At 58.1% G+C, this 57,671-nt stretch carries 34 protein-coding genes and 1 pseudogene (1 of these 35 running past the window's edge); 22 read left to right on the forward strand and 13 right to left on the reverse strand.

The window, feature by feature from the left end:
* A pseudogene (locus KW848_RS31995) lies at positions 1-93 on the forward strand (IS110 family transposase); the annotation flags it as partial.
* 57 nt (positions 94-150) lie between these two features.
* Here KW848_RS31995 and KW848_RS28655 read toward each other — a convergent pair.
* Positions 151-1,032 carry a LysR substrate-binding domain-containing protein gene (locus tag KW848_RS28655; protein WP_218538813.1) on the reverse strand — a complete coding sequence of 294 codons (882 nt, stop codon included), beginning with the start codon at positions 1,030-1,032 and terminating at the stop codon, positions 151-153.
* 159 nt (positions 1,033-1,191) lie between these two features.
* Between KW848_RS28655 and KW848_RS28660 the strand changes: the two genes are divergently transcribed.
* From KW848_RS28660 to KW848_RS28685, 6 genes are all read left to right on the forward strand, one after another.
* Positions 1,192-2,829 carry a 5-guanidino-2-oxopentanoate decarboxylase gene (locus KW848_RS28660; RefSeq protein WP_218538814.1) on the forward strand — a complete coding sequence of 546 codons (1,638 nt, stop codon included), beginning with the start codon at positions 1,192-1,194 and terminating at the stop codon, positions 2,827-2,829.
* Positions 2,826-4,274, forward strand: a complete 1,449-nt coding sequence (locus KW848_RS28665; RefSeq protein WP_218538815.1) for an aldehyde dehydrogenase family protein — start codon at positions 2,826-2,828, stop codon at positions 4,272-4,274. The genes KW848_RS28660 and KW848_RS28665 overlap by 4 nt, the downstream gene beginning before the upstream one ends.
* 217 nt (positions 4,275-4,491) lie before the next feature.
* The gene (locus KW848_RS28670; protein WP_111451950.1) at positions 4,492-5,595 is read left to right on the forward strand and encodes an extracellular solute-binding protein; all 1,104 of its coding nucleotides are present in this window, start codon (positions 4,492-4,494) and stop codon (positions 5,593-5,595) included.
* A gap of 195 nt (positions 5,596-5,790) precedes the next feature.
* Positions 5,791-6,699 carry an ABC transporter permease gene (locus tag KW848_RS28675; protein ID WP_111451948.1) on the forward strand — a complete coding sequence of 303 codons (909 nt, stop codon included), beginning with the start codon at positions 5,791-5,793 and terminating at the stop codon, positions 6,697-6,699.
* Entirely contained in the window at positions 6,696-7,544 is an 849-nt protein-coding gene (locus KW848_RS28680; RefSeq protein WP_033057537.1) for an ABC transporter permease, read from the forward strand. Before KW848_RS28675 ends, KW848_RS28680 begins: the two co-directional genes overlap by 4 nt.
* 18 nt (positions 7,545-7,562) lie before the next feature.
* A complete protein-coding gene (locus tag KW848_RS28685) occupies positions 7,563-8,618 on the forward strand; it encodes an ABC transporter ATP-binding protein (protein ID WP_218538816.1) in 1,056 nt (351 codons plus the stop codon).
* Between the two features lie 133 nt (positions 8,619-8,751).
* On the opposite strand, the gene KW848_RS28690 is transcribed toward KW848_RS28685, so the two are convergent.
* The gene (locus KW848_RS28690) at positions 8,752-9,681 is read right to left on the reverse strand and encodes an AraC family transcriptional regulator (RefSeq protein WP_218538817.1); all 930 of its coding nucleotides are present in this window, start codon (positions 9,679-9,681) and stop codon (positions 8,752-8,754) included.
* Between the two features lie 335 nt (positions 9,682-10,016).
* On the opposite strand from KW848_RS28690, the gene KW848_RS28695 reads away from it, so the two are divergent.
* Complete coding sequence (locus KW848_RS28695; protein ID WP_192410323.1) at positions 10,017-10,370, forward strand: putative quinol monooxygenase; 354 nt, start codon at positions 10,017-10,019, stop codon at positions 10,368-10,370.
* 41 nt (positions 10,371-10,411) lie between these two features.
* The gene (locus KW848_RS28700; protein WP_056741355.1) at positions 10,412-10,642 is read left to right on the forward strand and encodes a hypothetical protein; all 231 of its coding nucleotides are present in this window, start codon (positions 10,412-10,414) and stop codon (positions 10,640-10,642) included.
* Here the strand turns inward: KW848_RS28700 and KW848_RS28705 are convergent, their stop codons facing one another.
* The 8 genes from KW848_RS28705 to KW848_RS28740 form a co-directional block, all read right to left on the reverse strand.
* Positions 10,643-11,272, reverse strand: a complete 630-nt coding sequence (locus KW848_RS28705) for a flavin reductase family protein (RefSeq protein WP_218538818.1) — start codon at positions 11,270-11,272, stop codon at positions 10,643-10,645.
* A gap of 276 nt (positions 11,273-11,548) precedes the next feature.
* A complete protein-coding gene (locus KW848_RS28710) occupies positions 11,549-12,868 on the reverse strand; it encodes an MFS transporter (protein ID WP_192410325.1) in 1,320 nt (439 codons plus the stop codon).
* Positions 12,869-13,165: 297 nt separating this feature from the next.
* Positions 13,166-14,500: a sigma-54 dependent transcriptional regulator gene (locus KW848_RS28715; RefSeq protein WP_111451942.1), complete on the reverse strand. Its 1,335-nt coding sequence runs from the start codon at positions 14,498-14,500 to the stop codon at positions 13,166-13,168.
* A complete protein-coding gene (locus KW848_RS28720; RefSeq protein ID WP_218538856.1) occupies positions 14,494-16,260 on the reverse strand; it encodes an ATP-binding protein in 1,767 nt (588 codons plus the stop codon). Before KW848_RS28720 ends, KW848_RS28715 begins: the two co-directional genes overlap by 7 nt.
* Positions 16,261-16,346: 86 nt before the next feature.
* Positions 16,347-19,187: an RHS repeat domain-containing protein gene (locus KW848_RS28725; protein ID WP_218538819.1), complete on the reverse strand. Its 2,841-nt coding sequence runs from the start codon at positions 19,185-19,187 to the stop codon at positions 16,347-16,349.
* A 9-nt stretch (positions 19,188-19,196) separates the two neighbouring features.
* Positions 19,197-21,911 (reverse strand): RHS repeat domain-containing protein, encoded by a 2,715-nt coding sequence (locus KW848_RS28730; RefSeq protein ID WP_218538820.1) that lies wholly within the window; start codon positions 21,909-21,911, stop codon positions 19,197-19,199.
* On the reverse strand, positions 21,908-26,464 hold the full coding sequence (locus tag KW848_RS28735; RefSeq protein WP_218538821.1) for a SpvB/TcaC N-terminal domain-containing protein: 4,557 nt from the start codon (positions 26,462-26,464) through the stop codon (positions 21,908-21,910). Before KW848_RS28735 ends, KW848_RS28730 begins: the two co-directional genes overlap by 4 nt.
* Positions 26,465-26,698: 234 nt before the next feature.
* Complete coding sequence (locus KW848_RS28740; protein WP_008156025.1) at positions 26,699-28,222, reverse strand: fumarate hydratase; 1,524 nt, start codon at positions 28,220-28,222, stop codon at positions 26,699-26,701.
* 618 nt (positions 28,223-28,840) lie between these two features.
* Between KW848_RS28740 and KW848_RS28745 the strand changes: the two genes are divergently transcribed.
* The 5 genes from KW848_RS28745 to KW848_RS28765 all read left to right on the forward strand — a co-directional run bounded on the left by KW848_RS28745 (position 28,841) and on the right by KW848_RS28765 (position 34,543).
* On the forward strand, positions 28,841-29,947 hold the full coding sequence (locus KW848_RS28745) for a GGDEF domain-containing protein (protein WP_111451937.1): 1,107 nt from the start codon (positions 28,841-28,843) through the stop codon (positions 29,945-29,947).
* The gene (locus tag KW848_RS28750) at positions 29,940-30,875 is read left to right on the forward strand and encodes an iron-sulfur-binding ferredoxin reductase (RefSeq protein ID WP_102615359.1); all 936 of its coding nucleotides are present in this window, start codon (positions 29,940-29,942) and stop codon (positions 30,873-30,875) included. Before KW848_RS28745 ends, KW848_RS28750 begins: the two co-directional genes overlap by 8 nt.
* A gap of 29 nt (positions 30,876-30,904) precedes the next feature.
* Positions 30,905-31,654 (forward strand): enoyl-CoA hydratase-related protein, encoded by a 750-nt coding sequence (locus KW848_RS28755; protein ID WP_218538822.1) that lies wholly within the window; start codon positions 30,905-30,907, stop codon positions 31,652-31,654.
* 318 nt (positions 31,655-31,972) lie between these two features.
* Positions 31,973-33,238: a hypothetical protein gene (locus KW848_RS28760; RefSeq protein ID WP_218538823.1), complete on the forward strand. Its 1,266-nt coding sequence runs from the start codon at positions 31,973-31,975 to the stop codon at positions 33,236-33,238.
* Positions 33,239-33,304: 66 nt separating this feature from the next.
* Positions 33,305-34,543: a hypothetical protein gene (locus KW848_RS28765; RefSeq protein ID WP_218538824.1), complete on the forward strand. Its 1,239-nt coding sequence runs from the start codon at positions 33,305-33,307 to the stop codon at positions 34,541-34,543.
* 299 nt (positions 34,544-34,842) lie between these two features.
* Here KW848_RS28765 and pyk read toward each other — a convergent pair whose 3' ends face one another.
* On the reverse strand, positions 34,843-36,294 hold the full coding sequence (pyk, locus tag KW848_RS28770) for a pyruvate kinase (RefSeq protein ID WP_076028423.1): 1,452 nt from the start codon (positions 36,292-36,294) through the stop codon (positions 34,843-34,845).
* Between the two features lie 755 nt (positions 36,295-37,049).
* Here pyk and KW848_RS28775 point away from each other — a divergent pair.
* Both KW848_RS28775 and KW848_RS28780 read left to right on the forward strand, forming a co-directional pair.
* Positions 37,050-37,427, forward strand: coding sequence for a tol-pal system YbgF family protein (locus KW848_RS28775; protein WP_218538825.1), 378 nt, complete (start codon positions 37,050-37,052; stop codon positions 37,425-37,427).
* A gap of 240 nt (positions 37,428-37,667) precedes the next feature.
* On the forward strand, positions 37,668-38,027 hold the full coding sequence (locus tag KW848_RS28780) for a PilZ domain-containing protein (protein ID WP_074879553.1): 360 nt from the start codon (positions 37,668-37,670) through the stop codon (positions 38,025-38,027).
* Positions 38,028-38,172: 145 nt separating this feature from the next.
* On the opposite strand, the gene KW848_RS28785 is transcribed toward KW848_RS28780, so the two are convergent.
* On the reverse strand, positions 38,173-38,544 hold the full coding sequence (locus KW848_RS28785; RefSeq protein WP_218538826.1) for a DUF6124 family protein: 372 nt from the start codon (positions 38,542-38,544) through the stop codon (positions 38,173-38,175).
* Between the two features lie 481 nt (positions 38,545-39,025).
* Here KW848_RS28785 and KW848_RS28790 point away from each other — a divergent pair, with 481 nt between their 5' ends.
* The 6 genes from KW848_RS28790 to KW848_RS28815 all read left to right on the forward strand — a co-directional run bounded on the left by KW848_RS28790 (position 39,026) and on the right by KW848_RS28815 (position 56,303).
* Positions 39,026-42,232, forward strand: coding sequence for a hypothetical protein (locus tag KW848_RS28790; RefSeq protein ID WP_218538827.1), 3,207 nt, complete (start codon positions 39,026-39,028; stop codon positions 42,230-42,232).
* Between the two features lie 139 nt (positions 42,233-42,371).
* Positions 42,372-45,956 (forward strand): Tc toxin subunit A, encoded by a 3,585-nt coding sequence (locus KW848_RS28795; RefSeq protein ID WP_218538828.1) that lies wholly within the window; start codon positions 42,372-42,374, stop codon positions 45,954-45,956.
* 78 nt (positions 45,957-46,034) lie between these two features.
* Positions 46,035-50,147, forward strand: coding sequence for a neuraminidase-like domain-containing protein (locus tag KW848_RS28800; RefSeq protein ID WP_218538829.1), 4,113 nt, complete (start codon positions 46,035-46,037; stop codon positions 50,145-50,147).
* Entirely contained in the window at positions 50,144-53,911 is a 3,768-nt protein-coding gene (locus KW848_RS28805) for an Ig-like domain-containing protein (protein WP_218538830.1), read from the forward strand. The genes KW848_RS28800 and KW848_RS28805 overlap by 4 nt, the downstream gene beginning before the upstream one ends.
* Before the next feature lie 308 nt (positions 53,912-54,219).
* On the forward strand, positions 54,220-55,176 hold the full coding sequence (locus KW848_RS28810) for a hypothetical protein (protein ID WP_218538831.1): 957 nt from the start codon (positions 54,220-54,222) through the stop codon (positions 55,174-55,176).
* Positions 55,177-55,334: 158 nt separating this feature from the next.
* Positions 55,335-56,303: a hypothetical protein gene (locus KW848_RS28815; protein ID WP_218538832.1), complete on the forward strand. Its 969-nt coding sequence runs from the start codon at positions 55,335-55,337 to the stop codon at positions 56,301-56,303.
* Positions 56,304-56,372: 69 nt separating this feature from the next.
* On the opposite strand, the gene KW848_RS28820 is transcribed toward KW848_RS28815, so the two are convergent.
* Positions 56,373-57,671: the 3' portion of a DUF58 domain-containing protein gene (locus tag KW848_RS28820; protein ID WP_218538833.1), read on the reverse strand. 30 nt of this gene lie beyond the right edge of the window; the window shows 1,299 of its 1,329 coding nt (coding positions 31-1,329); its start codon lies beyond the right edge, outside the window; it ends in the stop codon at positions 56,373-56,375.

Here is a 57,671-nt window from a genome sequence, read left to right on the forward strand (position 1 = left end):
ACTCAGGCGCTGGTGATGCTGGCTCGCAAGCTTGCTCGGGTGGTATTCGCCTTGCTGAAAGGGCAAAGCGAATATCAGCCAAAAGCCAGTTGAGGGCTTTCCCTCAACCATAGAATCTCCCACAGGGTTGCGCGCCAAGCCTTCAGAGCATTAGCGCGCCTGAGCCTGCTCCACCAACCACCCCATCAATTCACGCAACTTCGGCGAAGGCCCGGGTTTCTCGGGGAAAACCAGGTAATACGCCAACCCGGTTTTCACCTTCAATTCAAACGGCATGACCAGCCGCCCGGCACTCAAATCATCGCCGATCAACGACCAATCCCCGATCGCCACGCCTGTCCCTTGGGACGCCATCGACATCGCCAGGTCCAGCGTTTCGAAATGCTGACCCTTGCCGACATTGCTCAAGCGAATATCCGCAGTGGCCAGCCAGGCCTTCCAGTCCCGTTCATCCCGTGTCGGGTGCAGCAGCATGTGCTGTTCCAGATCCTGCGGCGTCATCAGCGGCACTGGACCTTCCAGCAGAGGTTTGGAGCAGACCGGCGTCAATTGCTCATCGAACAAATGAAAAGAGGCCAGCGCGCTGTCCGGTGGTGCGCCGTACATCACCGCCGCATCGAACTGCTCGCGATGAAAATCCACACCGTGCTTGACCGTGGTGGTCAATTGCACCGGCACATCCGGGCGCTCCCGCTGCCACTGCAACAGCCGTGGCAACAGCCAGCGCATGACACACGTCGGGGCCTTGAGTTGCAGGGTTTCGCGCTTCTCGCCGATCTGCTCCACGGCTTCGTCGATCAAGCCGAAAATCTGCTGGACCCGTGGCAGCCATTCCCGTCCTTCGGCCGTCAGGTCAAGGCCGCGGGCCTGGCGAATGAACAGTTCATAACCCAGATGTTCTTCCAGCCCGGCGATCTGCCGACTCACCGCACCTTGGGTGATGTACAGCTGTTCGGCAGCACGGGTGAAGTTGCAGCACTGCGCGGTAATCAGAAAAGTGTGCAGCGCCGGCAGGGGAGGCAATCGTTTCATTGGGATCCAAGGTATGACGTGAGGACATGGCTAGTATGACTTTTTATCCATTGTTGCGGCTACGTGTCGCCCGTTCCAATGAGGCCATCCCTGGACCTGCCCACTCATCATAAACACTGCGCAGGTCCGGCGTCTCAAACGAACAAAAAGGGCAAAGACATGGCGACGTGCGGCGAAGTATTGGTCAAGTTACTCGAAGATTACGGGGTTGAGCAGGTGTTCGGCATTCCCGGGGTTCACACCGTGGAGCTGTATCGCGGGCTGGCCCGTTCGAGCATCAACCACGTCACTCCGCGTCACGAACAGGGCGCCGGTTTCATGGCCGACGGTTACGCTCGCACCAGCGGCAAACCGGGTGTGTGCTTCATCATCACCGGCCCTGGCATGACCAACATCACCACCGCCATGGGCCAGGCCTACGCCGACTCGATCCCGATGCTGGTGATCTCCAGCGTGCAATCGCGCAGCCAGTTGGGCGGCGGTCGCGGCAAGCTGCACGAGCTGCCGAACCAGAGCGCATTGGTCGGCGGTGTGGCGGCGTTCTCCCACACCTTGATGTCGGCGGCTGAATTGCCGGGCGTCCTGGCTCGCGCTTTTGCACTGTTCCAGGCCGGCCGTCCGCGTCCTGTGCATATCGAAATTCCGTTGGACGTGCTGGTAGAAGAGGCCGATGACCTGCTCGCCAGCGTACCCGTGAACATCGACCGCGCCGGTGCCTCGCCGAGCGCAATCAGCCGCATGACCGCGCTGCTGGCCGGTGCCAAGCGTCCACTGATTCTCGCCGGTGGCGGCGCCATCGATGCGGCCGCCGAATTGACTGAACTGGCCGAACGGCTGGACGCCCCGGTGGCCCTGACCATCAATGCCAAAGGCATGCTCGAATCCAATCACCCGTTGCTGATCGGCTCGACCCAAAGTCTGGTCGCGACTCGCGCTTTGGTGGCTGAAGCCGACGTGGTGCTGGCGATCGGCACCGAACTGGCCGAAACCGATTACGACATCACCTTCGCCGGCGGTTTCGAGATACCTGGCGTGCTGCTGCGTGTGGACATCGACCCTGACCAGACCGTGCGCAACTACCCGCCGAAAGTCGCATTGGTAGCCGACTCGCGCAACGCCGCCCAAGCCTTGCTGAGCGAACTGTCCCACCACTCGCTGGCCGAGCGCCGCAACGATTGGGGCCAGGTCCGTGCCGCACGCTTGCGCGACGAACTGGCCGCCACCTGGGACGCGCCGACCCTGGCCCAGACCCGTTTCCTGGAGACGGTTCTGCACGAACTGCCAAACGCAGTCTTCGTTGGCGATTCGACCCAACCGGTGTACACCGGCAACCTGACCTTCAACCCGGAGCGCCCGCGTCGCTGGTTCAACTCGTCCACCGGTTACGGCACCCTCGGTTACGCGTTGCCGGCAGCGATTGGCGCCTGGCTCGGCGGCAGCGTTGAAAACGGCGCACGTCCTCCGGTGGTGTGCCTGATCGGCGACGGCGGCCTGCAATTTACCCTGCCGGAACTGGCCAGCGCCGTTGAAGCGCGCACCCCGGTGATCGTCCTGCTGTGGAATAACCAGGGCTACGAAGAGATCAAGAAATACATGGTCAACCGCGATATCGAGCCGGTCGGCGTGGACATCTACACCCCGGACTTCATCGGTGTGGCCAAGGCGCTGGGCTGTGCCGCCGAAGCCGTCTGCGGTGTCGAGCAACTGCGCAGCGCACTGCGCGCTGCCACCGACCGCCAGGGTCCGACCCTGATTGAAATCGATCAGACTGTTTGGATGAAGGCGGTGTCGAAATGAGTTTTCCAACCACGTTGGATGGCCTGTACATCAACGGCCAATGGTCCGCCGGTAACGAACATTTGCGCGTGATCAACCCGGCGACCGAAGCCCTGTTGACCACCGTGAACGGCGGCGATGAACGCGCAGTCGAGCAAGCCGTTACTGCCGCGACCAACGCCTTCAAGCAATGGTCGACAACCACCGGCGCCGAGCGCGGCGCGATTCTGCGCAAAATCGCTGCGGGCGTGCAGGCCGGTCGTGAGCAATTGATGAAATTGCAGTCGAGCAACAACGGCAAACCGCTGTTCGAAGCGGCCATCGATGTCGACGACGTGATCGCCACCTTCGAGTACTACGCAGGATTAGCCGAAGGCCTCGATGCCAAGCAAGACAGCAACGTCGAGCTGCCAACCGACGACTTCAGCGCTCGTGTACGCCGCGAGCCGTGCGGTGTCGTCGGCCTGATCGTGCCGTGGAACTTCCCGATGGTCACCACCGCCTGGAAACTCGCCCCGGCCCTGGCCGCCGGTTGCTGCGTGGTGCTCAAGCCGTCAGAAGTGACGCCTCTGCCGGAGCTGGAACTGGCAACGATCATCGCCGAGGCCGGCCTGCCCAAGGGCGTGTTCAACCTGGTCTGCGGCACGGGTCTGGCGGTTGGTGCGCCGTTGTCGGCCGACCCGCGCATCGCCAAGATTTCCTTCACCGGCAGCAACGCGGTCGGTGTTCAAGTCATGCAACGTGCCGCAGAAACCGTAAAGGGCGTGAGCCTGGAACTGGGCGGCAAATCCTCGCTGCTGGTACTCAAAGACGCTGACATCGAGCTGGCTGTGGAAGTGGCCTGTGGCGGCGGTTTCTTCAACGCCGGGCAGATGTGTTCGGCCACCAGCCGCGTGCTGGTCGCCGATGAACTGGCGGACGAATTCCTCATCCGTTTGAAGGCCCGCGCCGAAGCCATTCGCGTGGCCGACCCGTTCGACCCGAACGTGGAAATGGGCGCACTGGTCAACCAAGCGCAATACCAGCGCGTGCTTGGTCATATTGATCGCGGTTTGAGTGCTGGCGCCAAACTGGTTTGCGGCGGCAATCGTCCGGCAGACCTGTCGCGAGGCTATTTTTTGCAGCCGACGATTTTCACCGAAGTGCCCCTCGGCAGTGCGCTGTGGTGTGAAGAGATCTTCGGCCCGGTGATCTGCGTGCGCAGTTTTTCCAGCGAAGACGAGGCGATTGCCCTGGCCAATGACAGCCAGTTCGGCCTGGTGGCCAGCGTGGTCACCCGCGATGCCGAAGCGGCAGATCGGGTCGCCAACGCCTTGCAGGCGGGGCTTGTGTGGATCAACGCGCCGCAAGTGATCTTCCCGCAGACCGCTTGGGGTGGCTACAAACAGAGCAGCATCGGCCGCGAGTTGGGGCCGTGGGGCTTGCAGGCTTTCCAGGAAATCAAACACGTGATTCGGGCTGTCTGACGGCACGAAAAAGGTGAGCGCATGCCTCGTGATGAGGCATGCGCTGGCGTCATGGCTTCGATGAGTTTTTATCGATAGTCAGGTGTTTTACACGACCTCAGGATGAACTCGCTGGCTCAGCCAAACCCCCGAAAATACGGGGGCTAATGCTGAATCGGTCGCGCGGATGCAACAGTTTCGACCTGCCTTATACCTACAAAAACAAAGGGAGTCCGTAATGGGCGAACATGATCTGAACAGACGTCAATTCATCAAGACCGTAGGCGTAGCCTCGGTGGCCGCGGCCGCCATGAGCATGCCGTTCATCAAGGCCAATGCCAGCGACACACGCTTTGCGGGCAAGACCCTGCGTTTGCTGACCTGGTCCGATGACACCGGCTTGGCAGCCCTGCGCAATATCGCCGCGACCTTCGAAGACAAGTACGGCTGCAAGGTCATCGCTGACCGCACCGGCAGCACCTCGGAAATGGTCGCCAAACTCAAGGCCGGCGGTGATCGTCCGCAGTACGACATCATCACCCTGGCCGGCGTCGGCGCCGAAGGTCTGGCCGCCGCCAACCTGCTGGAAAAACCCGACCTCAACCGCATTCCCAACCTGGTCGACGTACCGGAGAAATACCGCACCGGCGCCAATGGCCACGGCATCGGTTACCTGCTCTGGTGCAACAGCCTGGTCTACAGCACGCGCACTCAGAAAGAAGCGCCGGACAGCTACGCCGCCCTGTGGGACGCGGACCTGGCACCGAACATCTTCCTGCCGCCGCCAAACTGGACCGAGGCCATGGACCTGATCATCATCGCCGCCAAACTGGCCGGTGGTGACGAACACAACATTGAGCCGGGCTTCAAGAAACTCGCCGAGCTGAAAGATCGCGTAGTGACCCTGGGTGAAAACCCGAACCAGATCGCCGAACTGTTCCGCACCGGTTCGTTGGACATGGGCGGCCTGTATGCGCCGGCATTCTTCCCGAAACAGATCCGCGATCCAGCCTACGGTCTAAGTGCAACCTTTGGCATGAAGGAAGGTTTCTACACCGACTTGATGCAATCGGTGATGCCGAAGAACCGTCCGGGCGACACCGACATGGCCTACGCCTTCATCAACCACTCTCTGGACCCGTTGGTGCAGGGCAAGATGGCTGAAGACATCTACAACGGCCCGGTCAACGCCAAGGCGATCATCTCCGCCGAAGCGCGCAAGAGCCCGTTCATCCTCACGCCTGAGCAGATTGCCGAGAAGGCGATCATGCACGACAACGCCTTCCTGGCCACCGTGCATGACCAATGGATTCGTCGTTACACGGAAATCTTTTCTTCCTGATCGAGTGGCGTACGCAAGCCTTCTGGGACACCACAAATCCAATGTGGGAGCGGGCTTGCTCGCGAATGCGGTGTGACATTCAACATTGATGTCGACTGACACAGCCTCTTCGCGAGCAAGCCCGCTCCCACAGGGTTCAACGTGGTTTCAAGTCTTGTGTTCGTTCAGCTGCTTTCCATTGACGAGACCCTTGCTATGGAACACCAACCTCTGACTCATCCGGTCGTCGCCGCTGCAGTGCGCACCAATCGGGGTGTTTCGCCGACGACGCGTGCCTGGATTTTCCTCTCGCCGTCGATGCTGTTTCTGGGCGTACTGATCGCCGCCAGCCTGCTGGTACTGCGCATGAGCGTGGGCACCAAAGGCGCGGAATGGACCGGGTTCAGCCTGGCCAGTTACGCCCAGCTGCTGGAACCGTACTACCTCAAATCCTTGCTGCTGACCCTGCGCCTGGCCTTGATCAGCGCGGTGATCGCAGTTGTGTTGGCGATCCCGGTGGCCTACACCATGTCGCGGCTGACCTCGCCGTTCGTGCGGCGAATCTTCCTCGCGGCGGTGCTGCTGCCATTGCTGGTCAACCTGCTGCTGCAAAGCTATGGCTGGCTGGTAATTCTGGGACCTGGCGGGATGCTCAATCAGGCGCTGATGGGCCTGGGCCTGATCAAGCGTCCGATCATGCTGCTCTACAACCAGAACGGCGTACTGATGGGCCTGGTGCAAACCGCGTTCCCGTTGGCTGTGCTGCCGATTGCCAGCGCCATGCGCGGCGTCGCCCGTACCTATGAAGAAGCCGCTGCAACCCTGGGTGCCAGCCGTTTGCAGGTATTCCGTCAGGTGGTGCTGCCAATGAGCATGCCGGGGATCATTACCGGCGCGACGTTGGTATTCGCCTACAACGCCAGCAGCTTCGTGGTGCCCTTGCTGCTCGGTGGCCGACGCGTGCCGATGCTGGCCGTGATGGTCCATGACCAGATCGCCCCGCTGATGAACTGGCCCGCCGCCTCCGCTGCCGGTGTGGTGCTGATTGTCACCACGCTCGCAATCATGACCTTGTCCGAATACATCACTGGCCGTCGTCGGCGCATGCTGGAGGCTTCCCAATGAGCACCCTGATCAAGAAACGTTATGGGCTGCTGCCCGGCGAGACCGGCAAGTTTGCCGGCATCCTCTCGGGCTTCATCCTGCTGCTGGCGGTGTTGCCGATCCTGACCATGATCGTGATGTCGTTCAGCGGTGCGTCGAACCTCGACTTCCCGCCGAGCAGTTACAGCCTGCAATGGTACAAGGCTGCCTGGCACACCTTCGTGTCGCCGGATGCAAGCGATGTGCTGAGCCTCGGCAAAGCCATGACCACCAGCCTGATGGTGGCGTGCCTGACCATGGTGTTTGCCACGATTGTGGCGGTGCCGGCCGCTTACGCGCTGACCCGTTGCGAGTTCCGCGGCAAAGCCGTGGCGCTGCAACTGATGTCGCTGCCATTGGTGTTCCCGATGGTGGTGTTGGGGTTGGCTTTATTGCTGGTGTTTGACAGCCTGCCCTTTCAAATCACAACGTCGCGGCTGGTGATTGCCCACGTGATCCTGGCGCTGCCGTTCGTGGTGAAAAACTGTACTGCTGCGATGCTCTCCATCGGCAGCGAAGTCGAAGAAGCCGCGCAAATGCTGGGTGCTTCACCGACCCGGGCGATTATCGATGTGGTGGTGCCGTTGATGAAGTCGGGGATTCTGGCGGGGATGCTGCTGGCGTTCATCGTCTCGTTCAACGAATTCACCGTGACCTACTTCCTCTACACCATCGACGTCATGACCGTGCCGATCTGGATGTACAGCCGCACCGTGTCTTCGCTCGACCCAACCGTATTTTCGTTTGCCGTGCTGATCGTGCTGATCGACTTCGTGCTCATTTGGGCGCTGGAAAAGTTGGTTGGCGAAGGCGGCGTTTCGTTCTGATTTCTTGAGGTGATTCAAATGACTGGTCTGATTCTGGAAAACGTCGAGAAATATTACGGCTCGGCCTGCGCGGTAAAGGATGTAAACCTGCATTTGCCTGAGGGCAAACTGGTGTGTTTCCTCGGCCCGTCGGGCTGCGGCAAAACCACCTTGCTGCGAATGATTGCAGGGCTCGAAACCCTGAGCGGCGGCGAGATTCGCCTGGACGGTGAAGACATCGGCCACACGCCGGCGCATCAACGTAATTTCGGCATGGTGTTTCAATCCCTGGCGCTGTTCCCGCACATGACAGTGGGGGAGAACATCGCCTATCCGCTGAAACTGCGTGGTGTCAGCAAGGCTGATCAGCAGGCGCGGGTGGTGGAGTTGCTCGAACTGATTCAGCTGAGCGAGATGATTGATCGCCCGGTGGCCAAACTCTCCGGTGGTCAACGTCAGCGCGTTGCGATTGCCCGGGCGATTGCCTCGCGGCCGAAAATCCTGCTGCTGGATGAGCCGCTGTCGGCGCTCGACGCCAAGCTGCGCGAATCGATGCAGGTGGAAATCCGTCAGCTGCAACAACGCTTGAACATCACCACCATCATGGTGACTCACGACCAGCGTGAAGCCATGACCATGGCGGATATCGTTGTGGTGTTGGGTGAACATCGGGTGCAGCAAGTGGGCACGCCGATTGAGATTTATCGTCATCCTGCCAATGAATTTGTTGCGGACTTTATTGGCTCGGGCAACATTTTCCCGGCCACCGCGCTGGGCAACGGCAAGGTCGGGTTGCCGGGTGGCGATGCGTTGGAAGTGCCGATCTGCAGCAGCATTGTGGTGGGTGAGAAGGTGAAGATGCTGATTCGCCCTGAGGACCTGCAACTGTCGCATCCACAGGCGACGGCGGGGAATCGGCTGCTCGGTAAGGTGACGTTTGTGCGTGATATTGGCGCGACGATAGAAACGACCGTGGAGTGTTCCGGGGTGTCGTTTACGGCGTTGAGTACGCCGTGTCAGGGGTTTGGGTTGAGCATTGGCAATCCGGTGTCGGTGACCCTTCCAGCGGAGGCGTGCCGAGTACTAAGCGCCTGACTCTTAGAGGTGGATTGACTGTAGTGGCCTCTGCGAGCAAGCCCGCTCCCACATTGGATTTGTGAACACCACAGATCACTGTGGGAGCGGGCTTGCTCGCGAAGGCGTAAGTCGCAGCACCACAAAAACTGAATCAGACGGACAACCGCAACCGCGCCAAATCCCGGAGCGGCGGAGCCCCGAACAATCGGCTGTACTCACGGCTGAATTGCGACGGACTTTCATACCCCACCCGATACCCCGCCGCCGAAGCCTCCAAGCCTTCCGCCAGCATCAACCGTCGCGCTTCTTGCAGGCGCAGTTGCTTCTGATACTGCAACGGACTCATCGCCGTCATCGCCTTGAACCGGTGATGCAACGTCGACACGCTCAGGTTCACTTCCTTCGCCAGATCATCGATGCGCAACGGCTGTTCATAGTTGCCGTTGAGCCATTTGATCGCCTGGCTGATGCGATGGCTCTGGCTGTTGGCGATAGCGATTTCGTACAGCCGATGGCCCTGCTGACTGCGCAACAACCGATAAAGAATCTCCCGGCGAATCAGCGGCGCGAGCATGGCGATGTCTTTCGGCGCATCCAGCAAACGTGCCAGACGCAGCACCGCATCGAGCATCGCGGAGTCGATCCGTTCGACGTACAAGCCGCGCCCCGTTGGCCGGGTGGGCACACCGAGAGGACCGGCATCGGCAATCAGCGCGGAGATTTCCGCCGGGTCGATATCCAGCCGCACCGCGAGGATCGGTTCTTCAGACGTGACGTTTACCACGCGTCCGCTCAATGGCATCGAGACGGAGACCACCAGGTAGTTCAGCGGATCGTAATTGAAGTATTCATCGGCCAGCCTGACCTCTTTACGGCCCTGCGCCATAATGCACAGCGCAGGTTGCGCCAGTACCGGGGCAAACTCATGGGACTGGCTATGGCGAGACATGAAGAGCGAGCCGACGGCAGTGGCATAAGTGCCATCCTCCGCCGTGTTATGGCGAATGATAGCGGCCAGTTCTGCGCGCTGTTTCTCCATGTCGGCGTCCAGCGGGGCTTGAAAATGATCGAGCGACGACATGCAAGGCATCCTCGGTGGGGCGTCAGTAATGAGGTGAGCTTAAATTTGTGCAAGACGAAGCGGTAGACACATCCTGCCTCAACCTTGCCTGATTCTGCACGGAGTGAATTGACGGCACCTCTATGACAGGCCAACCCAAGGAAAACTTGCTTGAAAGCCCTGTTTCTTTGGCACCAGAGCTTTAACTGGTTGTTACAGGTTTTTCGAGAAGCCGCGCAGGATTGTGCAATAAGCCGGCAGGAATCGACTAACCGCGCTTCCACCGGCGCGCTTAACCTTTGATCCTGTCGCAGCCCGTCCCACGGCTGCCACTCGAGTACCTGGGAGGGTTAACCATGTCTACGCAGATCCCCGTCAGTCATATGGCCTTTGTACGCGCCCGCGCCGGGCGTTCGGCGGAACTCGGTGCGCGCCTCAGCGCCTTGATCGAGCCGTCCCGCAGCGCACCGGGTTGCCTGAATTTTGCCCTGCAACATTCGCAGTGCGATCCGGAGTTGTGGCTGGTGTCCGGTTTCTGGATGAACCAGCAGGCCATGACCGCTTACTTCAGCACCCCGGCCATGCAGATTTTTGCCGGGTTGGTGCAAGACCTGGTGGTCAACAGCCTGGATTTTCATACCTTCAAGGACGTGTCGGCTGCCCAGGCGCAGGGGCAGTCCCAGTCGTGGGTACACAAAATGGCGGGTTGAGGGTTTAATGGCTCAATTCTCCATTCAGCAGGATCCGCGACATGGCACGCAAAGCCTTTGAAACCTTCGAAGCCGTATCGGCCGTAGTACCCCGTGAAGGCGGTTATCACGCCGCGATTGCCACCAAGGCCATCGGTGGTTCGGGTGCACCGCGCTTTCACAAGCTGCTCGAAGAGCAGACCTTCAAAACTGCCCGCGAGGCCGATGAAGCCGCCGCGCTGCAACTGACCCACCTCAAAGATGTCAGTGAAGACGGCGACCTGATCTGGTAATTACCTTTTCGCCCCCGGGCGATACATCTTGAACAACGCCTCAGGCCCCAGCTGGAAATAATCCGCTGGCCCGCCGCCGCGCAGAATCGGTTCTGCCGCGGCGGTGTCGTACACCCCATCCTTCAACAGCCACTTGGCGATGTGCACGGCGACCACTTCGCCGAGAATCAGCCAGCTCGGCACCACTTCGCCGCTCGCCCGCTGCAACTGAATGATCTGCGTGACCTTGCACTCGAAGGACACCGGACTTTCGGCGACGCGCGGCACCTGAATGATTTTCGACGCTGCCGGGGTGAGTCCGGACAGCTCGAACTCGTTGACCTCAGACCCGACCATGGCAGAGCACTGGTTCATCTGCTCGGCCAGCGGACGGGTCGCCAGGTTCCAGGCGAACTCGCCGGTGCGCTCGATGTTATTCAGGCTGTCTTTGCGCCCGACACTGGAAAAACCAATGATCGGCGGAATGTAGTTGAAGGCGTTGAAGAAGCTGTAGGGCGCCAGGTTCAGGCGGCCATCGGCATCCTGGGAGGAAATCCAGCCAATGGGGCGCGGGCCGACGATGGCGTTGAACGGGTCATGCGGCAGGCCGTGGCCGTTGGCGGGTTCGTAGAAATGGATGTCGTCGGGCATGGCGTAAATTCCAGGAGCTCTCGGGAGACGCCATGGTGCAAGGACGAGCCGATAATTTCCAGCAATGAGCTCCAAATCCGGGATCGACCCAGAACCCTGTGGGAGCGGGCTTGTCTCCGGGCGGCGTTCCGACGAAGACGGTGTCACATCCAACAAATAAGTTGCCTGTTAAACCGCTTTCGCGAGCAAGCCCGCTCCCACAGGGTTTGGGTTGAGGCAAATAAAAAAGGGGCAGACCCGTTAAGGTCTGCCCCTGTTTTTATGGCGCGGGCGGACTCAGTCCGTCTCGATCCGCGAATGCTTGCGGGTATCTTTCATGGTCACGTAGACCAGCAACGACACGGCAATACAGGCGGTGACATACCAGTAGTAACCGGTTTCCATGCCGATGCTCTTGAACCACAGTGCGATGTATTCAGCGGTGCCGCCGAAGATCGACACGGTCAGCGCGTACGGCAGGCCGACGCCCAGCGCGCGGATTTCGGTCGGGAACAGTTCGGCTTTGACCACCGCGTTGATCGAGGTGTAGCCGCTGACGATGATCAGCGCTGCCATGATCAGGAAGAACGCGCCCCACCAGGTCTGCACGGTGTGCAGGGTGGTCAGGATCGGCACGGTGAACAGCGTCCCGAGAACACCAAAGGCAATCAGGATTGGCCGGCGACCGACTTTATCCGAGAGCCCGCCAATGATCGGTTGCAGGCACATGAACAGGAACAGCGTGGCGGCCGAAATAGTGGTGGAGTCGGAGATGCTCATGCCGACGGTGTTCACCAGGTATTTCTGCATGTACGTGGTGTAGGTGTAGAACGCCAGGGTGCCGCCCATGGTCAGGCCGACCACAGTCATCAGTTCCTTCGGATGACGCAACAAGGTGCGCATCGCGCTTTCCTTGGCCTTCTCTTTCTTGGTGAACGACTCGGTTTCTTCCATGCCACGACGCAGGTACAGCGCGACAACGGCACACAGCGCGCCAATGGCGAACGGGATGCGCCAGCCCCAGGCATACAGCTGTTCGGTGGTCAGGGTCTGTTGCAGCACGATCAGCACTGCCAACGCGATGAGCTGGCCGGAGATCAGGGTCACGTACTGGAAGCTGGAGTAGAAGCCGCGACGATCCTTGGTCGCCATCTCGCTGAGGTACGTTGCCGAGGTGCCGTACTCGCCACCGACCGACAGGCCCTGCAGCAGGCGGGCGAAAATCAGCAGGATCGGTGCGCCAATGCCGATGGTTTCATAACCAGGGCTCAGGGCAATCAGCAGCGAGCCGAAACACATCAGATACACCGAAGCCATCAGTGCTTTCTTGCGACCGGCCTTGTCGGCGTAGAGGCCCATCAGCCAGCCACCGATCGGGCGCATCAGGAAGCCCACGGCGAAGATCGCGGCGGTGTTCAGCAGTTGCGCGGTGGTGTCGCCTTTGGGGAAAAAGGCCTTGGCAAAGTACAGGGAGAAGGCGGCGTAGACGTACCAGTCGTACCACTCGACCATGTTGCCGACGGAGCCGCTGAAGATCGATTTGATGCGACTGGCAGTGGTTCTTTCTTTGGCAGGCGAAGCTGCCGACCCAAGAGGCAGGGTTTGTGAGTTATCCATGACGGATCCTTCATTTAATTGTTTTTGTGGAGCGCGTTGAAACGCAGCCTGCTGGGGCTATAGCAGGAGATGTGCCAAAGGGAGGAGGGCCGGTTTAGAGGGGTTTTGCAGCTTGAGCGAGCGGAAATCCGCTTATGCTGGATGGTGTGTGAGCGGAAAATTGCCTATGGGTCATGAAGTGCGTTGTTTGTGCCGGCCTCTTCGCGAGCAAGCCCGCTCCCACAATGGTCCGGTGTACACAGTTCAAATGTGGGAGCGGGCTTGCTCGCGAAGGGGCCTGGTCAGGCAACGCAAAAATCAGCTGTCTTGCAGGAACATCTCGCGGGTCAGGCCATGGCGCTGCATCTTTTCATTGAACGTCCGGCGCGGCAGCTGCAGTTCTTCCAATACCGCTTTCACATCGCCCTTATGCCGGGTCAACGCCGCGCGCAGACAATGCGCTTCAAACGCTTCCTGCTGCGCCGCCAGCGACTGCCCAGGGTCGATCCCCACCGGTTCCGGCTCGCCCAGCCCCAACACTTGTCGCTCAGCGACGTTCGCCAATTCGCGTACGTTGCCCGGCCAGTCATGGCTCAACAGATGGCTCAACTGCGGGCCGCTCAGCGGTGGAAACGTGCGCCCCAACCGCTCGGCGGCATTTTGCGCGAACGACTCGAACAACAACGGAATGTCTTCACGCCGCTCGCGTAACGGTGGCAGCCGCAACTCGGCCACGTTTAACCGATAGGCCAGATCCTCGCGAAAGCGTCCGGCCCGGGCTTCGTCCAGCAAGTCGGGTTTGGTCGCGGCGATGATTCGCAAATCCACGCGGATACTCTGATTGGAGCCCAACCGCTCCAGCTTCTGCTCCTGCAACACCCGCAGCAATTTCACCTGTTGGGCCAGCGGCATGCTTTCGATTTCATCGAGAAACAACGTGCCGCCATCAGCGTATTCGAGCTTGCCGATGCGTTTGCCCGAGGCGCCGGTGAACGCGCCGCTCTCGTGGCCGAACAGCTCGGCCTCGAACAGCTGCTCGGGGATCGCCGCACAGTTCAACGCCACAAACGGTTTGTCGGCGCGCGGACCAAAGTCGTGCAGGCAACGGGCGACCAATTCCTTGCCGCTGCCGGTTTCACCGCGAATCAACACATTGACCGGCAGCGTCGCCAGGTCCAGCACTTGCCGCCGCAGCGTCTGCAAACCACGGGACACGCCCAGCAGTGTCGCATCGAGTTTGGCGCGGTTGTCCGCCTGTTCATGCAGGGCGCGGTTTTCCAGCACCAGCCGCCGCTTGTCCAGCGCACGGCGCAGACTGCCGAGCAGGGTTTCGGGGCTGAAGGGTTTTTCAAGGAAGTCGTAGGCGCCATCGCGCATCGCTTCGACCGCCATCGGCACATCGCCGTGACCGGTCAGCAGAATCACCGGCAAGTCGGCATCGCGGCGCTGAACCTCGGCCAGCAGTTCCAGGCCGGTCATGCCAGGCATGCGCACGTCGCTGAGGATCACTCCGGGGAAATGCTTGGGCAGCTGCGCCAGGCACTCATCGGCGCGGCTGAACAACTGCACCTCGAACCCCGACAGGCTCAGCCATTGTTCGACGGCACTGCGAATACTGCTTTCGTCGTCGACCACCATCACGGAATTCAGCATGAGCCAGGGGCCTCCAGGTCGATGGGCAAGGTCACGGTGAACACCGCGCCGTTGGCATGATTGTCGGCGCTCAGGCGTCCGCCCGATTCGTGAACGATGGCAAAGGATACGGCCAGCCCGAGGCCCAGGCCATCACCCACCGGTTTGGTGGTGAAAAACGGATCAAACACGTTGGCCAAGTGCTCTTGGGCAATGCCGCCACCGTTGTCAGCGACCGTCAGGCGCCAGAGTTGTTCGTCGGCTTCGAGACGGATTTCCAGGCGTTTGCAGGGCTTGTCCTGCATGGCGTCCAGGGCATTGCGCAGCAAATTGATCAGCACCTGCTCCAGGCGAATCGCATCGCCACGCACCCAGGCCGGGCGCGTCAGGTGCAGCACGGTGCTGATGCGCTCGTCACGCAGGCGCGCATCCAGCAACTGCAAGGATTGATCGACCACCGCCGCCAAATCCAGGCGTTCGCGCAAGCCGCTGGGGCTTTTGCGGGCGAAGGTTTTCAGGTGGCCGGTGAGCGCGGCCATGCGCGTCAGCATGTCATCCACCGGTTTGAGCGCCTTGTAAGCGTCGTCGACCCGGCCGTGATCGAGCAGCAGCCTCAGCGTAGCAAGCTGCATGCGCTGGGCGGTCAGCGGTTGATTGATTTCATGGGCCAGCGCGGCAGACATCTGGCCGAGGGCGGCGAGTTTGGCCGATTGCACCAGACCGTCCTGAGCGGTGCGCAGGTCGCGGGTGCGTTCTTCCACCAGTTGTTCCAGCTCTTCACGACTGCGCTGGCGCAGCTTGGCCAGACGCCAGCGCTGATTGAGAAACAGCAACAGAAACACCACCGCCAGCCACAACCCGGCGGCGGCGAGCCCGGCGTTGCGCCTGTCTTCGAACGCGATTTGCGGGCGGCGCAGCAGGTGCAAGGTCCAGCCTTCAGTGCTCAGCGGTAGCGATTCCCACAGGTAATTCGCCGTCCCGTCAGGCCCCACAACCCGCGTCAGGTCACTGTTGTCGTCGAAGCGCTGCACCGATTGATACTCGAGCGGTGTCAGCGGTTGTTTGTCGTATTGGCGGGTGACCTTGAGTTCGGCGTGATCGCTGTCACTCAGCGGTTTCAACAGGCGATAGCGCCAGCCCGGCTGATTGGCGATGAAGATAATCCCGCGTGCATCGCTGACCAGCAACGTGTCGCTGCCCTGACGCCACTCGCGCTCCAGTTCCGGAAATTCGAGCTTCACCACCATGGCGCCGAGGAACTGACCGTCGTCACCGGTGACTGCGCTGGACAGGAAGTAACCGGGAATTCCGCTGGTCACACCCACCGCGTAAAAACGCCCGGTGCCCTGGGTGCGTGTTTGGCTGAAATAGGGGCGAAAGCCATAGTTGTGACCGACGTAACTGCTGGGCAAACGCCAATTACTCGCGGCCACCGCCAGACCGGTGTGGTCGAGCAGTTCCAGGGTCGAGGATTGCGCCGCGCCGTTGATCTTTTCCAGTTTGCGGTTCAGTGCCTCCTGCTGTTCAGCGGACACGGAACCCTTGAGCGCGGCGCGTAACTCCGGGTCCAGCGCAAGGACTGCCGGCAGGGCGCGGTAGCGGTCGATCAGGGTGTGCAGGGAATTGGCGTAGAGCGCCAACTGCTGATTGGCGCGGGCGGCGTCTTCGACCAGCGCCTGGCGCTCGGTGTGGCGCACGGCAAGCCCGGCTGCCAGCGCTGCGCCAGCAACAATCAGCAAGGTGTACAGCATCAGACGTACCGTCCGGGAGGTCGCAAGCATGGCGTAGTAAACAGTCAGCAATACGGGCGCGCACCATAGCATGCACGCCGCGTGTGGACAGCGTTGCCCGTGTAAAGCTCATCCGTTTATGCGGCGGCTTTACCGCTGTTTCTATGAGTTCGAATAGTATTCACCAGACTGTACAGCATGCCGGTGATTTTACCCGTTTCCTTATCCAGGCTTTGAATATCGATCCCATTGATACTGGTGTCGGAAAGGGCGTCGGCATGCTCGTGAATGCTATCAATACTGGACTCAATAGCATCTGCGAGCCCGAGAATACCTCTTTCGAACGCATCCATTTTTTCGCCAGATTTCTCCTTGCTGGCCCCAATTGTTTCATTGAATATTTCCGGTAACCCCAATATGACGCCTACGCCACTGCTGATTGCACTCACTGCTTCCGAAGGAAGTCCTGTCAGCGTTCTCTTCAATATTTCACTGGAGGCCAAGGCAGTAGCTTCTTTTGTAAGTTTCAACCCCGACTTCTGAGAGCCCAAGTTCATGTTTCGATATTTTGCTTTTATATATTCAACCGGCTCCATCTGCTTATATTCAGCTTTCCCTATTATTCTTTCTGGGCTCAGTCTTGTGGTTTTCAAGTTTACGGATGCGCTCAAGCCTGTTCTTTCGGCAACGTAGTCCACGAGGCCGCTGACGGCGAGTTTGGCGCCGATCCCTAATCCTGCACCCACCACGTTTCCGACCCCAGGGGCCACTATGCCCAAGGACTGAGCCCCAATGCCGACGGCAATCCCCACGCCATAACTGATGGCTTTACCTGCGACCAGCACCATCGCTCTGCGCGTCGCCGCAAGCGCGATGTCTGTACCTGAGCCCATCGAACTGAGTTGCTGGCCGGCGTCTCGTGTCCGGCGTTTGGTAATCCCGAGTATTTCTATATGACGAGCCACTTGCTTGTTCATTTGCTGTCTTAAACGGCGTGTCGCTAACGCCTGGCCATATTTGGCGTAGCTGGCGTTTTCCGAGGCAATAATCCTGTCTGTCCCCGCGTGGAAGTCAGCCATACTCGGCCATTTGACTTCGCCATTGACGTCGACGTAACAGACTGGATTGTTCCCCACAAACCCATACAAGTTCAGCCCATCCACATCCCCCGCCGGATCGGCACTGACCCAACGCTGCAACCACGGCGCGTAATACCGCGCACCGTAGTAATACAGCCCGCTGTCATCCATTTCCTTGCCCGAATAGCGGATGGTTTTGTAGTCGACGTCCAGCTCGCTGCCCCGCGCGTACCAGGCCGTGGCGCCGAACGGGTAATAACCTTCCTGGCTGATCACCTGTGCCTGTTGATCGAGTTCCAGCGTGGAGGAGCCCAAGTGGTCATCGAGGCTGTAGCGCACTTGATCGGCGGCGATGGTCGCGGGTTGGCCGCTGACCCAGTGCAGGCAACGCACACTGCCGTGCCCGCCGGGCAGGGTGATCACGTGCAGTTCTTCACCGTTGTCGCGGGTGCGGATTTCCAGTCCCGGCAGGTAGATCACTTCCTGGAAGTGAGTCAGCGAAGGTGTGTGGGTTTCATGCCGTTTGAACACGCGCACGCCCTGGCTGTAGCGGTAGTACTCCTGGTCATTGGGGCCGTTGTCGCGGTTGACCAGCGTCACCGCTTCCAGCTGATCCAGGCTGTTCCACGTCAAGGTCTTGCCCGGCTGCAAGGCCTGGAGGTTGCCATGAACGTCGAACAACTCGGGGAAAACCGGGGCAGGATCTCCCTCTTTCCAGCGCACGCCGCGGTTGCTGCCAGGGTCGATGAACATCGCGCGGGTGTGTGAGGCACCCGCCCGCACGTGCCGCAGTTCGATCAGGTTGTTACCGGCGTCGTACTCGTAGTGTTGCGTGTAGTTGAGCCGATTGTTCGGATCCCCGGGCAGGGGCCGGCCCGGAATGTCCGACGGCGGCGCATCGTCGTAACCGCTGGCGCGGGTCAGGCGGTACAGCGAGTCATAGGTGAAATCGCGGTGGCCGTCGACCAGCTGGTTGGCGAAAAAAATCGGCTGGAAGGTGTGGTCTTCAAGACGGGTGATGTTGCCGACGCGATCGTAGAAATATTCCAGGTCCTGCAGCGCCGGCTCGGCGTTTTTTTGTGCCCGTTGCGTGGACAGGCGCCCATCGGCCGGGTCGTAGGTCCAGGTGCTGAGCACCTCATTGCCGGCGTGTTGTTCGATGATCTGGCCGGCGGCGTTGTACTGCGCGTCTTTGAGCACCAGCTGCCAGTTCGGGCTGCCTTTGATCCGCAGTTCAACCTGCTTGAGTTGTCCGGCGATGTCGTAGCGCGACTGTTGCTGGTGCTCACCGGCATCGGTCTGGCTCAACACTGTTCCGATTGGGCTATACATTCGGCTGCTGCGGTAGGGGGGGCCCTCGACCAGGGTTCGGGTTTCGCGCAAGGGTTGTCCGAACAGGCTGTAGCTGTCGAAACTCAAGGTGCCGGAGCGGTCGAGTTGCCCGGTCAGTTGGCCGCGCCGGTTAAACGCGGGATCGGCGGAGTCATCGGCATAGGAGAAGGTTTCGACGTTCGGCGTATCAATTTCCTCGACGACTATCGGACGCAACTGACGGTCGTAGGTGGTGCGCCAATGACTGCCGCGTTGGTCCCAGCGCTGCAATGCTTCCCCGGCCAGCCCCGGCAGGCTTAAACGCCAGCCTGCATCGACGGAGTCGACTTTGAGCGATTCACCGGACAGGCTATAGATGGTGGCGAGGTTGGGTTTGGAAGCGGTGCCGAACAGGCGCGGATCCCATTGCTCTATCAGTCGCCCGGTGGCGTTGTAATGCTGGCGGTTGATCAGGGTTGCGAGTGGCCCGTTGACGACCTTGCACAGGTAAGCCACTTGCCTGATCGGTAAGCCTCGACTGTCATAGGCAATCAGCTTCGGCGCGCAACGCGAGGTCGATATACTCATTGCTGAATCTCAGGCGGCATTTTTTTTCATCAAGTACTGAGACATCCGATCAGTTAGGTCGAGTACCCGTATGATTCTGCCGCTGGTGACGAGCTCCGCTTCACGCAATACCTTGAGCGTCCCCGCGGCTTCACCCTCGTGTCCGCTATTTTCAAGTTCTGTCAGGGCCAAATTGGCTAGGTCTTCTTGCTCGTCAAGGTGGCTGAGCAGGGCAGTGAGTTCATCACGGATTACATCCAGGTCTCTTTGGCCGAAACTGTCATTTAAGGCTTCTGTCACCTGGATACCTAGTCGCAAAAAGCCGAGTGCCTTTTCCAGATGCGAAGCGTATTTGAACCCTTTGTCGGCTAACCCGACGCCCGCCACGATCGCCGTCTCTTTGATTCCTTCTGCGGTCCTCGGGTCGTACTTGCTGACTAATTCTTGCACTTCTTCCAACGCACTGAAGGGCGTGATGTTGGCTGTCTTGTTCAGGCTTTCCAGGCTGAAGTCACCGGATCCGGGCAGCAATGGATACCCGAAACGGGTATTTTTGGCAGCTTCGTCCAGAGCGTTGCTCGTGATATCCGCAGCTGCGGCACCCGCAACAACGGCGGCGACGGCTGCAACCGGTCCGAGGGGGGCCGTCGCCGTTGCAGCCAGCATACCGGCCGTCGTGGCCGTTACGGCCTGTGCGGAAAGACTGACTGCTGTAAAGCCGAGTTTTAATCCAGATCTTTTATAGATATCTCGTGTTCGGGTCATGTTGTAGAGCTGATAAATCGCCCTGTCCGCCCTCTGACTGACCACTGACAAGAGACTGACATATTCATTGAGGGACGCTCTTAGTTCGGCGGGAGAGCGTTCGGCACCATTCTCATCGAAGTAATTCAGGGGATTGTTCCCCACAAACCCAAACAAATTCAGCCCATCCACATCCCCCGCCGGATCGGCACTCACCCAACGCTGCAACCACGGCGCGTAGTAACGCGCACCGTAGTAATACAACCCGCTGTCATCCATTTCCTTGCCCGAATAGCGGATGGTTTTGTAGTCGACGTCCAGCTCGCTGCCCCGCGCATACCAGGCCGTGGCGCCGAACGGGTAATAACCTTCCTGGCTGATCACATGTGCCTGTTGATCGAGCTCCAGAGTGGAGGAACCCAAGTGATCATCGAGGCTGTAGCGCACTTGATCGTTGGCGACGTTGGCCGGTTGGCCGCTGACCCAGTGCAGGCAACGGACGCTGCCGTGCCCGCCGGGCAAGATGATCACGTGCAGTTCTTCGCCGTTGTCGCGGGTGCGGATTTCCAGGCCCGGGAGGTAGATCACTTCCTGGAAATGAGTCAGCGAGGAGGTGTGGGTTTCGTGGCGTTTGTACACGCGCACGCCCTGGCTGTAGCGGTAGTACTCCTGGTCATTGGGGCCGTTGTCGCGGTTGACCAGCGTCACCGCTTCCAGCTGATCCAGGCTGTTCCACGTCAAGGTCTTGCCCGGCTGCAAGGCCTGGAGGTTGCCATGAACGTCGAACAACGCGGGGAAAACCGGGGCAGGATCTCCCTCTTTCCAGCGCACACCACGGTTGCTGCCAGGGTCGATGAACATTGCGCGGGTGTGTGAGGCTCCCGCCCGCACGTGCCGCAGTTCGATCAGGTTGTTACCGGCGTCGTACTCGTAGTGTTGCGTGTAGTTGAGCCGATTGTTCGGATCCCCGGGCAGGGGCCGGCCCGGAATGTCCGACGGCGGCGCATCGTCGCAACCGCTGGCGCGGGTCAGGCGGTATAGCGAGTCATAGGTGAAGTCACGGTGGCCGTCGACCAGCTGGTTGGCGAAATAGATCGGCTGGAAGGTGTGGTCTTCGAGACGGGTGATGTTGCCGACGCGATCGTAGAAATATTCCAGGTCCTGCAGCGCCGGCTCGGCGTTTTTTTGTGCCTGTTGCGTAGCCAGGCGCCCATCGGCCCGGTCGTAGGTCCAGGTGCTGAGCACGTCGTTGCCAGCGCGTTGTTCGATGATCTGGCCGGCGGCGTTGTACTGCGCGTCTTTGAGCACCGGCTGCCAGTTCGGGCTGCCTTTGATCCGCAGTTCAACCTGCTTGAGTTGTCCGGCGATGTCGTAGCGCGACTGTTGCTGGTGCTCACCGGCATCGGTCTGGCTCAACACTGTTCCGATTGGGCTATACATTCGGCTGCTGCGGTAGGGGGGGCCCTCGACCAGGGTTCGGGTTTCGCGCAAGGGTTGTCCGAACAGGCTGTAGCTGTCGAAACTCAAGGTGCCGGAGCGGTCGAGTTGCCCGGTCAGTTGGCCGCGCCGGTTAAACGCGGGATCGGCGGAGTTATCGGCATAGGAGAAGGTTTCGACGTTCGGCGTATCAATTTCCTCGACGACTATCGGACGCAACTGACGGTCGTAGGTGGTGCGCCAATGACTGCCGCGTTGGTCCCAGCGCTGGAGCTCTTCCCCCGACAGCCCAGGCAGGCTCAAACGCCAACCGGCGTCGACGGAATCGACTTTCAACGGCTCACCGGACAGGCGATAAACCGTGGCCATGTTGGGGACGACACCGAACAGTCGCGGATCCCATTGCTCGAGCAGTCGCCCGGCAACGTCGTAGCGCTGGCGGCCGATCAGAGTTTCCACGGGGTCGGCAGCGACCTTGCGCAAGTACGCGACCTGGCGAATCGACAAGCCCCGACTATCGATGACCGTCAGGTTCGGGGTGCGCCAATGAACCGAGGTCGTCATGGCTTGCCTGCTTTCAGCTCACCTTCAGGCGGTACAACGTAGGTGTCGTTGAAATCCAGGCTGGTGGTGTACCAGGGATGGATGATCTCGAGCGCGACATCTCCTTTGGCGTTGATGACTTTGTACAGACGACCCAGCACGTCGTAAAAGTTCTGATCGTGATGGCCGAACTCCCGGAAGGAATGGTCATTGATATAGCAATGTCTATCGGCGAAATAAGGGCGAAATACCCGAACGGCCGACCCCTTGTTGTTGTATTCCACACGTTCGCTGACGCGCCAGCGCGGATCGGCGTGCGCGACCTTGGGTTTGCCGTCTTCAATCACCAGCTCACCGTTTACCACCACAAAAGCCAGCCCTGGCTCGACCAACTGTTTGGTCTGCAGTGTCCGGCCGAAACCGTCCACAAAGACTTTGACGATCTGGATTTGTTGCAGCACATCATCCCAATAGCGGTCGGCGGTGAGGACGACGCTGTGCACCGGTTCGCGGGGCACCGTGCGGATCAGGTCGAGCAGTGCTTGTTCAGGCGCGGTCAGGGACTTGAGCCGGGACAGGCGACGGCGGGCGCTGGCGCAAATGTGCAGGCTGGGTAGCACGTAACCCTGGTCGATCCAGGTGGCCAGCCAGTCAGGTGTCTGGCTGACGGACGGGGGGAGTTCGCCCATCCAGCTGAACAGGTCCTTGCGCAATACGCTGGCTGCTTTTTGCAGGGCGCCTTTGGGATCTTCGATGGCCGGGTCTGGACGATGGTCAATGGGACGTTCGTGTTCGTCGAGGGGGCGAAAACCAACTTTTTCGCCGCCTTCAGTGCCATAAAAACTGATGGCAAGGGGTTGTCCGGACGGCTCGTAAAGGGCTTCCTCGACATTTTCATTGGCATCGAAGCTGCGCATGAGTTGCAGCGCGTGGTAGTCATATTCGAAACGGGCTTCGCACAAGTCCGGCTGGGTGATGCTTTTCGGCAGCAGACAGTAGGCGTCGTATTGGGCTTTCGTGATGCCGTAGCTGGGGGTTTCGTTGTACTCCATCACTTTATAAAAGCTATCGAGCTTGCCGTATTTGGCAAAACCGTACCGCGACGACCATAGATTTCTCTCCTCGTCCTCTTCCCGGTCTGCCGCCGGGTTTATCCCCAGCACCAGAGGCATGGCCGAATAACCGATTTTTCCCAGTTCGTCCCGAATATCCAGCGACTCCACCGTGTCATAGGCTTGCAGTGCGGTCTTGTCCAGTTGGGCAATTTCCAGCGGCGCCCGCAGCGCCTCGAAATCCGCCTCGCCGTCGGCAAGCAGTGCCCGGCCGTCAGTCTTGAAGTAGCGATAGACCGACTGCGTGGTCAGTAGCCGCTGAGCCACCCATTCGGGCGAGGCGTACAGTTCGAGCAAGCCCTCATAAGAAATGTCTGCGGGAGCGAGCCCCCCGGCGGCTGGCTTCTTGGGCAGTACCAACGCATTGCCCCGTTGCAGATAGGGCAGACCCAGTCGCCAGCCTTGCCAGTCCTCCAACTTCTGCAAATGAATGAACTTGGCGCGGGTTTCGTTCAGGTAATAAGACTGTTGCGCCGGGTCATGGGCATCAAGCCACCATTTCTGCTCATCGACGTCGTCGAAGGGCGGTTCATCCTGCTCGGTCTGGCGTCGCGCATAGCTGACCGTGATGGCATGCACAGGCAGGCCGAACTCGTCGTGGCTCAAGGTGATTTCATGTCGGCACAGCGGGTCATTCACGAAGCGTTCGTACTGGTAGCTGATCGTTTCCAGTTGCAAGGGCTGCATGACCGGATGCGCGTCATGGTCTGCCTTTTTGCGCAGTTCGCGAACCTTGTAACGGCTTTCCTCCACCGCGAACGGCACCGCCGTGGCCAGGTCATCGTCGGCGGCGTAGGTCTCCACGCGCAACACCGAACCGGCGAGGGCGTTGGCGATTTCGTGGGCGGTGGCTTCGTCGGGCGGCGGGATCGGCTCATCGAAAGCGTCGTTGTGGTGGTACTGGCAGAACAGCGTGGGTTTCAAATCACAGGCTTCGGAGTCACGGTTGAAATAGCCATCGCGTGGCAGGTCGATTTGCCGTCCGGTGTGAAACCAGGTGCAGACCAGCGCCGGGGCGGTAAAACCGGTGTCATCTGCCCGTGTGGCCGTTTCGCTGTCGGTCTGGCGCAGCAGGCCAAAGCCACGAAACTCGCGGTTCTGGCCATCGTAATAACCCTGCAAATACTGGAAAAACTGGTTCAGGCAGTTGCCGGTGATTTCATCGAGCTGGTTTTGTTGCTTGACCACGGGCACCGGGAACGGCAAGTAGGAAATCGGCAAACGTTTGAACGTGAGTATCCGATTCTTTTCATCCAGCCATTCCTGCGCCGAACTGCGATACACCACCTGGGTGCTGCAGCCCATGTTGTTGTTGCTGGCGACCAGCATGTACGGCTTGGCACTGACGAAATCGTAGCGCCAGTGCCGTGGTTTCATGTGCGGCACGGTCAAGATCAGGCTCGCGCACCCCAGGCCTTGCAGGTCGGCGAGGGTGACCTGGCACAGGTTGTCGTAGCGGATTCCTTCGGGCCACGGCACCGTTACAGGGGTTTGCTCCAGACCATTGCCGCCGTGATTGAAATAGATCTCGAAACAGTCGGACTTCAGATAAATCAGTGCCGGTGCACCAGAGCCGTCCAGGTCGGCAATCCGCACCCGCGCCGCGTCGAATGTGGCGTAGTCGAAGGGCAGGGCACTCATGACGAAGCCTTTGCCGAACCGACCGTGACCAAGGTTCGGCCAGCATTTGATTTCGTCGTGCCGGATGCGGCACAGCTCGGTCATGTCGCTGCCCAGTAAATTACCGAGCAACACCAGTTCGCTGCGAGCGTTGCTGAACAGCGGCAGGCGATCGGTGTCCGGTGTGTGCTCTACGTCCTGGCCCGGTGCGAAACCTTCCTCACGCCGATTGGCGTACAGGCGCACGCTGCGCGGGCCGATCAGCGCCATCGAACTGAGCCCGTCGCCCATCAAATCGCCAGACTGTGTAAGCGTTTGGAAAAACTCCACCGGGAATGCTGTAAAGGGAATGAACCCTGACCAGCTGCGATCGGGGTTGAGGGTGTGGAAGCCGCTCATGCCGGGGGACGCGAGAATCCAGTCCAGCCGGCCGTCGCCGGTCAGGTCGGTCAACGCCTGATAGGTCGGTTGATTGCGATCGGCTACGGGGATTCGGGACAGTTCTGTCCACGGACCGTAGTGGATGTCATCGGCCCCTGTCAGCGCACGCAAGGGTTCGCGGTAATACCAGCTCTGGTCGTAACGGCAGAGAAACCCCGGCACACCTTCACCGAACAAATCAACGCATTGATGAAGCGCGCCGTCCTCGATGCCGGGCATGTTTTCGAACGGGAACGGTTTCGACTGCTTGTTGAGTTCGAACTCTGAATAGTCGAACTCAACTGGCGGCATGTTTTCCACGGCGCCGCTGGCGTCGTATGACTGATAGTGCGCTTTTTTCAGTTGGTTATATGTCCGGTGAGTCGTAGGGTATTCCAGCAACAATCGCCGAACCAGCACAGGTTTCGGACCTAAGTGCTCGGGGAAATGGTGAAACATCAAGACCTGATGGCACAGGCGGCGGGTCCCTAGTTCAAATCCGTAGGTGTAGCTATGGAAGGGATCGCTGCGCAATTGCCACTCACCATGACCATTGCCGGGAGCATCGAACGGCGGGCCGTAGATCGGCTTCGCTTCCAGGTCGAGGGTGCGTTCGCCGTAGTCGAACAGCAGGTGGAAATGCCAATCCAGGCTCGCCGGGTTTTCCACTGTCCAGGCATACAGGTCTTGGCTGGCCTTGGCATTGCCGTAATACACCCGGTGCAGGTAACGCTGGGCACGATAGTCGTGTTTGTCCTCCGGGGTGTTAGCCTGATCCTCGGGCTTATAGTCGAAACAGATGTGTTCGCCATGAGGGTTCATGCTTTCTAGCAGCAACCACACACCGATACGCAGCGCCGCGACAGGGTTGGTTGTGTCTATAGGTTCGGCGCGCCGCGAAGCGTCGGTCTTACCGTAGACATGCAGGCTGCCATCGGCCCCGTGCACCAGCCAGAAGGGCGGCTTTTCCTCCGGTTGCCACAGCTCGATCAGATCGAACGAACTCTCGACCCGCGGCCAGTAGCGCACAACGTCGTGCTTGCCAATGGAGAGGCCGCGATATTCGGTTACTTCTCTGGACGTTGGCTTACCTTCGTCATCCAGCTCGGGCATCAACTCCTCGCCACCTGGGCCGACCATGATGTCGGTGGCGAGGTAATCGGGCACGCCCTTGCTGGTCTGGCGAGTGATGGCACTGGAGCCCAAACGCCAGCCAATGCCAAACGGACCGTTACCACCCTGGCTGTCATAACCCAGCGCCATGGCGGGGTCGAAACCGCGCCCAGCTGAAAGGGGCAGCGGCAATTCGAATGAAGCACTGCCCGTTACGCCGACCGATCCCCAGCTTTTGCCGATCGTGGCAATGGAAGCGCTCTTGGCGATCGAGGGTTCAGTGATGCTCAGGGACGCTTGCTCTTCCATGGGGCTGATCCTGTATCGGCTTTGCGCTCTCCCGTAGCAACGGAGTCGCGTGGTAGAGCGACGCTAACAAAATCAGGGGAAGGTGTGACCTGTCACATCTGACAGGTGAGGCGGGTTTTTTAGAACGAATACCTTGGGGAATGCTGCGCTTTATCGCGAATGGTAAAAGTGGCGCACAAAAAAACGGCCGGGGCATCTGAAAGACACCCCGGCCGTATTGGCAAGCTCAAGCGTTTACTGCACTTCTACCGCCAGGCTTTCACTGATCTTTTTCTGCCAGATGGCAGGACCGGTGATGTGGACCGACTCACCCTTGCTGTCGACCGCAACAGTCACTGGCATGTCCTTGACGTCGAACTCGTAGATCGCTTCCATGCCCAGTTCGGCGAAAGCCACCACGCGGGATTTCTTGATGGCTTGCGCCACCAGATAAGCCGCGCCGCCGACTGCCATCAGGTACACGGCTTTGTGGTCCTTGATCGCTTCGATCGCAGTCGGGCCGCGCTCGGATTTGCCGATCATGCCCAACAGGCCGGTTTGCTCGAGGATCTGACGGGTGAACTTGTCCATCCGCGTCGCGGTAGTCGGACCGGCAGGGCCAACCACTTCTTCGCGCACCGGATCAACCGGGCCGACGTAGTAGATGAAGCGACCCTTGAGGTCCACCGGCAGGGTTTCACCCTTGTTCAGCATCTCGACCATGCGCTTGTGCGCCGCGTCGCGACCGGTGAGCATCTTGCCGTTGAGCAGGACGGTTTCGCCCGGCTTCCAGCTCTGCACGTCTTCAGGCGTCAGGGTATCGAGGTTGACGCGACGGGCCGACGGGCCGGCTTCCCAGACGATTTCCGGGTAGGCGTCCAGCGGCGGCGCTTCCAGGGAGGCCGGGCCGGAACCGTCGAGCACGAAGTGCGCATGACGGGTGGCGGCGCAGTTGGGGATCATGCACACCGGCAACGAAGCGGCGTGGGTCGGGTAATCCATGATCTTCACGTCGAGCACGGTGGTCAGGCCACCCAGGCCCTGGGCGCCGATGCCCAGTTGGTTGACCTTCTCGAACAGCTCCAGGCGCATCTCTTCGATACGGTTGGACGGGCCGCGCTTTTTCAGCTCGTGAATGTCGATGGATTCCATCAACACTTCCTTGGCCATCACCGCGGCTTTCTCGGCGGTGCCGCCGATGCCAATGCCGAGCATGCCCGGTGGGCACCAGCCGGCGCCCATTTCCGGAACGGTTTTCAGCACCCAGTCAACGATCGAGTCGGACGGGTTGAGCATGGCCATTTTCGACTTGTTCTCGGAACCGCCGCCCTTGGCCGCCACGTCCACTTCCACGGTGTTACCCGGAACGATGGAGTAGTGGATAACGGCCGGGGTGTTGTCCTTGGTGTTTTTACGAGCACCCGCCGGGTCGGCGAGGATCGAGGCACGCAGAACGTTTTCCGGCAGGTTGTAAGCCCGGCGCACGCCTTCGTTGATCATGTCGTCCAGGCCCATGGTGGCGCCATCCCAACGTACGTCCATGCCCACGCGAACGAAGACGGTAACGATGCCGGTGTCCTGGCAGATCGGGCGGTGGCCGGTGGCACACATCCGCGAGTTGATCAGGATTTGCGCCATGGAGTCACGGGCCGCTGGCGATTCTTCGCGCAGGTAGGCTTCGTGCATCGCCTGGATGAAGTCAACGGGGTGGTAATAGGAAATGAACTGCAGGGCGTCGGCAACGCTCTGAATCAGGTCGTCTTGCTTGATCACGGTCATGAGTCGCGCTCCTCTAAAAGACGGGAACATTCAATAAGGTGCTTGCAGCTTGGGTGCATCGGTCGGTTGCAAGCACCTTTACAAGGCACGCCGGGGCTGCTGGCGCGACGCTAAAAAGGCGCGGCAGTATAACGCGCCTCGGTTCCGGGCACACCCGCCGGTAGTCAATCTCGTGGCGAGGGGATTTATCTGTGGTGAGGTGGATTCAACTGTGGTGAGGGGATTCAACTGTGGTGAGGTGGATTCAACTATGGTGAGGGATTTATCTGCGGCGAGGGATTTATCTGTGGCGAGGGGATTTATCCCCGTTCGACTGCGAAGCAGTCGTCAATCCGACACACGCGGTATACCTGAACCAACCGGGGTGCAGGTTTGGGGGCGGCTTCGCCACCCAACGGGGATAAATCCCCTCGCCACAGATAAATCCCTCATACCAGATAAATCCACTCATCACAGGTATTGCACTTGGCGATAAACAGGGATCGGGAGGTCATGCCTTTGACGCCAGTATTCCGCCCTTAAAATTGAATGGTCATTTATCAGGCACGCAACTAAAGTGGCATTCGGTCTGTAGAGTAGGACACTCAAGCAGCCTCCCTTCGCACGGTGAGTCAACGATTGACCCATAACGCCATCCAGCGCTTGTTGCTCAAACGCTTCGCCCTCGCAGCCGGCACCTACGCCCTGGCTCTGTTGCTGTTGTGGCTGGCGTTTTTTACCGGTCATTACGATGAATCCCTGTCCAACGTGGTCATCGGCAGCGCGCTGGTGGTCATCAGCCAGGCCGCGTTGTTTGCGGTGTTTTACAGCGGCTGCAACCTGCGTTTTTCCGATCCCAGCCTGACCGAAGCGCAAGTGTTGCTGGGGCTGGGTTGGCAAACCTGGCTGATCGCCCATCTGGACGAAGCACGCGGCGCGTTCCTGGTGTTCTACGTGCTGATTCTGCTGTTCGGCTTGTTTCACCTTTCGCGCTTTGCCTTCTTGCGGTGCGCGCTGTTGGTGTTCGTCAGTTTCAGCGCGATCACGCTGTGGGAGGGGTACCACTTTCAGTTACCCGACCCGGCACTGGCCGCGTTGCAGGTGTGCGTGCTGCTCATCGTGTTGGTCTGGCTGGAACTTTATGCCCGTCACGTCCAGGCCTCCCGTCAACGCATGCGTCAGCGCCGATTTGCCTTGCAGGCGCATCAGGACACCCTGCGCGGGATGATGCGCCAGCTCGAAGACCTGGTGGCCACCGACGAACTGACCGGGCTGTTCAATCGCCGGCATTTCCTGCGCCTGGCCTCCCGGGAGTTGAGGGCCATGGACGCCGATGTCATGCATGGCCTGGCACTGATCGACCTGGACCATTTCAAACGCATCAACGACGTGCACGGCCATGCCGCCGGTGATCAGGTGCTGCAAGCCTTTGCCGCCGTGGCCACCGCCTGCTTGCGCGATGGCGATGTTCTGGCCCGTTACGGTGGCGAAGAATTCGTCGTGCTGTTGCCCGATTGCAACCCCGAGCGCTTGACCTCCTGCTGCGAGCGGCTGCGCATTGCGTTCACCGATGTACAACTGATCGGACTCGACGTCGCCCATCTCAGCTTGTCGGCGGGCATGACATTGCTCGAAGTGGGCGATGATCTCGACGAAGCCTTGCAGCGCGCCGATCAGGCGCTTTATCGCGCCAAGCGTGACGGCCGCAATCGTTGCGCGGCCGCGTGGGAGAACGTCGATGCCTGAGTTACGGGTCGGCGAACGCCAATGGTCGGTGGCGGCGGGCAGCAACCTGCTCGATGCGTTGAATCAGAACGGCGTGTCGGTGCCCTACAGCTGTCGCGCCGGCAGTTGCCATGCCTGTCTGGTGCAATGTGTCCAAGGGCTGCCGAGCGACAGCCGCCCCGACGCCCTCAGCGCAGAGCAACGACAGCAAGGCTGGCGCCTGGCGTGTCAGTGCCAGGTGGTCGAGGACTTGCAAGTCCACACGTTCGATCCGCTACAGGACGGCCGCCCGGCCGAAGTGGCGGCTGTCGATTGGTTAAGCGCCAATGTGTTGCGTTTGCGCCTGATCCCCGAGCGTCCGTTGCGCTACAGCGCCGGGCAGCATCTGGTGTTGTGGGCAGGCAATGTGGCGCGCCCGTATTCATTGGCCAGCCTGCCGGAAGAAGACCGTTTTCTGGAGTTCCACCTCGATTGTCGCCAGTCGGGGGAATTCAGCGATGCGGCCCGTCAGCTGAAAATCGGCGATGCGCTCCGCCTCGGCGAACTGCGCGGCGGAGCGCTGCATTACGACCCGGACTGGAACGCCCGACCACTTTGGCTGCTGGCCGCCGGCACGGGGTTGGGCCCGTTGTTCGGCATCTTGCGAGAAGCGTTACGGCAAGATCACCAAGGTGCCATTCGCGTCATTCACCTGGCCCATGATGCCGAGGCGCATTACCTGGCCAAACCCCTGCAAGCCATGGCCGCCAGCCGCGCGAACCTGAGCATTGAGCTGTGGACAGCGGCCGAGTTGCCCGAGGCTTTGGCGCAACTGCGGCTTGTTTCACGGCAAACCCTGGCCTTACTCTGCGGGGCCCCTGACAGCGTGGACGCCTTTGCCCGGCGCTTGTACCTGGCGGGATTGCCGCGCAATCAACTGCTGGCGGACGTCTTTGTTCTGCGCGGTTGAGCGCTGATTTTTCAGACGCGAGACCGACCATGAGCGATGCCATCCAGTTTGAACGCGAGCGCGGCCTGCTGACCCTGCGCTTCAACCGCCCCGACAAGAAAAACGCCCTGACCCGCGCCATGTACAGCCACTTGGCCGAAGCGCTGCAACTGGCGGATACCGACCCTGAAATCAATGCCGTGCTGATCACCGGGACTACCGAGTGCTTCACCGCCGGCAACGACATCGCCGACTTCATCCAGCAACCGCCGAGCAACCTCGACAGCCCGGTGTTTCAATTCATGCTCACCTTGCTCGAATGTCGTAAACCGGTGATCGCCGCCGTCGCCGGTGCAGCCGTGGGCATTGGCACGACGATGTTGCTGCATTGCGATCTGGTGTATGTCAGCCGCGATGCGCGCCTGCGCATGCCGTTCGTGAATCTCGGGTTATGTCCGGAGTTTGGTTCCAGCCTGATCCTGCCGCGGTTGCTCGGGCAGGCCAAAGCGGCGCAATTGTTACTGCTGGGTGAAAGCTTCAGCGGTGAACAAGCCGCGCAGTGGGGGATTGCGACCGAAGCCCTGGACAGTGGCGAAGCGGCGTTGGCCAAGGCGCGGGAGGTGGCGTTGCGTTTCGAGTCGCTGCCGCCGGAAGCGGTGCGCATCAGCAAGCAATTGATGAAAGCCGCGGACCGCGAACAACTGCACAAGGCCATAGAAGAAGAGAGCGCACAGTTCACCCAACGGCTGCGCTCGGCGGAAGCGATTGCGGCGTTGACCGGGTTCATCAAACGGCATTGATTCTGCGGTGACTGGGCGGGCCCCTTCGCGAGCAAGCCCGCTCCCACAGGAGGGCGAACGCCACAGATCCAATGTGGGAGCGGGCTTGCTCGCGAAGGCGTCCGTCAAGACGACACCTCTTACGGATCAAAAACCAAAAAGCCCCGCCATTCACATGGCGGGGCTTTTTGCGTATGTGCGCCCAAAAACTGAAAAAACACGGGCTGTCTACTGTCAAGTCTGACAGTAGACGGCCCCTACCTTCACTGTTCAGATGCTCTGACCCGGCGCAGTCCTTTAACCCCCCCGGTGATCATTCATTATTTGAAGGAGAACACAATGTCAGCACAAGACCTGCTCTCTGGCACGCTCGATCCTGCCTTTGGGGTAAACGGCAAGGTCCACCTTGACTTCGACGCAGCGACAAGCGCCACCATCAAGGGACTGACCGTGGCGACCGATGGAAAAATCTATTTCACCGGGCGTTACATCGCTAACGAACAGGCCGGGTACATGCTCGGACGCCTTAATGCCGATGGATCGCCTGACCCGACATTCGGCGCCCATGGTCTTGTCATTGACTCGTTCGCAGGTGAACCCGACTCAGCTGGCAGTACCATTACCCTTCTTGAAAACGGGAGCATTCTTCTTCAGGCCTCAACCCGTGTAGATCAGTACCCCGCGTACGTCCCGGCGTTGGCCCGCTACAACCACAACGGCAGCCTTGATCCAGATTTTGGCACTGGGGGGAAAGTCATCATCGACACCCCGCTTGCCACTGCCATTGACCCACCGGGTCAAACGGCAATGACCCCGACAAGCCCGGCATCAGACATTGCCCAGGTACTTCCCGACGGTAAAATCCTGGTCTGCACCTATCGTCCCCGGGTAGGAGCGATTTTCAGACTCCAGAGCAACGGTTCACTTGATCTGAGTTTCAATGGTGTTGGCTACATAACCTTGAGCCATCCTGACGCACCTGATCAGCCGGTATTGATCGACAATGTATTGCTTCAAGCAGACGGCCAATACCTGGCCTGTGGCAGTTTTAACCAATCAAAAAATGCTTTTGTCGCTCGTTACAACACTGACGGCAGCCTGGATCGCACCTTTGGTAAAGAGGGCTTCGTTCTCGTTGCTTCCTCTCCCTCTGACGACAAACGCCTGCGCTTCACACAGATGTCGATGCAACCTAATCAACGAATTCTCGCTATTGGCGAAGTTATCTCCAGCCCCTCTGAAGGCGTGATGGTGAGTCTTGAGCCTGATGGAAGTCCAAACATCCAGTTCAATGGCGCGCGCCCGGTTTACACGCAACTGGATGACAAACCGACCGGCTGGGTAGGTGCTGCGATGCAAACCGACGGGAAGATCGTCGTGGCGGGAGCCATACAGGGTTCAGACGCCATTCACTTCGACGGCGTTGTCGCTCGTTTCCAGAGCAATGGCACCCTGGATCCTGTGTTCAACGGATCGGGTTGGACCCGTACCGGTTTCGACAAAGGTGATGGTGTCACTGCGATGACGCTGCAGACCGACAATAAGACGCTGCTCGCGGCTGACGATCAATCGCAAAAATCAGCCATCCTGCGTTACCTGGCGTAGCCCTTCGCCCGGGCCCGAAAGGGCTCGGGCACGATTGTCATCATCCTCAGTCGGGAGAGCAGGACCATGTCCAACGTACACAACCAGTCACCTTTAGCTTCTGGCGATCTAGATCCCGGCTTCGGCGATGGCGGCCGAATTTACTTGAGTGTTGAAGGCTATGGCGAAACTGTAAAAATACAACCCGACAATAAAATCGTCGTTGGATTTCGCACTGGTCCCGGCTTCGGGCTGGCTCGTCTACAGCCAGATGGCTCGCCAGACATGACCTTTGGTATCGATGGATACGTCATTGGAGAGTTCGGCCAGGATAACGAGATCACCCCGGTGACTGATCTGCACCTGCTGCGCGATGGTCGAATTCTACTCGTCGCAGAGAAGACGACATCAATGCGCACGTACCCGGCACTGGCCATGTTCCATCGCGATGGCAGTGCAGATACGACCTTTGGCCAGAACGGACAACAAATCGTCCAGCTCAAACCTGACGGACAAGACGAGCTGCAAACAGGATTCTGCCGCCATTCAACGGTGTTGGCCGGCGATAAAATACTCCTGACACTCACCCCCCAAAGGGTATTGAACGACCGATACGAGGGACTGCTGATTCGACTGGAACCCAATGGTTCTCTGGACACCACATTTAATAGCCGAGGCTATGTCCCTGTCCCTTACAAAGACTCTGGGCTGACGACGCTTGAAGGTGTTGCCGTGCAAGCCGATGGCCGTTACCTGGTCGCCGGTACGACGCGAATACGTACACACACGTTCAGTTTTATGACACGAATTCATGAAAACGGGGGCATCGACGCGACATTCGGAGAGCTAGGTTATGCCACGGTCGAGATACCAGGGGTAAACACTTATCTGGGACCGATAGCCCTCACCCAGGACGGCAAAACGGTCGGCGCAGGACATCTGGGCGGGGCGTGGTATACCGGCCGTGGGCTTCTATCGGTTATCGACCCCGAAGGCCAACCGGATGCGCAGTTCAACAATGGAATGCCTGCCCTGCTATCCATCCCGCAAATGGATGTGATGTGGCGCGATGTCATCGTCCAGAATCAACACCTCACACTGGTCGGTGGCGGTCAAACATCGGAAGGCATAACCCGGTATGCCATCGCCCGCTACCTGCCCTCCGGACAATTGGATAGCCGTTTTGGACAAGAGGGCGTTATCCGAGGGGAACCCAGGGTATCTATCGCTGCTGCAACGCTACGACAGCACGACGCGAATATCATCACCGTCGGTACCACTGAAGGTAACGGTGAACGTGTGACGGTCAGTTGTTATTCGGGATGAGCCGGCCATAGAAGAAGAGAACGCACAGATCACCCAGCAGCTGCGCTCGGCGGAAGCGATTGCGGCGTTGACCGGGGTCGCCAAACGGCATTGATTCTGCGGTGACTGGGCGGGCCCCTTCGCGAGCAAGTCGAGTCGTCGCACCGCCGCTCCCACACTGGATCTGTGGGTACACAAACCCCCTGTGGGAGCGGGCTTGCTCGCGAAGGCGTCCATCAAGGCGACACCTCTTCCAGATCAGAAACCAAAAAGCCCCGCCATTCACATGGCGGGGCTTTTGTTTTTCAGCAACCGATCACTCAGACCATCTTGTCGCCAACGTGCAGGATTTTCATCCCGTTGGTGCCGCCGATGGTGTGGTAGCTGTCGCCCTTGGTCAGGATCACCCAGTCGCCTTTCTCCACAACACCGAGTTTGAGCAACTCGTCGATCGCGGCCTGGCTGACTTGCTCAGGCGGCAGCGATGCCGGGTCGAACGGCACGGTGTAGACGCCACGGAACATGGCAGCCCGAGCCTGGGTTTCGCGGTGCGGGGAGAACGCGTAGATCGGGATCGAGGAACGGATGCGCGACATGATCAACGGCGTGTAGCCACTTTCGGTCAGGGCGATGATCGCCTTCACGCCCGGGAAGTGGTTGGCGGTGTACATGGCTGCCAGCGCGATGCTCTGGTCGCAGCTTTCGAAGACCTTGCCGATGCGGTGGCTGGAGGTCTTGCTGGTCGGGTGCTTTTCAGCGCCGATGCAGATGCGCGCCATGGCTTGCACCGCTTCCAGCGGGTACAGGCCGGCAGCACTTTCCGCCGAGAGCATCACGGCGTCGGTGTAGTCGAGCACGGCGTTGGCTACGTCGGACACTTCGGCACGAGTCGGCATCGGGTTCTGGATCATCGACTCCATCATCTGGGTCGCCACGATCACAGCCTTGTTGTGGCGGCGTGCGTGCAGAATGATTTTCTTCTGAATGCCCACCAGCTCGGCGTCGCCGATTTCCACACCCAGGTCACCACGGGCAACCATCACGGCGTCGGAGGCTTTGATCAGCGCGTCGAGGGTTTCGTCGTCGGCCACGGCTTCGGCGCGTTCGATCTTCGCCACCAGCCAGGCAGTACCGCCGGCTTCGTCGCGCAGTTGACGGGCGTATTCCATGTCGGCGGCGTCACGCGGGAAGGACACGGCGAGGTAGTCGACCTGCATCTCGGCAGCGAGCTTGATATCGGCCTTGTCTTTTTCAGTCAGGGCCGGAGCGGTCAGGCCGCCACCGCGACGGTTGATGCCTTTATGGTCGGACAGCGGGCCGCCGATCAATACGGTGCAATTGAGTTCGGTGGCATTGGCGGTATCAACGCGCATCACCACACGGCCGTCGTCGAGCAGCAGCTCGTCGCCCACGCCGCAGTCTTTAACCAGGTCCGGGTAGTCGATGCCGACGACGGTCTGGGTGCCTTCGGTCAGAGGATGGCTGGTGGAGAAGGTGAATTGATCACCGATCTTCAGCTCGATCTTCTTGTTGGCGAATTTGGCGATACGGATTTTCGGGCCTTGCAGGTCACCCAGCAGGGCGACGAAGCGGCCGTGCTTGGCCGCGAGGTCACGCACCAGCTTCGCGCGAGCCTTGTGCTCGTCGGGGGTGCCATGGGAAAAGTTCAGGCGGGCGACGTCCAGGCCAGCCAGAATCAGCTGTTCGAGAACTTCCGGCGAGTTACTGGCCGGGCCAAGGGTAGCGACGATTTTGGTGCGACGGACGGACATGCATAGACTCCTGAGTTCAAGCGCTGGGTGAGGCTACTATGGTCTCTGGTTGTAGTCATTGTTCGTTTGCACTACTTATTCGTTTGTTTCTTGAAACGAACAATCCCGAAAGTTTTCAGCCACACCGATTTCAATAGACCTACCGTTTGTCGGCACTGTCAGTTCTATCAGGTAGGCAGGCGCTTGAGGGCGGGATTGAATGCGCTGGAGCTTCGTCAACAGGTGACGAGTCAGGGAGATGACAACATGACTACAAACTCTCAGCAACCGGCGGAGCCGGTAATCGTTGAACCGGGAACGGCCGCTACAGTGGAAAACCCAGTCAGATTAAAGGGAACCGGTGTTCCAGATGCCATCGTTGAGGTTAGAACGGAAGACAAGCTTTTGTTATTGAAAGTCCGCGTATGGTCGGACGGTACTTGGTCAGGTAATGCTTCTGAAAACCTGCCTGAGGGTCGGAATACTATTTCGGCAGTCCAGACCAATAATTATGGGCCTTCGCCTGCGTCGCGGAGTCGATCCTTCGTAGTCGAATGACCGGAACGTCTTCGTTCATTTGCAAGCCCACTGAGCCTTGGCGGCTCAGTGGGTTTTTTTTTCGCTCGGTCAGGACGTTGAGTGCCACCTTGCGCGAATACTCCGAAGCGGGTGATTCGTTACCGCTTGTCTTATGCTGCTACACGCTCATTCCGGCACCCGATCATTGAAGATTTTCGCCAACGGGTCGATACAGAGCGCAAGACAGGAGAACCCCCATGCGATTCGTGCTCATTGCCGCCCTTGCCCTCAGCGTCACGGGCTGCACCCGTTGGTCGATGAACCATCATTTGAATAACGCCTACAGCGCCTATGACCGTGGCAATTGCGAGCAGGTGATGCTCGAACTGTCCAAAGTCGAACGCGCCAGCCGAGCTCGGCCTTACGTGTGGCCGGAAGCATCGATGATGCGCGGCTTGTGCCTGGAACGACAGAAACTGTTTGTCGATGCGGCGCAAACCTACCAGTTCATCATCGCCGCGTACCCGCAAAGTGAGTACGCCTACCGCGCCCGCGCCCGCCTGGAAACCTTGCAGTCGCTGGGCCACTATCCGCTGCGCAGTGCGGCTGCGGTCGTGCGCCCGACGCAGTTCTGATGGTCCTGATCGTTCAAAGGCTGGCTCACCGGCGGTGGTGAGCTATAGTCGAATAGATCGATTCAGAGCCTTGCCTCTGTCGACGCAACACCTGTGATCGGCAGGCGTAAGCGGCAGCGGCGTTATGGACTGTCGCACCGGGATCGGGGAGAGCGCGCCCATGCCTCTGTATAAAAGAAGCCGGCCCGTTCCGAAGCATTAGTGCGGCTCTGCTTAAGAGCCTTGCTGGGCCATTTGCGCATGTTTACTGACCGCCGGATCGAGCGGCATCAACTGCCGTATTTTCTAAGAGTGTTCAACAGTGTCACCGACAAACCCATCGGCTTTCTGGGCAATGTGTCCGAAGACGGGCTGATGCTGATCAGCCAGCTGCCGATGATGATCGGCGCCGATTTCGATTTGCGCCTGAAAATCCCCGACAGCGATGGCTGCATGCAGGTCATCGATCTTCAGGGGTGTTGTTTGTGGTGCCATGAAGACACGACCCCTCACCATTACGACGCCGGGTTCAGCCTGCAACGGGCACCGCCGGAGTATGGGCAACTGGTCAGCGCCTTGAAGCAATACTTCAGTTTTCAGCCGCTGCCTGCTTCTGCGTGATGCCCTGCGGTGCCTGTACTGGCGCCTTCGCGGGCAAGCCCGCTCCCACAGTGATCGCGTCGAACAAAACGTTGGCGTACACCACCGAACCTGTGGGAGCGGGCTTGCCCGCGAAGGCGTTAGCGCAGGCGCCTGATATTTAAGCTCAGGTCACCTTGATCGCCGTCTCGTTCTCCAGCGACCGCTCCACCAGCATCAACCCCAACTCACTCAACTGATAAATCGCCATCGCCAGATGCCGCGGCTTGTCCTCCAGGCTTTCGGCCAGGTCGAGCAGCAGAATGCTGACCGAGGAAAAGGTCTCGTAGGTCTGGATGGTCAGGGCTTCGGGGTTTGCATCGGGGACGACGGTGAACATTTCCATGGCACGGTCCTGGGATGAAGGGAGGCGGTTGATGTGGGGTTTGAGGTAATGGTCCAGCGCCTTGTTGGCGGCGGCGTTGAGCTTTTTTGAATGGAGGGTGGAATAGGGGGAAACCGGGTCGGCTTCGGGGGGATTGGGTGTTGCCTTGAACATAGTCGATCTCCGTAAGGGAGCCACCACCGTCTCGCGACTAAACGAATTAGGGTGGCGGCTGGACGCAGGTTAGTCGACCGGCGGAGATACGAAATCCGGCGCGCCCGAGGGCGCCCTGCGTACAGCCACCATCAAGTGCGGGGATAGGGAATTCCCGACTGGATGACGCTTATGCACATCGTATCGAACCGCCGGGCGACTAAACCCGATCGCTGATTGGCAGCGACGCGGATCAAGTTACGGGGCAAGACCAAGGCGCACAAGCCGGCGGATTCTGGCGGATCTGTAGGCAAATGCGCAAGGCGCTGTAGCCGCGGACTGAAGGGTTGAAAACATTAGGAAAAGTGATGGGGTATAGGAGGGCCGTTCGTCGGCACTGTCATATCTGACAGGTAGTCGGTCGCCCGTCGATCGATGTAAAAGAAAGCAGTGGGTCAAGTTGCGGCAGGCCGAGTTTGCGTCCAAGTACAGGAGTTGGATCATGTCCGATGAGAAAGTTGATTTTACAGATGCTGCTCATGAGCAAGGTTCTGTCGATGAGAGATCGGACAACCCTGTAGAGCCTCTGACTCAGAGTGCACCGCAAGCCGGCGCGAACATCCTGACAACTGATGAGGCAGGATTAGTTTTTATTCCTCCTCCACTAGAGATCAGTAGTCTCTTTGATTGGACGATTGTCAATCGATCGAATGTTTTTATTTTTAAAATTCCGCACTGGGATCAGCACCACGTTTGGTTTAATTACTGGGTGAACGGCGCTTTGACGAATTCTTTTGAATGGCGGTATTTCCCGGGTGAGAAATGGAATCACCATCCCGTTGATAGTGCTAGTTCCGGTGTGGGCGTGTATGAAGCGTACTGGAAGTATGGTGCACACTACTCTGAAAAGATTTATAGATACGTATACGTTAGTGATCAACCTGTTATTACGTATCCGGCTCAAAATCAAGTCGTAGCGGATCGCCAGCTAAGGATTACCGGGACCGGCGGTGAAGGCTGTAACCTCAGGGTGATGAATAGTCACTCGGGAGAGCCGCTGAGTGCAACGTTCACGGCCAATGCAAATCAATGGGCCATCAATCTCAATCAGCCCTTGCCTTATGGTGATTATTCAATTGTCGTTGAGCAATCCAGCCCCGGATTTACTTCTCGTAATTCTGCAGTTCGAAATTTCAAATTATACGATGCAACGCTATTTAAGCCGCGCGAGGGTGATGTGCTGCGCCAGAACGATATCATCTTCACGGGAGAATCCGTTGCAGGTGCTGCTCTTCAGATAGTCGATGCGGAAAAACTTAATGTTGTGTACAGCCCTTCGATTACTGTTCCAACTTCCGGTTATTGGGAAGTGTTGCCGAATCCAATGCTGCCAATTGGAGAATATAAAGTAAAGGTTCGATGGCAAATGTATGGGGGGACCTTCTACTATTCGGACGCCGTGACTTTTACAGTGGCCGGTGTGCCGCCGTTCATTACCATTCCCGTGAGTGGTAGTACTCTGGAACAAACCTTTACCCTAAGCGGGCACACCGGATTGGCAGGTGCCACCGTCGAGATTCTTAAGGATCTAGACAAACACACCGTTCTTGGCACCGGTCCAGTGAAGGCTGGCGGATTTTGGGACGTCACTGTCACCGTATCACCGGGACCTATTTCCCTAGCGGCGGAGCAATTCATTGGCAGCGGTGAGCATTCCGGGCGCAGTCGGGAGCGCAGCTACAATATCCGCCCACCCAAGGTCGAGTTACTTGATGCCGTTGCAACAAACGGCACGGTAACCATTACCGGTACGGGGTATATCGGTGCCAGGCTTGAAATTTGGTATACCCAGCGAGATGTTGTAAAAACCTTTGACGTCACCGAGACCCTCTGGACGAAGACTTACCCTGACTGGCTACCAGGCTCCTACAGCATCGATGCGAAACAGAAAGTTCTAGGTTTGAGCAATGCCTGGATTGATTCTGAATGGAACACCAAGCCGGTCATTTTTGACGTAAAAGTCCCCCCACCCACGCTCACACATCAAGTTGGTATCGACCAGAAACCAAAGTTTTCCGGCACCGGTAACGGTTGGGCTGGCCACGCGCCGGCCAAAGTCGAACTGCGGATCACCAGTTCCTCGAACTCCATACTTCCTTCGATGCCGATCGTCGATGTGAAGAACAATAGGTGGAGCAACGATGCGCTCGAGCAGTGGGACCCGGGCACCTATTCTGTTGAGGCGCGGCAGCTGTTCACGCCCACCGGAAAACCACAACTTTCGTCGGACTGGACGGGGCCACAACAAGTAGTTATCAAGGCCCCACTGCCCGCCATCGATCCCATCGTCGAAAACGGCTTGTCCCCGGACATCACCGGCACTTGCTGGAAGGGCGCGGTGGTCACGCTCTTCTTCAGTGACGCCATCACAACGGCCCATCCCGTGCCTGACAGCGACAGGGACGGTCGATGGACCTTCCGCCGTCCGGCGCTTTTCAAACCAGGTTCCCACACCGTCAAGGCGACCCAAACCTTTGGCGGACAGACCTCCAACGAGGTGACCAAACCCTTCACCGTGGACGTTCCCACACCAGTCATCAAACCGATGACGCCGCCAGTGGGCTATGAGCCAATCATTACAGGCACCGGCGGATATGCCGGTGCCGAGATGACGATTTACGATTACGCGAACAACCGGCCACTGGGCAAGGCGATGGTGATTGGAGAGGCTTGGACGGTTCCGCTTCTGGAGCTCGAATTTCGCGAGTATCAGATTTACGCCGTGCAGTCGTTCGACAAACTGCCTTCTGGCAGAAGTGAGCTCATCAGCTTTAAAGCGGTGTTGTTGCCGCCCACGGTCGACACGCCGAAACCGGGGGATACGGTTGCCCGCACGTTCCGAATCGAAGGTCATGGCAGTCGCGCGTCGGGTTCGGAGGTGGCGCAGGTGTGTGTGTGGCGGGGGGAGGAGCTTGAGCCTTGGGACCGGATTCGAGTGAAGTACGACGGCACTTGGTACTACGACGCGACCTTGCCGTTGGGGACCGAAACCTTGCGGTTCAAACAGTTCTTCAAGGGGCAGGCATCTGAATTCACGCTGGATCATGTTCTCGGCGTCGTGCCTGCTCACCCGGTGATCGAAACACCGGCCCGCGGTGAAGCCATCGAGTCACGTGTGGCGATTTCCGGCTTTGGCTACGGGGGCGATACGGTCAGCGTTGCCTTCGCTGACGCACTCGATGTGATTCTCGGTACGACGCAGGTCCTGGAAAACGGCACCTGGTCGCTCTGGTTGTTGCTTGACCGACCGGCCGGTCATCCCTCGCTGGTGGCTCAACAAAGCTTCGGGGACTACCTCTCTGGATGGACCACGCCGCGACCGGTTGAACTTCGGCCCCAGCCACCGCAGTTTACCGCGCCGCTCCCTGGCCGATGGGTCAAATCCCAGCCGACGTTTGCCGGCACGGGAATGCCGGGGGCAGAGATTCGGCTGCAAGCCTGGTTCAACCCGGACATAGACCTGATCACATCCCCTGCTGTCGGCGAAGACTGGGAAGCGACACCGCCGAACGAGTTACCCCGAAGCGAGCACTGGGTGTGCGCGGTGCAAAGCGTGAAAGAGGGTGGGGAGCAGGTATCTGCCACGGCTGACAGTGCTCGATTTGAAATCATGCCCGCTCAGGGCCGCGGTGCTGATTTGAACCCTTAGCTCCCCGACAAACGGTAGCGTCTACTGTCATTTGTGACAGTAGACGCTACACCTGTCATGTCACCTAATGGAGCCACAGGGAATGACAGGCCCGTCATTCGTTTCACGTCGATGATGCCCAGGACACAGGAGTAACAGCATGACCCACTCCCCCAATCAAATTGCTCGACAGCTGTACGAGCAACTCTTCGACGAGCCTTTGCGCAAAGAGTTTTCAGCTCTCGGCAAGTACCTGAACGAAGAGGGTTCGGTGTGCGTTCTGGCGCAAAAAGGCGTGAGTGGGCTGGTGTCAGAGTACGGGATGAGCGTTCAGCAGGCTCGCGCTTTTCAAGAACGAATCAACGGTCTGGCGACGCAGGTTGTACGTCGGTTCATCGAGTACCGGCTGGCCGATGAAGAAGCACCGGTGCAAGCGTATGCAGGGCTCAACAGTGGTCCGAACTATTCACTGTTGTTCAAACCAAATTTCGAAGAAATGTGCCCACCCAGTGCAATTGAAGCGATTCATTCGCCCGCAGCTTATCTGGTGTGTTTGATGCATTGGGCGCTGTATCGGCTGGGGAGTGCGGATAATACGAAGTTACCCCTGACAGGACGGCGCCCCGACCTGGAGGCGCTGTCGGTTGACACTCTGACGGTCAATGGCACGGTGTCTTCGGTGGAGGTCATTACACGCGTAATGGAAACCTTCATCGAGAACATGAGCGGCACGACGCAGAACATAGACAAGGACTTGAGCGAACGCTTTTTCCCCAATGCATTGCCGTTTCACACCCCTTGGGAAACGCTCGATTATGTGACACGGCGATGCGACGAGTCGGTCGGCAGTGTCGTGCGCCTGTGTGATCCGTCGTTTCCGTATTTCATTCGCCCACTACCTTGGGGTGCCAAGTATGACAAGTCATTCATCCAGGCCGCGAGACTTAGTCCTGCGCAGCGGAAAATACTGACCGAGACGCCACGCGAACCGGGGGATTTTTATCAGCGCTACTTTGGGCTGCAGGCGCCGTTGGGAGGCGACCTCAGGCAAGTGAAAGTGTTCAACGAGCGAACGAAGCTGGACTATGAGCGCCTGGAAGCGTTGTTGTCGATTGAGGGATTTTCGATCGGTTTGTCTGAGAATGTGTCAGGCCCCGGTTCTGTGGATACATTTGTACTGCCTGTATCGGGGGTGCATGCCGGATCGGTCTTCATTCATAAGGGGCTCAATCCCCCTATATCCATTGTGTATGAAATCAGTGGGTCTGAGATTTTCAATTACTTCCGGAACCTTAGCCACGACCGTTTCGACCGCATAAACCGAAAACTGCGCCTGGACGCCTGGCTGCAATTACCCAGCCACGAAGTCGATGCAGTGATCGTCGCAGCCATGAACGCTGAAGAGAGATCGAACGCTGAAGATAAATCGGTTTCTGACCCAACGTACGAGATGACGGCCAACACCATTCGGACACTGGGTCTGTTCCAGGAATTACGCGAGCAGTTTGCCTGCACGTCCGAGGATTTTGCGGCGTTTGTCGGGGTAATCTCGATCTTCGGTCGGGGCACTGAAAAGGCTCAGTTCGATCGCATTTTCAACGAGGGCGGGAGTCTCCTGAACCCTTTCAAAATCGACGATGTCGGGTTTCCGATTATCCCGGTAACCAACGCGGACTGGGTCACGGTCCACCAGTTACGCAAGGGGCTGAGCATCGACCTGGAGACCTATTTCTGCCTTGCGTATTTTGTGGCCAATGCCCATGGAGTCTCAGAGCTTGCGCGCAGTTTGCCGATAGTTTCCAGTTTCTATCGAATGGCCAGGTTACCGCGCCTGCTGGGGATTACGCCCATCCAGGCCGTCCTGCTGCTTGCCATTCTCGGCGGCGAAGATTGGGTTACTCGGCTGGCCGGTGCCCCCCGGACTAACACTAATCGAAGTGAAACAACACCGGATGCACTCACTGTGATCCACGGCCTCATGGACTGTGTTCGTTGGTGTCGCGACGCCGAGTTGCCGGTGCATTGGGTCATCAAGCAGGTGACGCCCATCGTGGAGCCGGCACAACCGACAGACGCGCAACTTGGCTTGTTTACCCAATTGCAAGTCCAGCTCTTGCCCGTGTTGTTTACCGAGCAAGCACTGATCATGGTGGGTGTACCGACCCTGTCGAATAATCGCCAATGGCTGGACGTGTTGCGGGCGCTGGTGGATGAACACGGGCTGATCGTTCACTTCACCGAAACGCCGGAACAATCGTATGAGTCCTATGCCCGGGAAATGATCGATCGAGCCGTGGCAGCCGCTATTGGTGGTATCGACGACGACGCGCGACTGATCATCGTCGAGAAAATCCTCGCGGTGATGCTGCGCAGCGAGGCCGGCCAGCGCAATGTCGTGCAAGCAAGCCTGGGCGCGCATGCCGGGCTTACCTCGGAACGGGTCCTGCCAGTGCTGACATGGTCCGGTTCTACGGTGTACGGCGTACTGTCCGAGGTGCTTAATCGTTTGCCAGCCGCCGCAGGCAGTGCCACTCGCCGGCAGGCCGCCGAGGCGCCGGGCGATCCGTTCCTGAGTGTGCTGGCCGAGTTTTCGCGACGCAGTAACGTGGCCACGACGCTGCAACTGAGTGCGGGTTTTCTCGTGCATTTCACGCAGGTGGGTTACCAATGGTTCGGGTTGAAGACTGTGCAGGAATTCACCCTCTCGACCCTTTATTACCTCACGGTTTACAAGCGTGCGGTCAAGTTGACCGGTCAGCCGGAGGAAAAACTGCTCGATTACCTGAAACGCGTCAACGCTTTGCCCGACCCCCTTGCCGGCGACGGGAAAGAGTTGGTTAAGGAACGGGCGGCGAAAATGCTGGCGGAGCTTTTGGCCTGGAGTGTCCGGGAAGTGCGCGCCTGCGCGGTCCACGCGAATGAGTCCGAAGGTTTTATCCGCACATTGGTGCAGCTTGATGTGCTGACCCGTATTCGAGCGTTCGCGCAGCGAAGTGGACTGGACGCCGAAACCATTCTGGACGTGGCGAATGTGGGCCCGGATAGCGTCTTCGATGATTACGAATCCGTTGCGGATCGAGTCAGTGCCAATTTGTCCGAAAGCGCCGACCCGACTCTGGCCGATGACGTCGAAGCGATAGGTCAGGATGTGCACGTCACATGCGAGGTGTCCCCATCACAGTTGGTGGCGAACCATCCTACGCAATTCGCCACTTACACCGTGACGGTAAAAAACCGTGCGGACGTGGGGCAGGGATTCGTCAATGTTCATTGGCGCTGCGAGCTGGGTCGATTTGAGTCGCCAATGGTTACCACCAACAATGAGGGAGTCGCCACGGCGAGATTTTACCCCGGCCCGCTGATGGGCACGGCTGTTCCATCGTTGGAGCTGGACCTGGGCAAAAAACGCGTCGCGCCGGAAGTCGAGATCGGTCCGGATCGCGAGTCGCTGGACCTTGATACGGACAACCCTTTTCCGGAGCCTCCCGGCCCTGTGCTGCTCGGGACACTGGTTACCTTCAGAGCGACGGTGCTCGACCGGTATGGGAACCGCTTTGTGGGTGAGCAGGTGGCGTGGACAATTGAGCCCTTGCGTCAAATCCCCATCAATACTCTGACCAACAGCAAGGGTGTCGCTGAACTGACGTTCACCAGTGACGAAGAGGCGCAGGTGAAGGTCAAGGCTTTGGTGGGCGAAAACTCCCTCGTATTTCGAACCATCAAATTCGTTAAAGAACTTCCTTAACCCGGATGAGTTCGCTGGCTTGCGCCATGGCGAGGGGCAGGGCGAGCCGTGAAAACTTAACACTGACAGGATACGGTGATGGCCAAGCAATCGTTCGGTGAACTGGCGGCTTTGCGGCGCAATGCGTTGATTGACCTCTGTTTGAATGCGAAACATACCCAGGAAGAATTTCCTTTTCCGATGGGTCTGCAAACGGCTGATGATTTGTTCGCATGGTTACGCTCAGATCCTCTGGACAGCGAGCAGGTCAATACCTCTTGGGTGGCGGAAGCCGTGAGCTGCCTGCAGCAGTACATCCATGCGGTTTATCAAAAGCTCGAGCCGGGTTACAGCGACCGCAAATTTGACCCGGATGATCTGCAAGAGTGGGATATCGCCAGCAGCTACGGCCCCTGGTCGGCGAGCCAATTGCTCAAGTGCACACCGGAAGATTACATCACGCCTTTTGTGCGCATTCGCAAAAGCAGTTTGTTCAAGGCCCTTGAAGGTCATCTGAATCAGGCCCGCCTGACCGCAGACTCAGTGCAGCAAGGGGTGCAAGAGTACCTGCGCACCTTTGAGGAAACCTGCAACTTGAATGTTCTCACCTGTTATATGGACGGCTCCAACCCGCTGAAGAGCGATTACTACTTCGTTGGCAGGGAGCGTATCGAGCCCTATCGTTATTTTTGGCGCAAAGCCGCCATAGAGCTTGCCGCCAACTCTGTCGCGGTTAACCCCACGGCGTGGGGAGAGTGGCAGCAGGCGGACATCCCCACCGACGATAGCGTGCTGGACAGCCGACTGGTGTTCTGGGAAGGGCGTTTGTGCATGGTTTGGGCCGAATGGCGCACTGGGCTGTTTGACAGGTCTGCGGGCAGGGGTTTGCTCAAGCCTTATGAACTGGAAATCAAAGTGGCGTTTATTGCGTTGAATGGACGTTGGTCACCTCCCATCCGGTTGCACCTGTCTCAGTTGGACAAGGACGTATCAAAGGACTGTCGGTTGGTGGCGGTGGTCTTGCGAAATGAACAGGACACTCAATACCCTGAGGGCCGGTTGGCTGTGCATCTCACCAATGGTACGGCAGGCGCGACGGCGAAGTCGGACAGTTCCGTTGCGATCTACGAAACCCGTGATCCGCTGATGCGCAAACTGCCGGACGAAGGGCCTGTCATGGATTATCTGGCCAATGTGTTGTTTGCCGAGCCTCTCAGCGTACAGAAAAGGGTAGCACCAGGCGATTTTCCTTCTCTTTCCAGCTCCACCGCCACAGATGAATTCGCCGATTATCTTGGCATCAAGGCTTACATCGTTGCTGACGGTTCTGGCTACAAATTGCGTGTTCAGGGGCATTGTGCACTTAAGGAACCTGGCGAAACAGGGGCCGAGAAGGAATTCACGCTGAAGGTGGAATACTCGGGAGATAACGGATCTTCCATCACCGGAAGCTACTCCCTCAACGGAGGTTGGTCGACTCCATGGCTAGAAGTAAACAGGCCTTCGTTTGCAAATTTCACGATTACTTGCACACTAAAAAAAGGTGATGACGGGAAAACCGTTGTTTTGACGGTCCCTACTTCACTGCCTGCGCAGGGGCCCTTGCCAAGCATTCATAAACCCCTTGCAGGTGCGACGGATAAAGGCGCTCAGTTTCTGGCATTCAACCAACCGGACACAGTACTCGAGCTCAAGTACGTTCGGTTGAACACGCTGATCGGCGCCGACCTGGTGTTTCGCTCCAATGTATCAATGGGGGCAGTGCTCGACTGGTCGACCCAGTTCCCGAATGAGCCAACGCTTCCAGAATTGACTGAACCGAACGGCCCGTTCGACAGCAGCAACGGTGTGTATTTCTGGGAGCTGTTCTTCCATTTGCCGCACTTGGTGGCGTGTCGCTTGCGTGACGAGAATCGTTTTCTCGAGGCCCAGCAGTGGTTGCATTACCTGTTCGACCCTCAGGCGCCCGCCAAGGCGGTCGATGGCAGTATCGGTGCGCAGCTTGCTTACTGGCGATGCCGGCCGTTGGCGGTGAAACAGGCCAGGATCGAGTACGAAGCCTTTGCGCCAACCGACCCGGACGCGATTGCCTACTCGTCGCCCCGGCATTATCAAATCGTGATCTTCCTCGACTATGTGAACAACATCATTGCGTGGGGCGACTGGCTGTACCGCCAACTGACGCGCGACAGCCTTGTAGCGGCCAAGTTGCAATACGTGCGGGCCCTGAACTTGATGGGCCGAGTGTCTGACAGTCGAACCCGCTACGAATGGTCACCCCAAGCACTGAAGGATCTGGTGGCGGAGCTCGAAACCCGATCGGCACTGGCTGACTTTGAAAAAACACTGTCACTGGAGCCCGACCAGTTGCCCGTCACGACTGCCCAATTCGTGCATCCCGGGGTATACGGCACGACATCCTTCAAGTTGCCGGTGAGCTCGCGGTTGCTCGAGTCCTATGACCTGCCGGCCAAACGTATCTATAACCTGCGACATAACCTGACTATTGACGGCAAGGCTTTGTCGATGCCGTTGTTCACCGCTATGGACCCTGGAGCATTGTTGAACCATCTGGCGGCTGGCGGTACGGGAGCCGTACGACCGATGGGCGGCCAATTGCGGGTGCCGGCGTTTCGCTGGCGAGTATTGTTTGAAGTGGCAATGCGTTCGGTGCAATTGCTCCAGGAGTTTGGCAACGAGGTGCTCCGCTTGATCGAGCAACAGGATCGTGTCGAGCAGGAGGAAATGCAGCAGCGGCATCTGACCGAACTGGGCGATTTTGCCCGTCAGGTGCAAGAAGAATCCCTTGCCCAACAGCGCGCCAGCCTGATTGCATTGCAGCGCAGTCGGATAATGGTCGAGGAGCGTCAACTACATTTCAAACAGCTGTATGAGGGGGGGATCTCCGAAGACGAGTATGAAGTCATGACGTTGCTCGATGTGTCAATCGTTCTGGCGAGCGGCTCTACCGGATTCAGGACCGCAGCGAGCATCCTTGACGCGATTCCCAACATTTTTGGGGTTGCAAGCGGCGGCCATAGGCCGGGAGGTGTGCCCGAGGCTGTAGCTTTGGGCTTCCAGATTGCAGCAGATGGCGTACGCCATGCCGCCGATAAAATGGCGACGTCCGAAAGCTATCGTCGTCGCGAGCAGGAGTGGGAGCTGGCACGGGCCCAGGCCAGCGCCGAAATAAACGCGATCGATGCTCAAATCACTGCTCAGGAGCGAGCCATCGATTCGGCCCAGGCCAGTCTGGATCAAACCCTCAAGGCCAACGCTCAGGCGCTGAGCCTCTTCGATTTCCTGAAAAAACGGGCCACCAACCTGGAGCTGTATCGCTGGTTGATCGGCCAAATGAAGACCTTGCACTTTCAGGCCTACGACGCTGCTGTGGCGTTGTGCCTGAGCGCACAGGGGGCGCTCCAGGCAGAAACGTGTGAGTTCACGTCAAGCATCATCCGGCCAGATGTCTGGCTCGATCAGCGTCACGGTTTGACGGCCGGCTCCTCATTGCAGGCGGATCTGTTACGGATGGAGTCTGATTATCTGCGGCGCTATGAGCGACGCCAGGAACTGGTCAAGACAATCTCCCTGCGCCAGTTGTTCGATGACCCCACCAGCAGGCAAACGGGTTTTGAATCTTGGCTTGACGCGTTCGCTAATTTGAGAAAAGAAGGCATCCTGAATTTCGAGCTGCGCCAGTTACTGTTCGATCGTGACTACCCGGACCACTACTGTCGGCAGATCAGTTCCGTCGAAGTCACGCTGCCGGTGCTCAAATCCGCTTACGAGGATGCCAGGGCCACGCTGTTGCAGGTGGGCAGCTTCACGGCCACGCAACCGTCGTACGAATCGCTGGCGTACTTGCACGGTCCTCGCGACGGGGTAGCGCCTGCGGATGTGCTGATCAACTTGAGCAGCGGCCAGCAAGTCGCCTTGTCTGTCGGGCTGGACGACAACGGCATGGCTGTCTTCAAGCCCGATGAAGGCTTGCTCAATCCATTCGAGAACACCGGCGCGGTTTCCCGATGGAAACTGACTTTTCCCTGGCACTTGCGAACCCAGCAGGCCGCCATGCTGGCATCGATGACAGACATCGTGATCAAGGTCCGTTACACAGCCAAAGTAGGCGACGCTGCGTTTGCCAAAAAAGTCCAGGAGTGGGTAATCCAGGCCGATCCGAAGCTCGAGCCGGAGGTGGAGCCATCATGAAGACGCGGCCAAACAACACGAACAGTAACCTGGTGCTCAATGGGTATTTTGAAAAGTCCTACTATAACTGGGAGAGCCTCAACAACCCGGCCGGCTTCTCGGTGGAGGGAGCTACTTGGGAAGGAAATCCCATCAACTATGCGCAACTCAAGAACGAGGCATCGATTTTTCAAACGCTGGAAGTTGAAGTCGAGCCTGCAGAGGGCGCACGTTACCACCTCGGTTTCCTATACAAAAACACGCACAAGACAGCGCTGGGCAGAGTGCTGATCGGCAAAAAAGGTGCTGAGGATAAAGATAAGCTGAGCATCGACTTGCTCCCCACTGGAGGGGCCAGCGACGCGGATCCCTTGGAGCTCGATTTGCATCAAGGGGGGGCGTATGTGCCGCTTGAGTTAGACCTTCATAAGGGCGACGACCTTGACGTTACCCTGATCAGTCCGAAGAGAACGTCGAGCGACGCTTCCATTGCGGACATACGAATCACCCGCATTGAACTTCATGTTGAACTGCTGCCGCTGCAATTGCTGAAGTTGGTCAATGACACTCAGCGGATAGATCCTGACCAGGTGCTGTATCTGTGTCTGGGAGCTACACAGGAACAACGTCATGAATTGAGTTTTGAAGTCCATTCCGACAGCGATTGGGTGGACACCGACACTGCCTTATGGGCCGATGACAACCCGCAGGAAGCGATGATTACATCGCCTGAATTGGGGATCAACCAGCGGATCGAATTGCCATGGTTGCTTGATTGTCCTGAGCTGGAGGGGGAGGCCCCTTATCTGTTCGAATTAAATATCTACAGCAAGTACACCGCCGATCCTTATCCGATTGCGGTATCGCTGGGGCACCATCGGTTGAAGTTGAACGTACTCAAGCGTGCCACTTTTTGGCCGGTTCTGGAATATGGCCAGACAGTGCCGCTGGAGGTCCAGGTGTTGTCGCACTACACCGGCAAGCCGGTTTCGGGTGTGAAGGTTACCTGGCGCCTGGGTGAAGACGATCTGCATGTCGCCCTCTCCGATGGCGAGGGGAAAGCGGTTTTCGACTACACACCCGACAGTGATGGGTTACAGATAATTAAAGTATCGGTGCCGAGTCCTTACTACCAAGACCTTGCAGTCCAGGAATTGCTTGAAGTCCGTGTACTGAAGGACGATCCATTGAAGACGGTGCAGGTCCAGTTTGAGGGTGGCGAAGCCGCTGTCTGGGGCGAAAAAACCGGCTATCCCGACCGTGGCACGACCTACCCGGTTACCTTGATCATTCCAGCGGATAGCCCGTTATCAGACACTCAGATTGCCGTGGAATGGCGCGAGGGTGGGTACGGACCTGAAGACCTGGAGATTACTTCAGTGCCTGACTTTGGCGAGCCGAGGGATGTCACGGGCACCGAACTTGAATGGACGCTTGAATGCGGCGATGTGCTTGACGCGCCATTCGGTCTGTTTCTCTCAAGTCCAATGCTCTTGCACGACTCGCGTGATAATGCAATGTCGCTGGCATACAACAACCTCAAGATTGGCGAAGTGCGGGAGGCCAACAAGTCACCGGCGGTGGATGAAGGCGATAGCGTGTACTGCATGGTGCAGGTACTGACACTTAACAATAAACCGGCACTCAATGTTCAGGTGGAGTGGATCTGGCCCCATGGCAGCTTCACCACTTACACCGGCATCGATGGCTGGTCCAGTGCCTTCGATAAACCGGCTGAGGCTGACCCGTACGAGATGGTGGCACATATCAAAGTACGGGAAGATGCCACCCCTCTGATGCGTCCATTCCCGATCGTTGCGTTGACCACCAGCGAGTGGAAAGACGACATTGATTTCTTTTTTGATACCAAGCCTATCGTGAGCCAAGGGGCGGGCATTTTGTGCTGGCGCGGCAAACCCCATACCTTTGGTATTGCCCCGAAACGCTCGGACAGCCCGTTCATTGGCCAAATGATTACCCTGAATTGGCGGAAGGGCGTCGACCCGGACCTGGGTCTGGTTTTCGAACCACCCCTGGGGAGTCCTGTTTTACTGACCAACGAGGGTTTGCAATGGACAATCAGATCCGGCAACGAACGTAGCGGCATTTTTGAGCTGGAGGTTGAAAGCGCCTATTTGCAGCGCAAGCGGGAACTGACAGGCCGTTTGATGGCTGAGAATTTCGATGATGAAGTGACGCTGGTGTTTGATCAAATGCCTTCGCCGATCGGTCGCAGCCCTCTATATCCTTGCATCGGTGCGATTCACCTGTTGACCCTGTTACCCAATGCATTCAGTCCGTTGCAGGGGATTGAAATGTTTTGGAGTTCAATCACTGAGCCATTGCCGCAAAAGATAGAGATTACTCCAAACACTCAAACGCCCGCACTTGTCACGGCAGGCGGCGTGCGATACGCGTTTGACTGTTCAAAAAGTTCGGGAAAGGCACATTTCAAGCTTCAGTTCCATCCGTACTCGATTTCTTCCTATGAGTCTTCTGAGCAGCTTTACCAGCTGGATCACAACAAACTCAAGGTGGGTGCTGTGCGTCACGCAGCAATTGACCCCGTGTTGAGTAAAGGTGAGCACGCCTGGCTAGAGGTTCAGTTCCTGTCATGGTTCACCGGCTTGCCGGCTTCGGGAATGCCTGTGCAGTGGCGCGATTCGACATCCCGACAAATGCAGTCCGAGACTGATGCGGATGGATGGGCTGGTCATGACTATGACGCGAAGGTGCCTGGATTAAATCGTGTCGACGCGCGGGTCGTGAATCCATATGACGGCACTTTCGCCAATGAGATCTGTGAGGTCTTTGCTCTGGATCACGATCCCTGGCTGGACCTTGACGTTCAGTCGGAGGACAACTCTACCGTTCGTAAATGGGCAGAGACGACGTTCTTCCCCCGACGAAACAGTCAGTTCGATTTTGTTGTATCGGCGAACGCGGACAGCTATTTGCATGGTCAGCACCTGGCCCTTGGACTGACGGGAACCGGGCCAAGTGAACTGGCTTTGACAATGAGCCCGGTCACGTTCGGGCAATGGCGGCCGTTGCAGGATGAACTGCCCTTCACGCTGATTGCCGGTGACGAGAAGGACGGAGGCTTTTCCTTCCGGCTCGCAGCCTCGCGACTGCTGGCGCTGTCGCCTCTTAATGCGGTGTCACTGGGGGGCAGTTCGAGAGTCATAAAAATGTCCGCCATCAACAGCCGTTTCGAGTTTATTGACTGGGGCTCAGAGTTTGAGGCACAGGTGATGATTGTATCTGCTTTGTCAGGCAAGCCGATGGTTGGAATTGCCGTTGTCTGGGAAGGTTCGGAGCTGGAGCCGGTGTCTGTCAGGACCAATTTTTATGGAGTGGCGAAAATTCGCTTTACTCCAACCACTCCGGGAGCGGGCGAACTGACCGCGACGGTGGGCGAGGAACTTCACTCGGTGTCGGTTTCTTTGCCGTATTTCTTGAACCATCCACGGGAAATACAGGCGCTTTCCAGTCCGAATCCAATTGCTCCCATAGGGACTCTGGTTTCAGCGGTCGTTACTGTAGTTTCGGCCATGACAGGTGAGCCTTTGCAAGATGTTGAGGTGATGTGGGATTACCCAATCATCACACTTCTTCCGTCGCGCACGGATGACAAAGGGATCGCCCGGGTGTCGTTCAGGTTGCCAGGTGTAAGACGGGGGCGTTTAGCCGCTACCGTGCGGGGTGGATATGGTGGTTGGGATGCAAAGCATATTGTATTTGAGTTGGTTCCAACTTCTTCCACGAGTAAAGGGGAAGTTTGATAGTTGCCAGGAGATTTTCGAACCACCGTACAATAATGATGAGGCAGTTTGGTTGGCTACAATTATTTATGACAATAACGGGTGATGCTGAATATCCAAGCATTAAGGCTGCTGCGACGAGAGCAGGTGCCGAAGGGAATGCCCGGGTACCACGTGATTAACACTTCTAGAGTGAAGTTGGCGTTTTAATGTGAGCAGCGGGCATAAAAATCATTGTTAGTAAAGCGTGGATAAGAACAGACGCCGGCTATCAGTAGGGTTGTGCGGGCTGTCGTGCCGGTTGTGGATATCGAACAGGAGGTTATCCAGTGAGCACTGAATCTAAACAAATCAATTTTTCTACCTGGTATCAGGAATTCATGCCGTACGTAAATGGCCAGAGGATAAGGTGGGACGACCTGGATCTGAAATTATTTGCAGGAGGAGTTTGCGAGCTGAAGCTGGACTATGAATACAGTTGGCTGATTGGCGATCCGGATGCCCAGATTGCGCTGGAGTACCAACCTGGCAACGAGGGACAAGGCCTGGTTTTTGACCCACCTTTGGGGCAGTTGGTTGAAATGGCGGAAGGAACCACTTCTTTAAGTTGGACTATCAAAGCGACTGCGGCGTCTAGCGGATCTTTTACATTGCAATTTGCCATGCCTCAACTTGTTGAAGTGCCGAAGTCACCGCCGGTGCCGGGCGCAATATTAGATTTTGCGCAGGAGTTGGAGGCTAAGTTCGACGAGTTTCCGGTGCCCTTCGGAGCGAATGCCTATCCCTGCCATGGGGCAAAGCACACGTTTACGGTACTGCCAAAACCTGGCAGCCAATGGCTGAACAAAAAAATCAGGCTGTTAATGCGTGGGGAAAATCTCGGCGTGGTGGTCAGCCCGTCACTGGAGAGCGAGCAGTTGCTGACGCCGGAAGGGGTGATGTGGGAACTGGATTGTCTGGGCACTACCCAGAAGGGAAGTTTTTCCTTGCAAGTGATGTTGGTGGAGTTTGAGGGAAATATTCCGCGATTGAATATGTTGTTGGCACATAATTTAGTAACGGCTGAACATTGGATAACTGGGCCACATTGGGCCTTTCCAGATTTGGAGTATTATTTGTGGCATGTTCGTGCCACCTCCGTATTTTTGAAGACCCTTGCACCTGGCGTTGCAACAATGTACGAAAATGGCACTCCGTCTAATTCCGTTACTGGTAAGAATGGTGAGGACAGTTCACGTGTTAGCTGTTTGAAGATTATCAATCGATACGACGGAAGTGTTGTCTGAATTCGCTTGTTGTTTCACTGAATAAATTGCCTTGCACGCAGTTATCTGGTTTTAGGGTGACGCGCAACACTATAGTTTAAACGGGGCGAATCCAAAAGCGCCGACGCTCAATCACTATGATGGAAGCCGGTTGTGGATATCGAACGGGAGGTTACCCAGTGAGCACTGAATCTAAACAAATCCATTTTTCTACCTGGCATCAGGAATTCATGCCATACGTAAATGGCCAGAGGGTAAGGTGGGATGACCTAGATCTGGAATTATTAGCAGGAGAAGTTTGCGAGCTGAAACTGGACTATGAATACAGTTGGTTGATTGGCGATCCGGATGCCCATATTGCGCTGGAGTATCAACCTGGCAAAGAGGGACAAGGCCTGGTTTTTGACCCACCTTTGGGGCAGTTGGCTGAAATGGCGAAGGGAACCACTTCTTTGAGTTGGACTATCAAAGCGGATGGGGCAGTTTGCGGATCTTTTGTATTGCAATTTGCCATACCTAAAATTGTTGAAATGTCGAAGTCACCGCCGGTAAATTTTGGAATGTCAAATTGGGAGCAGGAACTGGAGATCAAGTTCGACGAATTTTCGGTGTCGTTCGGAGCGAGTGTCTATCCCTGCCATGGTGCACAGCACACGCTCACGGTACTGCCTAACCCTTGCAGCTGGTTGCTGAACAAAAAGATCAGGCTGTTAATGGGTGGGGAAAATCTCGGCGTGGTGGTCAAACCTTCATTGGCAAACGAGCAGTTGCTGACGCAGGAAGGGGCGACGTGGGAACTGAATTGTCTGAACACTACCCAGAATGGAAGTTTTTCTTTGCAGGTGATGTTGGAGTCTGGGGAAAAGACATCGCCATTAACAATGTCGTTGGCGCATAACTTGGTGACTGCTCAACATTGGAGCGAGCCAGCCGAGAGTTTTCCAGGATACCCGCGAACATTGCATGGAATTCGTTCGTCCTCCTCGTTTTTGAAAGTGCCAGTAAGTGGCGTTCCAGTCAGCCAACAAGTGGGCAGCGATACTTCTCGCAGCAGCACTGACGTAAACGGTGAGGTTACGGTAAATGTGGACGCGGATGTTTATGTCAAAATGTGGATCGTCAACCGGTACGACGAAAGCGTTGTTTGATTTTCGTTTCTGAGTTCTCGCAATCAATGCCTTTTATCGATGAAAAAAGGCATTGAATGCGAGCCGTTATTAGCCTCCGGCCTTCTTCCATTCCAAATACTTCGTTACTAATGCCGCCCCCAACTCCCCGGGCCGAGCATCCGCCACCGACACTCCATGAGCACTCAACCGATCATGGAGTTCGGCCCGTTCATTCAAGTAATCCACAGTCCCGCAATAGGCCAGCGCTTCGGGCAAGGTTTTCACGGGGTCGTGGTGTAACCGGTCGAGGATGTCTTCGCGCAAACTGGCCACCAGTACCCGATGCTGCTTGCCCAGACGTTTGACGGCGTTGAGCAGTTCTTCATCATCTTCATCCCGCAAGTTAGTCACCAGCACCACCAACGCCCGGCGTTTTTGTCGGGCCAGCAGTTGGTTGGCGGCGGCCTGATAATCGGCTGGGCGCTGGGTGCTGTTGAGGTCATAGACAGCGTTGAGCAAGACCTTGAGTTGCTCGGTGCCTTTGACCGGCGCAAGGTAATGCGGTCGGTCACTGGCGAAGGTGCTCAGGCCTACCGCATCGCCTTGGCGCAGGGCGACGTAGCTGAGCAGCAGGCAGGCATTGAGGGCATGGTCGAAGTGCGACAGTTCATCATCCTGGCTGCGCATCCGGCGGCCGCAATCGAGCATGAAGATGATCTGCTGGTCGCGCTCGTCCTGATATTCGCGGGCAATTGGAGTGCGCTGGCGGGCGGTGGCTTTCCAGTCGATCTGGCGCAGGCTGTCGCCCTCGCGAAATTCACGCAGTTGATGAAATTCCAGACCCAGGCCGCGACGCTGGCGTTGGCGTACGCCGAGTTGGCTGAGCCAGTTGTCCACCGCCAATAATTGGCCGCCGTAGAGGCGGGCGAAGTCGGGGTAGACGCGGGTGTTATCGGTCACGTTGAGCAGGCGTTTGTCAGACCACAGGCCCAATGGGCTCGGCAGGTTGATTTCGCAGTGTTCGAAGGTGAAATGACCGCGTTTTAGCGGGCGTAGCCGATAGCCGATCTGGCTGTGCTGGCCGGGTTGCAGTTCGACCGACAGGGGCAGGTTTTCGAAGCTCAGGCCGTGCGGCACATGGTCGAAAATCTGTATGTTCAGTGGTTGGGCAAAATCATGCTCGACCTCCAGTCGCACTTCACCCCATCGACCGAGTGCAAGGCTGCCGGGCATTTGTCGGTGGAGTCGGGGCGAGGGCAGTCGTTTGAGACGGACGGCGTCGAGTATCGCCAGGGCCAGCAGTGCCAATAACAATCCCCAGTGGATCGACAACAGGCTTGATGGAACCTCGATGTCCAATGCCCGCAATGTGCCCAGCACGATGCCGATGGCCAGCAACACTGTGAG

Source organism: Pseudomonas sp. PDM25 (genome assembly GCF_019219045.1).
Classification (GTDB): Bacteria; Pseudomonadota; Gammaproteobacteria; order Pseudomonadales; family Pseudomonadaceae; genus Aquipseudomonas.

Bases quoted from the DNA above. Each gene is read 5' to 3' on its own strand.
- KW848_RS28655 (WP_218538813.1), bottom strand. From the start codon at position 1,032: ATGAAACGATTGCCTCCCCTGCCGGCGCTGCACACTTTTCTGATTACC.
- KW848_RS28660 (WP_218538814.1), top strand. From the start codon at position 1,192: ATGGCGACGTGCGGCGAAGTATTGGTCAAGTTACTCGAAGATTACGGG.
- KW848_RS28665 (WP_218538815.1), top strand. From the start codon at position 2,826: ATGAGTTTTCCAACCACGTTGGATGGCCTGTACATCAACGGCCAATGG.
- KW848_RS28670 (WP_111451950.1), top strand. From the start codon at position 4,492: ATGGGCGAACATGATCTGAACAGACGTCAATTCATCAAGACCGTAGGC.
- KW848_RS28675 (WP_111451948.1), top strand. From the start codon at position 5,791: ATGGAACACCAACCTCTGACTCATCCGGTCGTCGCCGCTGCAGTGCGC.
- KW848_RS28680 (WP_033057537.1), top strand. From the start codon at position 6,696: ATGAGCACCCTGATCAAGAAACGTTATGGGCTGCTGCCCGGCGAGACC.
- KW848_RS28685 (WP_218538816.1), top strand. From the start codon at position 7,563: ATGACTGGTCTGATTCTGGAAAACGTCGAGAAATATTACGGCTCGGCC.
- KW848_RS28690 (WP_218538817.1), bottom strand. From the start codon at position 9,681: ATGTCGTCGCTCGATCATTTTCAAGCCCCGCTGGACGCCGACATGGAG.
- KW848_RS28695 (WP_192410323.1), top strand. From the start codon at position 10,017: ATGTCTACGCAGATCCCCGTCAGTCATATGGCCTTTGTACGCGCCCGC.
- KW848_RS28700 (WP_056741355.1), top strand. From the start codon at position 10,412: ATGGCACGCAAAGCCTTTGAAACCTTCGAAGCCGTATCGGCCGTAGTA.
- KW848_RS28705 (WP_218538818.1), bottom strand. From the start codon at position 11,272: ATGCCCGACGACATCCATTTCTACGAACCCGCCAACGGCCACGGCCTG.
- KW848_RS28710 (WP_192410325.1), bottom strand. From the start codon at position 12,868: ATGGATAACTCACAAACCCTGCCTCTTGGGTCGGCAGCTTCGCCTGCC.
- KW848_RS28715 (WP_111451942.1), bottom strand. From the start codon at position 14,500: ATGCTGAATTCCGTGATGGTGGTCGACGACGAAAGCAGTATTCGCAGT.
- KW848_RS28720 (WP_218538856.1), bottom strand. From the start codon at position 16,260: ATGCTTGCGACCTCCCGGACGGTACGTCTGATGCTGTACACCTTGCTG.
- KW848_RS28725 (WP_218538819.1), bottom strand. From the start codon at position 19,187: ATGAGTATATCGACCTCGCGTTGCGCGCCGAAGCTGATTGCCTATGAC.
- KW848_RS28730 (WP_218538820.1), bottom strand. From the start codon at position 21,911: ATGACGACCTCGGTTCATTGGCGCACCCCGAACCTGACGGTCATCGAT.
- KW848_RS28735 (WP_218538821.1), bottom strand. From the start codon at position 26,464: ATGGAAGAGCAAGCGTCCCTGAGCATCACTGAACCCTCGATCGCCAAG.
- KW848_RS28740 (WP_008156025.1), bottom strand. From the start codon at position 28,222: ATGACCGTGATCAAGCAAGACGACCTGATTCAGAGCGTTGCCGACGCC.
- KW848_RS28750 (WP_102615359.1), top strand. From the start codon at position 29,940: ATGCCTGAGTTACGGGTCGGCGAACGCCAATGGTCGGTGGCGGCGGGC.
- KW848_RS28755 (WP_218538822.1), top strand. From the start codon at position 30,905: ATGAGCGATGCCATCCAGTTTGAACGCGAGCGCGGCCTGCTGACCCTG.
- KW848_RS28760 (WP_218538823.1), top strand. From the start codon at position 31,973: ATGTCAGCACAAGACCTGCTCTCTGGCACGCTCGATCCTGCCTTTGGG.
- KW848_RS28765 (WP_218538824.1), top strand. From the start codon at position 33,305: ATGTCCAACGTACACAACCAGTCACCTTTAGCTTCTGGCGATCTAGAT.
- pyk (WP_076028423.1), bottom strand. From the start codon at position 36,294: ATGTCCGTCCGTCGCACCAAAATCGTCGCTACCCTTGGCCCGGCCAGT.
- KW848_RS28775 (WP_218538825.1), top strand. From the start codon at position 37,050: ATGCGATTCGTGCTCATTGCCGCCCTTGCCCTCAGCGTCACGGGCTGC.
- KW848_RS28780 (WP_074879553.1), top strand. From the start codon at position 37,668: ATGTTTACTGACCGCCGGATCGAGCGGCATCAACTGCCGTATTTTCTA.
- KW848_RS28785 (WP_218538826.1), bottom strand. From the start codon at position 38,544: ATGTTCAAGGCAACACCCAATCCCCCCGAAGCCGACCCGGTTTCCCCC.
- KW848_RS28790 (WP_218538827.1), top strand. From the start codon at position 39,026: ATGTCCGATGAGAAAGTTGATTTTACAGATGCTGCTCATGAGCAAGGT.
- KW848_RS28795 (WP_218538828.1), top strand. From the start codon at position 42,372: ATGACCCACTCCCCCAATCAAATTGCTCGACAGCTGTACGAGCAACTC.
- KW848_RS28800 (WP_218538829.1), top strand. From the start codon at position 46,035: ATGGCCAAGCAATCGTTCGGTGAACTGGCGGCTTTGCGGCGCAATGCG.
- KW848_RS28805 (WP_218538830.1), top strand. From the start codon at position 50,144: ATGAAGACGCGGCCAAACAACACGAACAGTAACCTGGTGCTCAATGGG.